The following is a 57,671-nucleotide window of genomic DNA, read 5'->3' on the forward strand; positions in this document are numbered from 1 at the left end:
ACAGTAATGAATTTCCTCCGCACATTTATGGTGGTGCGGGCGTACATATTGATTTTTTAAGCCAAGAATTGGCCAAACTCGCCCAAGTAGAAGTCCGCTGTTTTGGGGCACAATCCGAAACCACCCAAAATATGCACGTGCAAGGCATCACCTCCAGCTTGACCAAGATGGAAGACCCTAGCAATGAGCACATCAAAATGTTTCATAACCTGAGTAAAAATGTCGAGATGGCGCAAGCCACACCCGAGGCCGACATTGTGCACTGCCACACTTGGTACACCCATTTAGCAGGCGTTTTTACGCGCGAACTGCTACAAGTACCGCTTATTTTGACCACTCACAGTCTCGAAACCCACCGCCCTTGGAAGGTCGAGCAACTCGGCAACGGTTATTTCCTATCGCGTTGGTTAGAGCAACACGCCTACGCCTCTGCCGATGGTGTGATTGCCGTAAGCGAACAAATGAAAACCGATGTCATCGAAGCCTATGGCGTAGCGCCCGAAAAAGTTACGGTGATTCACAATGGCATCGACCCCGATTTTTACCAACCCACTTTTGATGATGCGCTGTTGACCGAATTAGGCATAAACGCTAACATTCCGTTTGTGCTGTTTGTGGGACGCATCACACGTCAAAAAGGCATTTCGCAACTCATCGCTGCGGCACAACATTTCAATGCCAATTGCCAAATCGTATTGTGTGCAGGCGCCCCCGACACCCCCGAAATCGCCGCCGAAACCGAACTACTCATCGCCGAGCTAAAAGCCACCCGCGAAGGCGTCATCCTCATCTCCGAAATGCTCCCAAGAGAAAAAGTAAAAGTGCTCTACAGCCACGCCCGCGTGTTCGCCTGCCCCTCGCTATACGAACCCTTTGGCATCATCAATCTCGAGGCGATGTCCTGCGAAACACCCGTAGTAGGAAGCGCCGTAGGCGGCATACCCGAAATCATCGTCGAAGGACAAACCGGATTTTTGGTACCCCTCGCCCCCGTTTCCCGAACCGATTTTAACCCCGCCAATCCCCAAGCCTTCCAACAAGATTTTGCAACCAAAGTCAATCTCTTGCTAGACAACGAAGCTTTGGCCAACCAAATGGGAAAAGCCGGTCGTCAACGCGTACTCCAACAATTCAGTTGGGCCTCTATCGCCAAAACCACCTTGGCCTATTACCAAGAAGTCATCGACCGTTTCGAAAAAGAAAAAGCCTAATTTGGGCGTGATGCCAATGTCGTTAAGTTAAGGAAAAAGACTTATTATTTTGTCATTCCAACAGAGGAGGAATCAAACAGATTGTTCACATTATGAAATTCTTCGTTCCTCAGAATGACACAAAAAAACCTTAACTTAATGACATTGGCTGCTATCCCAATGTCTTAAGTTAAGGATTAAATGATAAAATGATTGCTGATTTTTGATTAACGATTTTTGATTACTGATGTATAAGATGCTGAAAATCATATAATTTTTACTCACTTGCTCCAAATCTAAAATCAAGAATCGTTAATCTTCAATCTAAAATCTCTTAACTTAATGACATTGTCTGCTATCCGGCACCAAAAAACACGACCCTAAATTTTAAACAACTTGTTCAGGATTAAAATCTATCATCCATTCAATTCCGAATTGGTCACGAAACATACCAAATAGCGTTCCCCAAGGGCTTTCATCCATTGGTACTTCAACCGTTCCTCCTGCTGAAAGTCCGTTGAAAATATGATACGCTTCTTCTTTGCTGGCAGCACTAATCATAATTTTACTTCTGTTTTCGTTTTCATTTACTTGTCCCAACACCTCGGGAACATCACTTCCCATAAGTAAATTCGAATCACCAATTGGTAATGCGATATGCATAATTTTATGCGTTTCATGATCTGCTATAGGATTTTCTTCAGAAGCGATGTCTTTGAAACGTGACAACACGGTGAACTCACCACCAAAAACCGATTGATAAAATAAAAAGGCAGCTTCGGCATTGCCATTGAAATGAATATATGGATTTATTTTAGCCATAATTACAAGTTTAAAATGTGAGTATTTGAATTATGCATCAGGAATATTAGGCTCTACCAAACGTTTTAGTTTCTCTAGCGATTCTTGCCAACCTAAGTAACACATTTCTGTTGGAATGACCTCTGGAATCCCTTCTTGCGTAATCCAAAGTTGAGTCCCGCACGAAACCGTTTCAAACTGAATCGTAGTAATCATTTGACCTGGCAAATTGGGATCATCAAAAACATCGGTATATTTCAATTTTTCGTTGGGTAGTATTTCTAGATATTCACCTCCAAACGAATGACTACTGCCTGTTGTAAAATTGGTAAACGACATTCGATAGGTTCCGCCAACTTTGGCTTCCAAATGGTTTACTTTACAAACAAAACCATAAGGAGGTAACCAAGAAGCCATGGCATCTGCCTCGACAAATGCTCTAAATACTTTTGCTACTGGTGCCGCCAAAACGCGATGTAGCTGAACAGTGTTTGTTGTCATATTTTATAATTTTATACTCAAAAATAAGGGAATCTATTCAAAAAACAAGAATAGTTATGCTACCTTTTATAATTCTAAAAAAAGTAAAAAACATAAGATTAAACATCCAAGGTTAAAAAAAAGACCATTCCACAGTATTAACACTATGAAATGGTCAAATTTTGTATGCTAGAATTTTATTTTGGAAAAATTATTATGATATCGTTTGTCGAATGAAATTTGAAACCGATTTTATGCTCTCATCACAATAATTAAGACAAAGCTATTTTACAATCAACTTTTGAGCCTCAATGTTAATTGATGTACCAGATATTTTACAAAAATATACCCCCGAAGCTAAATTATCACGTGATATACTAATTTGGTTAACTCCGCTTACCACCTCTAACTCCATTTCTTTAACTAATGTACCAGAGGAATTCAATATCTCAAGCTTCGCTTTTCCTGCTAGCACTGAAGTGAATTTTAAAATTGAATTTTGACCCATTGGATTAGGAATTAGAGAAATATCATTTTCAATATCTTTAAATGCGGTAGCTGAAAGCGTCAAGTCTTTAGAGAACTGAATCATCTGAAGATCCATTTCCTTAACCGAACTTTGTCCATCGGAACTAGTCATCTTAAAAGTTATCGTTTTTAAATCATTTAAAACTAAAGGTAAACCAATACTCGAAGTAAATTCAGAAAGTGGAATTGCAAAATCTTTCAACTCATCGCTCATCACAATAGATTTTTTATATTGTTTTTCCCAGTCTGAAATACTGTTTTTAATCAAAATTATTTCAAGTATTCCGTTTCCTTTCGCTTTCAAATGCAAACTTTTGTATGCAGACAAATCAACAGGAGCAAATCGTGGAGTAAGCGCTTTGTAAGCAGAAACGTAATCAGACGTTATGGCTTTCAATAGTACATTACGTTCAATTTTATATGTATTATCAGCAAATTTTTCTGAATTTTGAGTTACAGTATATTGCGTTACAGATGAATTATTTTTAGGAGCATCTACTCCCCAAGATCCGTCAGATAAAAACAAATCGTCAGGCGTAGCAATACCATCTCCAATTCTAAACCCTATATCAAACAAATTGCCTGTTTCAATGGTTATGTTAGACAAAAACTTTTTATCTAAAATCAAAGAATTGTTTAATTTTTCTTCTACGGATGTTTCAGTTTTTCTAATTCCTGCATCAAAAATTACTGATCCTGTAGCATTGGTATTTATAATTTGCAGTTGAAGCTGCCCATTTACATAAGCTCCTTTTCTTACAAAAACTGTTGGCGGTGTAGAAGTTTTATATTCTAAAATAGATTTCTGTTGATTTAGTAAATTAATAATCTCTAGCCCTAGACTATAAAGATCATCTACTGAATTGGTCCAAATTTGAAAATTGAAATATCCAACATTTTGCGTGTATTTATCTATATTCCAATGGCTTTCAATGCCAAAATTTGCATCGTTATTAATTTTCTTGGCAGAAAAACTAAGCACATATTCGGTGGAATTATCCGCGTTTTTAATTATTGTTTTGATAAACGGCTCGTCGTTGATATGAATAGTCGAAACCGAGATGATTTGTCCTCCAAGTAAACGATCGCAAATATACTTTGTGTGTTCGTACACTTTGTTGTCTGTTTTCAAGGCCAAAATAGAGGCGATTGTATGATTATTCTTTCTATAATCTACTGAATACACCTCTGATGCATTAGTGATTGCTGATAAATCAGTAGGCGTTGAATTGACAACTTCGTCTTCATTAATTTTATTAAGTGGAATGTATTGTTTTAAAATTGATTCACCAGAGTTTTTTGAAAATTTATCTTGTTGACGTACTTTTTTGGCTTTGTTTACGTCGAATTTGTAGGCGGTTTTTGTTCTATCGTAATTACGTTTACTGATCAATTCTGAAAGTCGATTATTACTTTCTAGGCCACCTTGATTTCCGGTAGAAACATTTTGAACAATTACTGGACAACCCGAATATCCGGAACAAGATGGATCTTCACAATCTATTAAACCGTCGGCATCGTCATCAATACCATTATCACATTCTTCAATAAGAACAGGAGCTGTGGGACAACGCGCACCGTCGTTTGAACTCGCAGAAGGTCCGTAAGCAAAAAGGTTAGAAATCATTGCATTTGAACCTGTTAATCCAGACACATTCTTAACAATATAGACCGTTCCTGTTTGGTTGGTAGAGATATAAAAATTTCCCGCTTTGTCAAAATACACAGCACCGTACGTATAATTATTACCCGTTAATATTGGAACCAAACCAAGGTTAGTAATCCCTCCATTTTGGGGATCGATTCTGTACAAAATATTACCTCCTTGCGATACAGCATACAATTTTCCATCAACACTGTTGAAAGCCCAATCGTGAATAACAATATCATAAGCAAGTGTGTTCAAGCCAAGATATTGTAAGTAACTGGGAGATAATGGATTTAGGTCTATTTTAGAATAAGAAGATCCATTGCCTTTACAATAATAGATTCCCTCGGGACTTATATCGCCTACATAACTGCCACTGGATGGTAACTGCTCTATATTAAAAATTGTGGCTGTAAAATCTTTCCCAACACGAACAATCGATTTTGAGGGGGAGCTCAGATATCCCCAAATGTAACCATCTGTAGGATTGTATCCTACAGCATTAATACTACCCGGTGTGACATTTTCCTTCAATAACACAGAAGTACCCGACGCCAAATCTATCGCATACACGTCATTGTACTGAAATAGATAAGCATTAAAATCGCAGTTAAAAGGGAGACTTTGTGATGTAACAAAGTTGAAACAAAAATTCATTACTACTACAAACACTAAGGTCTTTGGGCAAAATAATTTTCTTTTCATAACATTCATTTTTTAGGTTAAATTATAAGTCAGAAATGGTGACATGTTGTTTGAACTTACATTTTTTTGGATTTTTGAAAAAACTTTGATTTATATATTTTTTTTCAGAACGCACATAAAGTTAACTAAACCTCGTTGAAAAACAATAAACAAATCATAAAAAAAACACATAATATACTGTTTTGTAGCACTTTATACACAATAAAGACGAGATAAAAAACAAATTATAAATTAAGAAATCTACCTTACTACCAGATTCCGCAATAGAAATATGTTATACCTAAAATTAGATCACCATTTAAATATTTTTTAGCAGAATTCAGTGAATGGATTTCTTCTACAAAACTAAGAACACTTTTCACTAATGTTTATATATAGTGCTGTTCTAGATAAGTTTCGATTGTTTCTTCCATTTTTAAATTCAAATCATAAAAGTAGCAGCCTACTGATTTAAATTTTTTATAGGTATTCATTGAAGGTTGTTTCCTTCATCAAACATAGACCTTGAGCTTATGCTTTTATTGAATAAATCCCTTTCCTATTAGGTCTACTACATATTATGGGTTAAAAATATAAACCTTTGTTTCATAATGAAATAAAGAAGATATTGGCAAAACCAAAAAGAAAATATTTAATAGTCACTTTGCCAATGGCATTTTATAAAAACCAAGACTGTTTCATTTTGCATAAAAAACTACGGATTTTTAACCGACAACTGTATCTGTGAAAAAACAGCAAAGCAGTAGTTTAAAGAGGCATTAAAACGATCCTAATTTTTTTCAATATTCTTAATGCCGTTGACCTATAACAATCAAATACAATAATAATATAAGTGTTTTCAAAAAAAATTCTAAAATTGAATTTGTAAAACGTTTCAATGCCTTATTTTTGCGCCATGGCAAAGAAAAATACAGACAAAGTTGTCTTTCATCAGATAAAAGTCCTTGATGCTGGAGCAAAAGGCGTGTCGGTGGCAAAAGCGCCCGACGGTAAAGTAGTGTTCATCTCGAATGTCGTGCCCGGCGACGTAGTAGATGTGCAAACGTTCAAGAAAAGAAAAGCCTATTATGAAGGCAAAGCGGTGAAGTTTCACGAGTTCTCGGAACACCGCGTTGAACCAATTTGTGAGCATTTTGGGGTGTGTGGCGGTTGCAAATGGCAAAATATGAAGTACAGCCAGCAATTGTTTTTTAAACACAACGAGGTTAAAAACCACCTGCAACGAATTGGTAAAATTGAAATACCGGATTTCGAACCGATTTTGGGTTCTGAAAAACAGTTTTTCTACCGCAACAAAATGGAGTTTTCGTTTTCGAACAGCCGTTGGCTCACCGAAGACGAAATAGGAAGCAGCGAGGAATTGGACAATAAAAATGCCTTGGGTTTTCATATTCCGAAAATGTGGGACAAAATCCTAGACATCAATAAATGTCATTTGCAAGAAGACCCTTCGAACGCGATTCGCAACGAAGTGCGTGAATTTGCCAATGCAAATGGTTTGACGTTCTTTAACCCAAGAGCGCACGAAGGCTTGTTGCGTACGCTTATGTTGCGCACCGCATCGACTGGCGAAATTATGGTGTTGATTCAGTTTTTTGAAGACGATCAAGCCAATAGAGAGTTGTTGTTGGATCATTTGTATGCCAAATTTCCGCAGATTACGTCTTTACAGTACGTTATCAACAACAAAGCAAACGATACGTTATATGATACGAACATCAAATTGTACAAAGGACGCGATTACATTTTGGAAGAAATGGAAGGTTTGAAATTTAGTATCAACGCCAAATCGTTTTACCAAACCAACTCGGATCAAGCGTACGAACTATACAAAATCACAAGAGATTTCGCTGGATTGACTGGTAACGAAACGGTGTATGATTTGTACACAGGAACGGGAACCATCGCTCAGTTTGTATCGAAAAAAGCCAAAAAAGTGATTGGTGTTGAAAGCGTGCCCGAAGCAATTAAAGACGCCAAAGCCAACGCCGAACGAAATAATATCACGAATTGTGAGTTCTTTGTAGGAGATATGAAAGTGGTGTTCAACGAAGCTTTTATCGCGCAACACGGCAAACCCGACGTAATCATAACGGATCCACCAAGAGACGGAATGCACGCGGCGGTTATTGATCAAATCTTGAAAATTGAGCCTCAAAAAGTGGTGTATGTGAGTTGTAATTCGGCTACACAAGCTCGTGATTTGGCTTTGATGGATGAGAAGTACAAAGTGACGCGCGTTCGACCTGTCGATATGTTTCCGCAAACGCATCACGTGGAGAATGTGGTGTTGTTGGAACGTCGTTAAATTTTGTAAACATATAAGTCATTGAAGTTTTTTTTTAATGGTTTGTGAGGTTTGAAACCATAGAAGGTATTGAAGGGCATATAAGAGTTTTTCTTTGTGGGCTTTGCGTAAATCTTTGCGGTCTTTGCGGTTGGATTTTTTAACCATATAAGGTATTGAAGGGCATTTAAGAGTTTTTCTTTGTGGGCTTTGCAGTTAAATGTTGACACAGATTACACAGATTTTCACAGATTCAAAAAGTAAAATAACTTGTGTACTTTGCGGTTGGATTTTTAAACCATAGAATGATTTATCCGTATAAATAAATAGTTTTAAATGAAAAAAATAACCCTTTTACTGTTGGTGTTTTGTTTCGCTTTTTCAAGTTGTGAGAAAGATGATATTTGCGATGCCAATACGCCTACTACACCTAGAATGGTGATTAAATTCTTTGACATCAACAACCCTACAGAATTGAAAAACGTAAGTAACTTAAAAGTTATTGGAGAAGGAATGAGTACAGGAATAATTTTTAATCCAACGGCAACTGGAGATTCAAAATACTTATTTAATGGAAACTCTATTTCGATTCCACTGAAAACAAATACAACTACCACAACTTTTAGTTTCATTTTAAATTCTGGAAATTCGAATCCAATATTCATCAATACCGATGTTTTGAAGTTCAATTACACCACTAATGAAGTTTTTGTCTCCAGAGCATGTGGATTTAAAACGTTGTTTGTAATGAATATTCAAAAACCATTTGAACACAGTGACGGCTCTATAATTGATCAGAAATGGATGAAAGTGGTATCTCTACAAAAAAACAATATAAACGATGAAAATGAAACACATCTTGCGATCTATTTTTAGTGTTTGCCTTGTCTTTTCAATGTTTTTTTCCCAAGCACAAGAAAATATTGGTACTCCACTAAAAGCAGAAAATATACTTCCTGCAAAACCTAAACAAGAAATAGAAAAACTTCCAAAAAAGAAAGAAACCGACAGTATTGTTCCGAAAATTAATCGCTATGGACTTCGTGTGGGGGCAGATTTATACAAACTGACTCGCGGTTTTTATGACAGCAATTACAAGGGCATCGAATTAGTGGGAGATTATCGACTGACGAAAAAATACTATTTGGCTGCCGAATTAGGTTCAGAAAATAAAACTACAGAAGACGATCGATTGACTTCTACAGCCAAAGGAACCTATGTGAAAGCTGGTTTTGATTACAATGTATATGAAAACTGGTTAGATATGGAAAATATAATTTCCATTGGAATGCGCGCAGGATTTTCAACTTTCAGTCAACAATTGAATAGCTATAAAATCTACAACCCTAATCCATATTGGGGAGAAGTCCCTCCTATCATTTCTGGAAAAAATTATAGTGGTTTGTCTGCATCCTGGATAGAAGTTGTTGCAGGGATCAAAGCCAAAGTTTTCAATAATGTATTTGTAGGATTTAGTATTCGTTTGAACCGAATCATTACCAACAAAGAACCTAATGGTTTCGAAAATCTTTACATACCAGGATTCAACAGAACCTATGATGGTGATTTTGGTGTAGGATTCAACTATACAGTCTCCTATTTTATCCCCATTTTTAAGAAAAAAATACTTCCTCCAAACGCTAACGAAAAGCAACTTAAAAAATAGAAAACATAAAGCTTACAAAAAGCGCTTTTACATTTTTGTTAAAGCGCTTTTTTTATGGTTCTCTTTCTTGGTTAACTTGAATCAATGATAACCAAACGCCTTCATCACTGTAGACGATACTACACTTCAGATAATTGGATTGTTTTTCTTTGCTTTTTAAAAAAGGACTATTCTTTTTTGTATTTTTGATAAACAACTATTTAACAGGTACTTATAAAAAATACACTCCATGAAAAAACAAATACTAATTATCGCCCTACTCTTTTGTTCTTCAATATCGATAGCCCAGAAAGAGTGGTTTTCAACCTTTTCAGATTCGACTGCTTTGGTAAAACAAGCCAATCTCATTTCAGATACCTTTATCAAAGATATCACTAAGATAAGCCCTAAAACCATTTTGGTATTAAAAACACGTCTCAATACGACCCCATATCTTATCTATTATGATGGAGAAGGAAAAGAAAAAACAGCCAATTTACCTTTATGGTCACAAGTTATTCCTCAACAAAAAGCTTTTTTTTATGAAGTTTCTGGAGGAGAAGTCGCCGGAAAAGAAGTGTTTGGTTTATTTTTTAATGGTTTTTATTTACCTCACGAACTAGGTCATGCCTTGCAACACGAAGTGGAAGGCAACGTTTTAGGCTCCTATGAAAGTGAATATTTAGCCAATTGTATCGCCATGCTTTGGTGGAAAAAACAAGGAAAGCAAAAGGAATTAGAAAAATGTTATCGCTACGCCAAAAAAATGTGGGCGAAATTACCAAATCCTATTCCAGAAGGGACCTCAATTCAAAGTTACTTTTCTGAAAATTATCAACAGGCTTCTCAGAATCCGTATATTTATGGGTATATGCAATTTCTGCAGTTTATTACAATTTACGAAGATGCTAGCCTACCTAAATTTGACACTTATATCAAAAGATATTTGGCTGCTACTCCTAAGAAAAAATAACTTCAAAGTAATACCTTTTCAATAAATCAAACCCTTTAAAAATCAATGATGGTGGAGTTCTTTACTTCACTTATCATGAAAGTGCTATGTGTACTACCGATATGCTGCAGTGTAGTTAATTTAGTAACTAAAAATTCTCGATACGCCTCCATGTCTTTTACTAAAACTTTCAAAATATAATCATAATCACCACTTACATGATGACATTCTAATACTTCTGGCAATTGAACCACCTCATTTTCAAATCGCGTAAGAAATTCTTTAGTGTGTTGAATTAGTTTTAAATGACAAAAAACCACAAATCCTTTGGCTATTTTCGATTTATCAACTAGGGCTACGTATCGCTGAATAATCCCTTCTCTTTCTAACTTTTTAATGCGTTCATATACGGCAGTCACTGAGAGATTGAGCTTTAAAGAGAGTTCTTTATTTGTTTTTTTACTATCAGTTTGCAATAAAACCAAAAGTTTCTTATCGATGGCATCTAAAAACATACTTCCATATTTACGTAAAAGCCGACACAAGGTCCACCTATTAGTTTCTTTACAAGCGTAAATGAATAAAAATCTATTATTTCTATTTTCAATTCACAAAAATAGATTTATATTCTATACAAAACATTTATGATACAAAAAAAATCTATAATAAATTCACACTATTGACAATCATTCTAGTCTTTATTTATTTTGAAGATAAATAAATTAAAACTAACCAATACTCATGAACAACTTCAATCCAGCAGATAACATTCAAGACTTACAGTATTTTGGTGAATTTGGTGGGGTAAATCCCTCGATTTCGGATTCATCAACCTACACTTTTTTATCAGCAAAAACCATGTTTGACACCTTTGAGGGCAATATGGAAGGGTGCTATTTATATTCCCGTCACTCCTCGCCTAGCAATTTGTATTTGGATCAAGCCATTGCAGCTATGGAAGGTACTGAAGCGGCTAACGTTTCGGCTTCTGGAATGGGGGCGATTACTCCAACACTTTTACAATTATGTAGTGCAGGAGATCATGTTGTTTCCAGCAGAACTATCTATGGTGGCACCTACGCTTTCTTAAAAAATTTCGCGCCACGATTGGGAATTTCTACAACTTTCGTTGATATTACGAAACTAGACGCTATTGAGGCTGCGATTACACCAAACTCTAAAGTATTGTATTGTGAAACGGTTAGCAACCCCCTTTTAGAAGTGGCCGACATTGCAAGTCTGTCTATACTTGCAAAAAAACACCAATTAACACTGGTAGTAGACAATACTTTTTCACCATTATCTGTTGCCCCAGCAAAATTAGGCGCTGATATCGTCATTCATAGTTTAACTAAATACATTAATGGCAGCAGTGATACGGTGGGTGGAGTAACTTGTGCAAGTCGTGCATTTATCGATAGCCTAAAAAATGTGAATACAGGAGCAAGTATGCTTCTTGGCCCCACCATGGATAGCTTGCGATCTGCTAGTGTGATGAAAAACCTACGCACTTTACACATCCGAATGAAACAACACAGTTATAATGCCCAATATTTAGCCGAGCGTTTTGAAAAGGATGGATTAAAGACGGTCTATCCTGGATTAGCCAGTCACCCAAGTCATGAAATTTACAAAAAAATGATCAATCCAGAATATGGTTTTGGAGGCATGATGACCATCGATGTAGGGTCATTAGATAAGGCCAATGCATTGATGGAAAAAATGCAAGATTGTAATTTGGGATATCTTGCGGTGAGCTTAGGCTTTTACAAAACCTTATTTAGTGCACCTGGCACCTCAACTTCTAGTGAAATCCCATTAGAAGAACAAGCCGAAATGGGATTAACCGATGGACTCATTCGGTTTTCAATTGGCTTAGACCATAACATAGAAAGAACTTATCAATCGATGAAAGCTTGCATGATTGCAATGGAAATCCTTTAAAAATGCCTTTAGACCAGAAAACCGTTGCAGAAATTGTAACGGTTTTTCTCTTTTTCATTGACTTAAAGGACTAATCAAACTAACGAAATCATCTCCCTACACTTACCCCAAGTTTAAAAATCGGTTACATGTACTGTATTAAAACAAGCTAGTTGTTCACTATAACTAATTAGTAATAAAGAAATAATTTATTAATAATATGTTAAATATTTTATTTAAACGCATTCCTTTTAGCTCCTCTTTTATTCAAAAATAAGCCAATAAACCAGCTATAATTATTGACTCTTAAAATGCAAAAAATCTGAAAATGCAGTCAAAAAATTGTGTTTTCAATCGTTGTAGGATCTTTCAAAGACACCTTTCAAAAAAAGCTAAATCTATTGAAATACCGGAAATAATAAAGTTTTAAATAGAAAATAATATCTAAAAAAAACGCCTAAAAAAAACATAAATAAAGATTACATGATATTTGTAAGCTAAATAAAGACTAACATTTTTTATATTTGTTTATGACCATTTTTAAAAAAATAACAAGATTAAACGTATAAAAAATGTGAGACTTTGCAAGCTTGTTATGAAGTAAAATAGGTTGTTTTTTTATTTCTAATTAAAATAAATTTGAATCATTATGACAAAACTCAAATCACCGTTTCAAAAAATAACCAATGATCGAAATTTCATCATTGATTGTTATTTAGAAATGCTGTCTCGCATTAATGAGCTAAAAATTATTGCTTTAATCAAAAACGAACCAAAATCGTTAGCTAACCAAGACAATGATGACATTCCGAGTGAAAAAGTAATTCAATCTTTAAGTATTTACTTTCAATTAATGACCTTGGTGGAAGAAAATGCTGCAACTCAATACCGAAGAAAAACTGAAAATCAACTCAATATTGATTCTACCAGAGGTTCTTGGGCTGAGGCTTTCAAAATTTGGAAAGAGCAAGGTATTACTGAGGAAGATATGCTTAAAACAATAGCTGCAACGCATGTAATTCCGGTTTTGACCGCTCACCCAACCGAGGCCAAAAGGGTAACTGTAATAGAAATACATCGTGAATTGTACCTGCTTTTGGTACAAAGAGAAAACACTGCTTTAAGTAAAATTGAACTTTTTGAAAACAAAGAAAAAATCATTTCCCTTTTAGAAAGATGGTGGAGAACAGGAGAAATTTATCTTGAAAAACCAGACATTACTGACGAAAGATCAAATGTTATTCATTATTTAAGTAAAGTTTTTCCAGCGGTATTAGAAAAAAGCGACCAACAACTCAAAAGCTCTTGGATTGAAATGGGGTTAAACCCCAATAAAATTAAGAATCCAGATGTATTTCCAAAGATAAATTTCGGAAGTTGGGTAGGTGGAGATCGTGATGGACATCCATTAGTAACTCCAAATATCACGCAAGAAACATTGATATTGCACAGACAAACCGCACTATTTTTACTCAAAAATCAATTATTAACGCTTGCCAGTCGTCTTTCAATCTCTGCTATAAACAATCCGATTCCCTTTGTATTAACCGAAGCGATTGAAAAAAAAGCACAAATTCTGGGTCAAGCAGGCCAAAATAGCATCAAAAGAAATCCTTACGAACCTTGGAGACAATATGTAAGTTTGATTTTGGTGCAATTGAAAAATACTGTTTCAGATAAAACTGCAGATTCACAATCTTACTACAAATCAAGTGTTGCCCTCGAAGAAGATTTAAAATTCTTAAGAGAAGTATTAGTGGATAATGGATTGAAAGGATTAGCTGATGATTTACTTTTCCCAATTGAAAGAGCGGTAAAATGTTTCGGTTTTCACTTGGCTAAATTAGACATTCGTCAAAACAGTACATTTCATGACAAAGCCATTTCTCAAATCTTAAAAACGAATGGGGAGAAAGATTTTGATTTTGAAAACTGGAAGGAAGAAAAAAGAGTAGCGTTTTTAAATAAAACATTAGAAAGTCATTCCTTAATTACAGATGTTACCGTCTCTTATGGCCCAGAGGCTGACAATGTATTAGATTGCTACAGAGTGGTTCGACAACATGTGAGCCAATATGGCGCAGACGGTATTGGATCCTTCATAGTGAGTATGACCAGAAGTTTGAGTGACTTATTAGTGGTGTATCTTTTGATGAGAGAAACACAATTGCTTAATGCAAAAATTAGAGTGGTGCCCCTATTGGAAACCATCGAAGATCTTGACAACGGACCAGAAATTCTAGAATCCTTTTTACAAAACACCATCACAAAACAAAGAGCTGCTTTTCTTGATTACAAACAAGAAGTAATGCTTGGATACAGTGATAGTAATAAAGATGGCGGGACAATTGCTAGTAAATGGAATCTTTATAAAGCTGAAAAAGCCTTATCGGCTGTAGGAAGAAAGAACGGAACTGCTATTTTCTTTTTCCACGGAACAGGAGGAACCATCAGTAGAGGTGGCGGAAAATATCATCGTTTCCTGGAAAGTATGCCAACAAATACGGTTAACGGCACCATCAAATTGACGGTTCAAGGAGAAACTATGGCACAATTATTTGGTAACCCATTAACGGCTACTTACAATTTAAATGCCTTGGCTTCTGGTGTCGCAAAACAAACGATTTTGAGCAAAGAAAAAACGGATGATGCAGCTTTCCCTCTAGAAATCATGGAATTTTTATCTCAAAAATCTTGTGAACATTACAAAAATTTAATCGAAACTCCTGGATTTATTGAGTTTTATGGAAAAGTAACTTGTATCGATGTACTAGAAAAAAGTAAAATCGGATCTAGACCTGCCAGAAGAACAGGAACTCGTACACTAAATGACTTACGAGCAATTCCTTGGGTATTTAGCTGGAACTTATCGAGAATCACCATCACAGGTTGGTACGGACTAGGTGAAGCTTTGAAAACATTAAAAGAAGAGCGTCCCGAAGATTTCAAAACATTCAAAAACAATGTTGAAAATTGGACGTTCCTTAAATTCTTAATGATTCAAACCGAAACTAACTTAATCCTTTCTAATAAAGAAATGATGAATTGGTACGCTGAATTGGATGAAAACGAAGCCGAAAGAAAACTTTTCATGGATAAAATTCTTACTGATTATCATAATGGATTCTCAATCATTGAAGAATTATTTGATGAACCAGCAACCAAAAGAAGAAGCGGACAATATGATAATTTAGAGTGGAGAAATGAAAAACTTAAAGTTCTACATCAACTACACCTGAAATATTTAACTCAATGGAGAAACCTCACAGATGAAAATAGTATTGAGAAAAATAAAATTCTGACCAAACTATTGAGTATTGTTAACTCTATCTCTAGTGGACTGAAAAACACAGGTTGATCCCTTGATTATAGTAAACTTTATCGCTAAGGAATACTAAAACAATGAGGTCTTTTTAAAGTTTTACGCTTTAAAAAGACCTTTTGTATTTCGTCACGACTTAAAAAAAATTAGTTGTTAATTTCAATTTAATTCTTTAGCTCTCTTGGATTTATGTATTACTTTTGCAAATTCAAAAAAAGTTCAAAAAACAACGTTTATGCCAACATTTAGCAAACAACTTTCTATAAGATGGTCAGATCTTGACCCCAACTTTCACATGCGACACAGTGCTTATTATGACTTTGGAGCACAGCACCGTATTGAAATTCTTGAAGAATTAGGGCTAACACTTCAAGTAATGAAATCACAGCACATTGGACCCGTATTATTTAGAGAAGAATGTGTTTTTAAAAGAGAAATTCATTTAGCAGATCTCATTATTTTACATACTAAAATTGCCAAGATGAAACCCGATGCCTCTCGCTGGACCATCGTTCACGAATTGTACCGAGAAGATGTTTTATGCGCTACAATTACCGTAGATGGCGCCTGGATGGATACTAGACTCAGAAAACTAGCTAGTCCAACACCACAAATTGTGATTGATTCCTTCAATGCATTCCCGAAAACAAGCGATTTTATTTCACTTTAAAAAATATACCATGTTTACTATTGAACAAATCAAAACGGCTCATGCCAAAGTAAAATCTGGAGCTGATTTTCCAAAATATATTCAAGAATTGATTACTTTGGGTGTTTTGGGCTATGATACTTTTGTTATTGACGGTCATGTTGAATATTTTGGCAAAAATCACTACCGAACCACTGCAACAGAAACCTATACTCCATTACTAGTGGCCGAGTCGGTTCAAAAAGAACGTTTCATCGAATTTTTGGTCATGCATCAAGAAGGCCAAACGGATTATCTTACTTTTTGTAACCATGCGGCTCAATGCGGAATTGCTCAATGGACCGTAAACATTATCGAAAAAACCTGCACTTATCTCGACAAAAATCAAAACAGTATCCTAATCGAGAAAATTCCTATTTAATCAATAAAAAGGAGCTATTGGACTTCCTATACAAGACAAATTTCTACTATGGATTCTGGATTGAACTAGGAATAAAATTTGTTTTTTGAAATATAAAGTACAGCCTTAATTATTTTAACCATTAAAATAATAAGGTAATTTAAAAAAAATAAAACTTAATTTCTTAATGACCTTAATGGTTTATTTCCTTGCGGTTGCTTTTGAAGGCTGGATTAATTTTTCTTATTTAAGTTTTTCACAAAAAACTCAGCAGAACTAATAAAAAAAGGACTTGCCATTTTGTTGTCAAGTCCTTTTTGCTTATTCCTCGTTAGTTTCGTGCGTTTTACAGTAATTACGCCACTTATCAATACAATCCTGAAAATCTGTTGGAATTTCCGTATCAAATCGCATCATTTCTCCAGTTGTCGGATGCACAAACCCTAATGTTTTGGCGTGCAGCGCTTGTCTTGGTAATGCTTTGAAACAGTTTTCAATAAACTGCTTGTATTTCGTAAACGTTGTTCCTTTTAAGATTAAATGCCCTCCATAGCGCTCATCATTAAACAAGGGATGCCCAATGTGCTTCATGTGTGCCCTGATTTGATGGGTACGCCCCGTTTCTAATTGACAAGAAATTAAAGTAACATAACCGAACCGCTCTAAAACTTGATAATGTGTGATGGCTGGTTTCCCTATTTCAGGGTCTTCAAAAACGGCCATTTGCATACGATCTTTCAAATGACGCGATAGATTTCCTTCAATTGTCCCTCTTTCAGCAGTAACATTCCCCCAAACCAATGCAATATATTCACGCTCTGTTGTTTTAGCCTCAAATTGTTTGGCCAAATGTGTCATGGCAGCTTCGGTCTTGGCCACTACTAACAATCCTGAAGTATCTTTATCTATTCGATGCACCAAGCCTGGACGCTCACTGCTATTCATTGGCAAGTTATCAAAATGATGTGCCAAGGCATTGACTAAAGTTCCTGTATAATTACCATGTCCGGGATGCACCACCATACCTGGGTCTTTATTAACTAACAATAAAGCCGCATCTTCATAGACAATATTCAAAGGAAGATCCTCGGGTAAAATATGATTTTCAAAAGGGGGATGCGACAACATTACAGTAATCACATCAAACGGCTTTACTTTATAATTGGATTTTACTGGAATATCATTTACAAAAATATTCCCATCCGTAGCGGCATTCTGAATTTTGTTTCGGGTAGCATTTTGAATCAAATTCATCAGATACTTATCAATTCTCAAAATGGCTTGTCCTTTAGGAACCTCAAATCGATAATGTTCAAACAATTCGTCTTCTAAATCTAAAATCGCTGTATTATTGTTCATTCTCTGTTTTTTCAGATTCTACTGCTGGTGCTTGCAAACTATCATTGGCGATAACTTCTTCATAAGTCGCTTTTCCGTCTCCTAAGACCAAATCAATTTTAGAAGCTTTCAAAACACGATCCCCTGCTTTTAAATTTCTTCCTTTAAAACGTATTTCCAAAACCATATCTTTGGCTAAATTTGGAATGTAAGTAACCGTGCCTGGTTCAAGTCCTAACGCTTTTAAGGTAGGAACCACCTCTCGGTATGTTTTTTCGATTAAATTAGGAAGCTGTACTGACGAAAAACCAGATGAATTAATCTTGATATACACTTTTCTTCCCACCTTTACTTTGGTTCCGGGCAGAGGGTCTTGTTCTACTACACTAAATTTCGGAAAATCACTTCTATAATCCACACTGTCTAATAATTCGTAATCCAAATCTAAATCATCCAATTTCTCTTCTACTTGATCTTCAGTTAATTTAGATAAATTTGGTACTGAAATTTCATGTCCATGATCTGTAGTGTAGGTCAACCAAAACATAAAAAAATAGCCTAAAAGTGCTACAAAAGCAATTGCAAAAAACAATTGACCGAAAAAAACACGACTACCAAGATACTTGCGTAAACTCATATATAATTTTTTAAGAAGCAACAAAGATAAAGCTATTTCGTTTGAAAAAAAATGATAATTTTGTTTTGAATACGTTTAATCATTGAATCGATTAAACGGTTAACCGATTAAACTTTTAAAATGAAAAACATAGCAATCATCATGGGGGGCTATTCTAGTGAATACAAAATTTCACTAATTAGCGGAAACGTAGTCTACCAAACCCTTGACAAAACCAAGTATACTGGATATAGAATACACATCTTCAAAGAGAAATGGGTATATGTAGATGCAAATGATGCCGAATTCCCAATCGATCGCAATGACTTTTCGGTAACTGCAAACGGAACAAAAATTAACTTCGACTGTGTGTTCAATGCCATTCACGGAACGCCCGGAGAAGATGGATTACTGCAAGCCTATTTCGAACTTTTGGGTATTCCACAAACGGCATGCGACTATTACCAAGCAGCATTGACCTTTAACAAAAGAGACTTGTTATCGGTTTTAAAACCTTATGGAATTAAAACAGCAACTTCTTATTACCTAAACAAAGGCGACATAATAAACACTGCTGAAATCGTAAAAAAAGTAGGATTGCCTTGCTTCGTAAAACCGAATAAAGCGGGTTCTAGTTTTGGAATTTCTAAAGTAAAAACCGAAGCAGAATTACCTATCGCTATCGAAATCGCCTATAAAGAAGATAACGAAATCATCATTGAAAGTTTCTTAGATGGAACTGAAGTGTCTGTTGGTGTAATTAACTACCAAGGAAAAATCACTGTCTTGCCTATTACTGAAATTGTTTCGGATAATGATTTCTTTGATTATGAGGCCAAATATGAGGGAAAATCACAAGAAATTACTCCAGCTCGTGTTCCTGATGAAATGACTCAGAAAGTTGGCGACATTGCAAAACGCGCTTATGAAGTTTTGAAAATGAAAGGCTTTTCACGAAGCGAATTCATTATTGTAGATGGCGAACCGCACATGCTAGAAATGAATACAATTCCTGGTCTAACCACCGAAAGTTTGATTCCGCAACAAGCCAAAGCTGCAGGTATTTCTCTCGAAGATTTGTTTACTAATGCAATTGAGTTAGCACTTAATTAAGTTTTTGAGTGGCTAAGATTCTAAACCACTAAGTTCTTAGCAACTCACAACCACAAAAAACAAATGAAAAAAGCCATATTCCCAGGATCATTTGACCCGATAACCTTAGGTCACGAAGACATTATCAAAAGAGGAATTTCCCTTTTTGATGAAATCGTAATTGCAATTGGTGTCAATGCCGAAAAAAAATACATGTTTTCATTAGACGAAAGAAAACGCTTCATCGAAGAGACTTTCAAAAATGAACCAAAAGTCACGGTGATTACTTATGAAGGATTGACAATCGATTTGTGTCACAAAATCAACGCAAATTTCATTTTGAGAGGGCTACGCAATCCCGCCGACTTTGAATTTGAAAAAGCCATTGCTCACACCAATCGTCGACTGTCCAAAATAGAAACCGTCTTTTTATTAACCGCAGCTCGAACTTCTTATATCAGCTCAAGTATTGTGCGTGATGTCATTAGAAACCATGGCGAATATGAAATGCTAGTTCCTGATGCAGTAAGAGTAAAATTACACAAATAGCAACAATCCGGACCACAAGTTGTAAAAGCTAGTAATTAGCGCTATTTTTGCAAAATAATTAAGAATACTAAAAATGAGTATAGAAAGAGAATTAAACAAACGTAGTGGAGGAAAATGTGAACTTTCAGGTGTTACCGAAGATTTAAAAGTATATCAAATTCTTCCCACTCGAAAAGGTGGACTAGATGAATCTGTTTTAATCAACGCTACGCTTATTGACCAAATAGAAAATCCTGAAAAAATGGATATTAACCTTTGGCGATGCCTAAATGACAGCATGTGGAGCGAACACCTTCCGGTTCAAATTGTTTCTTGGCGTATGTTAAGTCGTTTGCGCAATCAAGAATTACTAGATCAAATGTACTTAGACGAGGATGATTTGGCATGGGCACAAGCCACTGGCGAAGGTGAAGAAGATGACAATAAAATTATCCACAGAGATAGTAATGGCGTAATTCTAGAACACGGAGACTCTGTTGTTTTAATTAAGGATTTAAAAGTAAAAGGATCTAGTATGGTGGCCAAACAAGGAACTGCCGTTAGAAACATTCGCTTAGATCACGAAAATGCTGAATATATTGAAGGAAAAGTTGACGGCCAACAAATCGTTATCATCACGCAGTATGTGAAGAAAATATAACTTTCTGTTAGCAATTAGCAATTAGCAATTAGCAATTAGCAAAAAAACGAAAACTCTTTGTGTTTCAAAGTGTTTTCGTTTTTTTATTATCTGAAATTTGAAGACTAAAATCTACAATCTGAAGTCTCTCTACTCCTCTTCTTTCTTTATTACTTTTCTGGCGACTTCAATTTTAAATTTCTTCCCTTTCATTTTTTCATCTTTCACTAATCGAAGTAATTCTTTGACTTTGTTATATTTTACAGCGGCAAAAGAGATAAAATCTTTGACTTCAATCAACCCTAAATCGCCTTTTTCTAACTTCCCTTTTTGAGAAAAGAAACCAACAATATCAATCTTATTGAGTTTATTTTTTTTCCCGCCACTAATATAAATAGTTTGAAATTGCGGTGGTTTTGGCAGAACTACATTGGAACTGACTTCCATTACTGGCATGGTGTAATCAATATAATCGAGTTTCTTTTCGCTTTCATTTACGATAACATAAGCGGTTCCTGAAGCCAGCATACGAGCAGTACGACCATTTCTGTGTGTAAATTCTTCTTCCTTCAAAGGCAAATGATAATGAATAACATGCTTCATTTCTGGAATATCCAATCCGCGAGCAGCTAAATCGGTAGTAATTAAGTAACTCATACTTCCGTTTCTAAACTGAATCAAAGCGCGTTCCCGTTCTTCCTGATCCATTCCTCCATGATAATAGGTAGCATAAATCCCTTTTTCATTCAAAGTATCACTTATGCGCTCTGCAGCATCGCGATGGTTGCAAAAAACAATCGCCGCTTCAGATTTCAAAGAACAAATCAATTGAAATAAAGTCATCAATTTATCTTTGTCTTTTGAAACAACCATTTGCAACAAAAGATTATTTTCTTCTTTACTATCAGGGATAAAATCCAAAATCAAGGGATTTACTACCCGAGTGTATTTAGGAATCTCAATACCAGAGGTAGCCGAAACCAACACACGTTTATTAAGTTTTGTCAATTTTCCAATCACAAACGACATTTGCTCATGAAATCCGAGTTGTAAGGACTTATCAAATTCATCCAAAACCATCGTCTGAATTTTATCCAATCGAAAAGTTCCTCTATCAATATGATCTGCAATTCTTCCTGGAGTACCAATCAAAATTGCGGGTGGATTACTTAAATTCTTAATTTCTGTATCAATAGAATGACCTCCATAACACACATTGACTTTATATCCGGTGCTCATTTTTTTCCATACTTGTTCGATTTGCAATCCCAATTCACGAGAAGGAACCAAAATTAAACATTGCACCGAAAGAATTTCAGCTTGTAACAACTCAAAAATAGGCAATAAAAAAGCTAATGTTTTCCCTGATCCAGTTGGAGAGAGTAATAAAACATTGTTTTCATTAATAATAGCATCATGCGATACTTCTTGCATCTCATTAAGGTCTGAAATCCCTAAACTGGCAAGAATCGGTTTAAAATTGTGCGGTGTATTCATGGTGCAAAAGTAGTTAAAATAGTTGTCAGTGCCTATTTTAAGCGATTAGCATCGTAGTAATAATCAAAATAAGTATATTTGATTTTTCCTCAAAAAACACAAATACATGAAATTCATAGCTACATTGTTTCTCTTCTTTTCACTTTCTATTATAGCTCAAAAAAACAACAAATACGATACTTTTTTCGAAAAAGGGAATGGGAACCAATCAGCTACTTACGAAGAAACTATTCGATATTACCAACTTTTGGCGGCTGATTTTAGCACCATCAAAATTCAAGAAATGGGTATGACCGATAGTGGTAAGCCTTTGCATATTGTTATCTTTAATCCTGAAAAAGAGTTTGATTTTAAAACAATTAAAAACAATAAAGCCGTATTGTTAATCAACAATGGTATTCATGCAGGAGAACCAGACGGTATTGATGCCAGTATGCAATTGTATCGTGACTTGGCCTTAGGCAAAATTAAAGCGCCTAAAAACACCGTTTTGGTGTGCATTCCAGTATATAACATTGGTGGAGCCTTGAATCGAAATAGGAGTTCAAGAGCCAATCAAAATGGCCCTGAAGAATATGGTTTTAGAGGAAATGCCAGAAATTACGATTTGAATCGTGATTTTATAAAATCAGATACCAAAAACACCAAAAGTTTTGTTGAAATTTTCCATTTGACAAGTCCTGACGTTTTTATTGACAATCACGTGAGCAACGGCTCGGATTATCAATATAAATTAACATACATAATGACCCAACACAACAAATTAGGAACTGTTTTGGGAAATTATTTAAATGAAGAAATGATGCCTAATATCGTGAATGATCTACAAAAAAAGAAAATAGAAACAACACCTTATGTCAATACTTTCTCCGACACCCCAGACAAAGGTTTTGGACAATTTTTTGAAAGTCCACGTTATACCACAGGCTATACTTCCTTATTCAACACCATCGGGTTTGTAGTAGAAACGCACATGCTAAAAAACTATGCCGATAGAGTAAAAGTTACCTATGAATTCATGCGTTCAGCCATCGATTTTACAGATACTAATTATCAAAAAATTAAAATGCTACGCGTTCAGAATGAAGCGCAATATTTACCCAATAAAAAATACACTATAAAATGGGAAATAGATACTACTAAAAAAACAACCATCCCTTTTTTAGGTTTTGAAGCTAGTTACAAAAAAAGCGACGCTACCACAGGAAATCGTTTGTTTTATGACCGTACAAAACCGTACAAAAAAGAAGTTCCATTTATCAAAGACTACAAAGCAGTAAAAGAAATAGAAATTCCTAAATACTATATTATCCCTCAAGGTTTTTGGCCAGTAATTGATTTATTAAAACATAATGATATTAGCATGAAACCGATAGAAAACGACACCCTAATAACAGTTGAGCGTTATCGTATTGCGGATTTTAAAACTACAACCAATGCTTACGAAGGTCATTATTTACATCGAAATACCACAGTAAAGGCTACCACAGAAAAAGTTCCCTTCAAAAAAGGCGATTTTTTAATAGCTACAAAACAAAAAGGAGTAAAATACCTTCTAGAAACCCTTGAACCAGAAGGCATCGATTCCTTTTTTAATTGGAATTTCTTTGATACGCTATTGCAACAAAAAGAAGGCTATTCGGATTATGTTTTTGACGATACAGCCGCTCAATTATTGAAAGACAACTCCAACTTGAAAACTGAATTTGAGGAATTGAAAGCAAAAGACGCTGCTTTCAATAAAAATCCAGAGGCGCAATTGGACTGGATTTATAAACATTCTGTTTATTACGAAAAAGCACACCTCAATTACCCTGTTTATCGCGTTTTATAACAAAAAAAAGCTCCTATTTTAGGAGCTTTTCTTCTTCAAATAACAATTTTATATTTTCATAGGAATTTTTTAATGCCTCTTTAATTTCCTCTGGATTCAACCAAGCTACTTTCTCTATACCTTCTTCAAGCTGCCCTTTTGGGATTCCATCAAACTTAGACTGCATTTCAAACCAATGGGTCACTTTGAGTTTGTATTTGCCATTTCGTTTAAAAACATGATAGGTTTTTTGAAGTTTATCAGTAATCCTTAATTGATTAACCCCTGTTTCTTCCTCTACTTCTCGCATTGCAGTAACTTCGATCTCCTCGCCTTTCTCGATGCCGCCTTTGGGCAAATCCCATTTTCCGTTTCTAAAAATAAATAAAACCTCACCTTTTGTATTGTATACCAAACCTCCACCTGCTTTACAAACAGGAATTTTAGCTTTTAAGGTTTTCATGATCTCTTTTTCATCAGGATGGTACAAGTACGCCTTTTGAATTTTATTTTGAAACATTTTTATAATAACCCTTTCGAAATCAATACTTTCCAAAAGAAACAACTCAAAATCGGTTTCTTTAGAAATTTGATTTGTCAAAAAAAGTGGTTTGTCGTTCACAAAAACTTTATACATTTGTATTATGATTTTTAATAAAGATACTGCCGAAAAAACAGCCGAATTGCTTTTGCAAATAAATGCAATTAAATTGAATCCCGGAAATCCTTTTACGTGGGCTTCTGGCTGGAAATCCCCTATTTATTGTGACAATCGTCTAATCCTCTCATTTCCAATAATAAGAAATTATGTTAGAGACGAATTTTCTAAACATATTGAAAAACAATTTGGAAAACCAGATGTAATTGCTGGTGTAGCCACAGGTGCCATTGGTATTGGTATGCTTGTAGCAGAAAGTATGGGACTTCCTTTTGTATATGTTAGACCTGAGCCTAAGAAACATGGTAGACAAAACCAAATAGAAGGTTTTTTACAAAAAGGGCAAAATGTAGTAATTGTAGAAGATTTAATTAGTACTGGTGGAAGTAGCCTACAAGCCTTTGAAGCACTAAAAGAAGCTGGCGCCATTGTAAAAGGTATGGCTGCGATCTTTACTTATGGTTTTGATGTGGCCGAAGAAAACTTCAAAAATGCCAAACTAGATTTATATACCTTGAGTAACTACCAAAATTTGCTCAATTTAGCGGTTGCAAAACAATACATTACCGAAAAAGAAGAAAGCACCTTAAGAGAATGGAATGCTTCACCATCAACCTGGGGTGTTTCAGAATAATACAATTTAACACATAAAAAATGAATTTAGAAAGCCCAAAAGTTACGGTGTCAAAATCTGCTCAAGAACTATTTGATTTATTGACAGATGTCAGAAACTTTGAAAAATTAATGCCTGATAATATTGCCAAATTTGAAGTAATTGGCGAGGATGCTTTTATTTTTGGATTGAAAGGAATGCCTGAAATCAAATTAAAAATGAAAGAAAAAATCGCTCCTAACAAAGTAGTTCTAGGTGCAGCCAGCGATAAATTACCTTTTACACTTACTGCAGGAATTGATGCAGTTTCTGATGCTTCAAGCGAAGTTAAACTAGATTTTGAAGGCGATTTCAATCCCATGATGGCCATGATGATCAAAGGACCAATTGGTAAATTTATAGAAACATTAGCAACCAATATGACCAAATTATAAATCATATTTAACTAAGCTTAAAATGGCAAAAAAAATATTTTTTTTTGCCATTTTTTTTAATACAACATCTGTATTTCTTTAATATCAAACTCCTTTACACTATCATCTTCTAAAAGCACCTGAAGCTTTCCAATAGAAGATACCCCTTGAATAATACCCATAAAATGGGCTCCTTTTTCATTCATAAAAGCCATTGGAACCCCTATTTTAAATAACAATTGTTTATAATCGTTCCAAAATTCAATTTCCATAGCATCCCATTGCATTAGTTTATACTTAAATTTTTGAATAATCAATTGCATAATCGTTTCCTTGTCAAACGCTACTTCATAAAGTGTAATCAAAGAAGAAGCTTTGGGTAAATTTGCAAAATTAGTTTGATTTACATTTAATCCTAGACCCACTATTGAAGTTATAGTACCGTCACTTTTAATGCTGTTTTCTATTAAAATACCGCCAATCTTCTTAGAGTATGACATTATGTCGTTCGGCCATTTAATTCGTAAATCAGAGACTTTACAACTTTCTAAGGCCTCAATAACAGCTAAAGAAAAGGCAATATTGAGACAAAACAACCGGTTTGGCTCTTGCACAAAATCATCAACCAATATACTCATTATCAAATTTTTACCTGATTCAGATTCCCATTTTTGCCCCATTTGCCCTTTACCATGGCTTTGCATTTCCGCAGTAACCACAGTAAAATTAACGGTTTCAGGAAGACCCGAAATCCCTTTAAGAAAATCATTTGTTGAATCTATGGCATCGAGTTTGATTAACTTCATGTACTATTTTTTATAAAACATAATTTAATATTATGTTAAGGTTCAAAAATAATCACAAAAAATGGTAACTTTACACACTTATATAAAAATAATTCATGGCGAAAAAGACTATTAATAATGATGTTTTACTAGCAAACATCATCAAAGGAATTGAAGAAGTAAAAGGAAATGATATAACTATTCTTGATTTAAGAGAAATTGATACTGCGGTATGTGATTATTTCATAATTTGCAACGGTACTTCTAATACACAAGTCAATGCCATTGTCAACTCTATCCAAAAAACAGTTTCTAAAGAACTTAAAGACAAACCTTGGCACGTAGAGGGTACAGACAACGCAGAATGGGTATTAATGGATTACGTAAATATAGTAGTTCATGTATTTCAAAAACACATTCGAGAGTATTACAACATTGAAAGTCTTTGGGGTGATGCCAAAATTACAACTATCGAAAACAAATACTAAAGAAACCTAATTTCTAATGGCTAAAGAGAATAATCCAAATTCCAATAAATTTAAAATAAGTCCTTGGTTAATTTACGCAGCGATACTTATCATTTTTTTATTAATCAATTTTGCAACCGGAGGCTCTAGTTTACAAGAAGCCTCACAATTAACCTCCTCTAAATTCAATGATTATTTAGAGAAAGGGCAAATAGAAAAGGTTATCGTTTACAATAAATCTGAAGCAGAGGTTTTTCTTAACGCTGCAGCTTTGAAAGAAGCTACTCATCAAAAAGTAGCCAAAGATGTATTTGACAGACCTAATAAAGGGCCACATTATACCCTAGAAATTGGTAATGATCAGATTTTTCAAACCAAATTAGAAAAAGCCGTCAAAGAAGGAAAGTTAAAAGATTTCAACTTTTTACAAAAAAACAATTGGTCTGATATTTTAATCAGTTTACTACCTATCATTATCATCATTGGCGTATGGATTTTCATCATGCGAAAAATGTCTGGCGGAGGAGCTGGAGGTGGCGGACAGATTTTCAACATAGGAAAATCTAAAGCTAAATTATTCGATGAAAAAACAGATATCAAAACCACATTTAAAGATGTTGCTGGTTTAGAAGGAGCCAAAGAAGAAATTCAAGAAATTGTTGAATTCTTAAAAAACCCAGAAAAATACACCAATCTAGGTGGTAAAATCCCAAAAGGAGCTCTACTTGTAGGACCTCCAGGAACAGGAAAAACCCTTTTAGCAAAAGCCGTAGCAGGCGAAGCGCAAGTACCTTTCTTCTCATTGTCAGGTTCTGATTTTGTAGAAATGTTTGTAGGTGTAGGAGCTTCACGTGTTCGTGACTTATTCAAACAAGCCAAAGAAAAATCACCTGCAATTATTTTTATTGACGAAATTGACGCAGTTGGTAGAGCTAGAGGAAAAAGCAATATGTCAGGCGGAAACGACGAACGCGAAAATACATTGAACCAACTTTTAACAGAAATGGATGGTTTTGGCACCAACTCCAATGTGATTGTTTTAGCTGCCACTAACAGAGCTGATGTATTAGATAAAGCATTAATGCGTGCAGGCCGTTTTGATCGACAAATTTTTGTTGACCTACCAGATATTCGTGAAAGAGCAGAAATCTTTGCGGTTCACTTAGCCCCAATTAAAAAGGTAGAAGGATTAGACTTAGATTTCTTAGCAAAGCAAACACCAGGTTTTTCTGGAGCAGACATTGCCAATGTTTGTAACGAAGCAGCACTTATTGCTGCTCGTAACAACAAAACTGCTGTGGACAAGCAAGATTTCTTGGATGCAGTAGATAGAATCATTGGAGGTTTAGAAAAGAAAAATAAAATCATTACCCCAGAAGAAAAAAGAGCCATTGCAATACATGAAGCTGGACACGCAACCGTAAGCTGGATGCTTGAACATGCTGCTCCACTTATTAAAGTAACTATTGTTCCTCGCGGCCAAAGTTTAGGAGCTGCTTGGTATTTACCAGAAGAAAGACAAATCGTTAGAACAGACCAAATGTTAGACGAAATGTGCGCTACTATGGGCGGTAGAGCTGCTGAAAAAGTAACTTTCGACAGAATCTCAACAGGAGCTTTGAGTGATTTAGAAAAAGTAACTCGCCAAGCTAGAGCCATGGTAACTATTTACGGATTAAACGATAAAATAGGGAATGTTACCTATTATGACTCTACAGGGCAAAATGAATATGGCTTTTCAAAACCATATTCTGATGATACCGCTAAAATTATTGATACTGAAATATCTGAATTAATTGAAGGTCAATATCAAAGAGCCATCCAAATATTAGAGAAAAACAAAGACAAGCTCAACCAATTGGCGGATATTTTGATCGAAAAAGAAGTCATTTTCAAAGATGATCTAGAAAATATTTTTGGGAAACGAACTTTTGATCAAAATTTAGAAGAAACCATCGCATAGCTAATTAAAGATAAAATAGCTTTTTTTTAAAATCTTAATTCAAAAACTACTTTTGAATTAAGATTTTTTTATCTTTGACCGATTTCCAATAGATTATTTAAGAATAGTATCCCAATATGAGTCTTTTTAAAAAACTTTTTAGTTCTGGCCCAACAAATTCAGAGGAAGAAAAAGAGGTTAATAGAATCTCTTTTGAACAAAACATCCCTGTTGATGAGCAGTTTATCTTTAATTTCAAGAGAAACGGAGGTAAGTTTTTATATTGTGATTCCATAACTGAAGTAAAAGAACAGTTTGAAAATATTTTGGAGGAAAACGATTGGTTTGAAAGTGAAGCTATTTGTTTTGAACCAACCCTTTTTTCTCTTTTAAAAGAGAATAATATTTTTTTTGATAGCCCAAAGAATCCAAAATTTTTATTAGCTACCTGTGAAAATTTAGTATCTGACGAGGGATCAATTTCGTTTTCATCAAATCAAATTAAACAAAAAAAACCACATGAATTACCTATAAATATGGTAATTATTGCTTACACTAGCCAAATAATTGCAGGAAAAAGTGAAATTCTTTGTGCCATAAAAAACAAGTATAAAAAAGAATACCCAACCAATATTACCACCATAAAATATTTCGAAAAAGCGCAAGAAGAAGATTTCACTCAGTACGGTAGTGCTGCAAAAAATTTATACCTTATACTTTTAGAGGATCTGTAATAATGAATGAAACGCTTAAAAGATCTCTATCAGGAGCAGTGTATATTATTTTATTACTAGCCTCCATACTTTACTCTACTGAAAGTTTTTTTATACTATTTGGTGTTTTCTTGGTAATAACTATTTATGAATTTTGTGCATTAGTGCAAATAAATAGAATTTTCCCCCTTATATTTGGAACTATTTTATATTCTTCCATCACTTTATTAAGTAATTATAATCAAGAGACAACCGCTTTTTTGAATCGATTGTTTTTAACACAATTAGATTTATCAATAAACATAATTCAATTAAATCGCATTTTGTTAGCCATCACCCTCGTGGTATCTATAAAATGTATACTTTTTCTGTTTTATGATTCAGTACAAAAAATAAGCACTTCTGCAAAATACCTCTATTTATTAGGCTATATAACTTTACCTTTTGTTTTTATTACTAAAATTTCGTTTGGTGTTAACAATTATAATCCAAAAATAATCATCGGTCTATTTATACTTATTTGGACCAATGATACATTTGCCTACATTATCGGAAAATCGTTTGGAAAGCATAAATTATTCGAAAAAATATCTCCTAAAAAAACCATAGAAGGATTTCTTGGCGGTATTGCATTTGCCATTTTTGCAGGATTTTTAATTTCAAAACTATATATAGAACCCAAACCAGAATTCAGCCAACAATCAATAGTAATTTGGACATCAATTGCACTAATCGTGGGTGTTATGGGCACGATAGGTGATTTAATTGAATCAAAATTTAAACGTATCGCCGAAGTAAAAGACAGCGGAAGTATAATGCCGGGACACGGAGGCATACTAGATCGACTAGATAGTGTTATATTTGTAGCACCAATTATTTTTTTATTTTATCAAATTTTAAATTATGTTTCATAAAGAAGGAACCCCAAGCATTTTATTAGGAACAACTCTTACAGCGGTCATATTACTCTTGTCTGATTATTGTATTGAAACGAATTGGATAAAAATGACGATTCAAATTTTGGCATTAGTTTTTTTGATCATCATTTTACAGTTTTTCAGAAATCCAAAACGCTCAGTGATTTTGAATGAAAATCAAATTTTATCTCCTGTTGATGGTAAAGTTGTTGTGATCGAAGAAGTTTTTGAGAAAGAATATTTCAAAGACAAACGAATACAAGTTTCTATTTTCATGTCGCCGATTAATGTACACGTCACTAGATATGGATTGAGCGGAATTGTTAAATTTAGTAAATATCATCCGGGTAAGTTTTTAGTAGCTTGGCATCCAAAAGCAAGTGAAGAGAACGAAAGAACTACTATTGTGGTAGAAAACGAAACGTTTGGCGCGATTTTGTATCGTCAAATTGCAGGCGCTCTAGCCAAGCGAATTGTAAATTATGCCGAAGAGGGGATGCAAGTGATACAAGGTACCGATGCTGGATTTATTAAATTTGGATCCAGAGTTGATTTGTTTTTACCCGTAGGAACCCCTATCAATGTTGAGTTAAACCAAAAAGCCATTGGCGGAAAAACAGTTATTGCAACAAAAGCATAATGACCGAAGAGGTGTTAGATTTACAATTTCAAGAAGCCTTTGAAAGAGCTTCTCATATGACGCAACCATTACCACCTGATGTAATGTTGCGTTTATATGCTTATTATAAACAAGCCACATTGGGCACCTCCAATTATCATAGAAACGATAATTTTGATTTACGAAATGCCTTTAAGTTTAATGCTTGGATACAAATAAGTCATTTGTCTCAAGAACAAGCCAAAAAAAAATATATTGAGACAGTAAACGACCTATTAAAAAACGATGTAACATGAAAAAATATTTTTTAATTACTCCTTTATTATCCCTTATTCTTTTAACAAGTTGCCAAAAAAAAGAATTAGTCGAAGTAGTTGAAGTACCACTACCCTCCGCCGAAGAAAAGATAAATATCGGTAACCCCGAAGATGTAAAAGCTGATGATGGTTCTTTTCAAGTTGAACCCCTTCCTTACAAATATGATGATTTATCACCTACTTTTTCTGCATTAGCATTAGAATTACATTTTTCAAAACATTATTTAACGTACACTAATAATTTAAACAAAGCTTTAAAGGGCACCGCATTAGAAAACTTAACTATTGAAGAGATTATCACCAAACTCGACATTAATAATGCCGATTTACGAAATAACGCAGGAGGCTATTATAACCATTCGTTGTTTTGGAAAGTAATAGCTCCAAAAGCCGGAGGCATCCCAAAAGACACATTAGCGGGAGCAATTCAAAAAAACTTTGGTTCTTTTGAGAACTTTACCGCAAAATTTAAAAATACAGCCTCTAAACATTTTGGTTCAGGTTGGATTTGGCTTGTGGTAGATCGCGAAGGAAATTTACAAATTACTACTACACAAAATCAAGACAATCCTTTGATGCCTAATGCCCCTGTGATTGGATACCATGGAAAACCTATTTTAGGGTTAGATGTTTGGGAACACGCTTATTACATTGACTATCAATACAAAAGAAAAAATTATATTGATGGATTTTTTGAAATTATCAATTGGAACAAAGTCAACGAAAATTATCAGGCTACCTTCAAGAAAAAATAAAATAATTCATTTGTTCAAAAAATTCATCCGACATAAAAAATTAAATTTCATAAAAAATGCTCCTATTACGGAGCATTTTTTATGAAATAAAACTAACTTTTTATTGCAATTTTAATATGAAAGATTCTGACGGAGCGATGGCTATTGATGCCCTACCCTCTCCATTGATCACTTTTAATTCTGTTTTGTATTTACCATACAATTGGTCTACAAGAGCATACGTGCCATCTTTTAGATTCCATTTTTGAAGTAAGTCTGCTGGAACTTTCATCTCATAATTACTAGCGATTTCAGAAGAAAAATTTGCTACAATAATTAATTTTTCAGTATCTGACCAACGTACAAAAGTATACAAATCTTTATCATATCCTTGAACAATATTGCGATTTGCACCTTGAATTTCTTGAAAACTTCCCATTAAAGCCTCACTTTTAAGTGAAAAATTCAAGAGACGTTTATAGAAATCTCGCAACTCTTTTTCATTAGAAGTCAATTGACCTCCGTCGAATTTTCCATTATTCATCCAACGTTGATGATGAGGTACCCCGATATAATCAAAAATAGATGTTCTAGAATGCGTTCCAAATCCAGCATCTTCTTTACCAGGTTCCCCCACTTCTTGACCAAAATAAATCATTGTAGGCGAAGTGCTCAAAGTAGTAGAGACTACCATTAGTGGCTTCCCTCTTTCAGGAGTTTTGGCAAATTCTGGACTAGCTAAACGTTGTTCATCATGATTATCCAAAAAGTGCAACATATGATGTTCGATATCCATCATATTATTTTGAATCCCTGAAATTTCATCAGGCCATGATCTACCTTGAATAACATCTTTTAACTTGTCGTAAATTTCTACTTTATCATATAAATAATCCATTTTACCTAAATGAATATAATTTCTATATTCTTTTGGATTATAGACTTCTGCCATCAAAAAAGAATTGGGATTCACCATTTTTATGGCTGAATTCATATAGCTCCAAAACTCGTAAGGCACCATTTCGGCCATATCATAACGAAATCCATCTACACCTTTAGCAGTCCAATACAAAGCAATATCTTTAAATTTTACCCATGAATTTGGTACATTTTTATCTGCCCAAAAAGCAAAATGTTCTTTATAATCTTTTTTATCAAAACCTACAGGAAGCTCCGGAAAATCTTTGCTTCCATCTGGACGAATACCGTAATTTACTTTTACTGTTTCGTACCAATCATTCTTATCGGGTTTTGCCAATCTGGAGCCGTTTCCTGTCCATTTAGCTGGAAATTCATCAAATTTCCCATCTGCCAAAGGATGATTTTCTCCGTTGAGTGGTTTCGGAGCATCAGGAACTTCAAAACGAGTATTAGGAATGTAATAAAAATTGTTATCTCTTTTGTATTCTACGCTAACATCGTCATCGGCACCAAAATCTTTAACTCCTTTTGGATTATTTTTACCTTCATATTTACGCGCAATGTGGTTAGGAACAATATCAATAATTACCTTCATTTCTGCCTTATGAGTTCTTGCAATCAATGCTTCAAACTCAGCTAATCTATTGGCTGGATTGACTGCCATATCAGGGTTTACATTATAATAATCCTTAACCGCATAAGGGGATCCTGCTCTTCCTTTTACTACATCGGGATCATCATTAGAAATACCAAAAGCCGAATAATCTCTTATTACAGCGTGGTGCGGCACACCCGTGTACCAAATATGAGTTACTCCTAAATCCTTAATTTCAAGCAAGGCTTTCTCCGTAAAATCATTGAATTTACCTACTCCATTTTCTTCAATAGTCCCCCAAGGTTTATTAGTTGTATTGGTATTCCCAAACAATCTAGTAAACACTTGATACACTACCTTTTTTTGTTGTTTCTCAATTGGTTGATTGTCAGATTTCATTTTTAACTCTTTAGTTTTACATCCAGTAGCCCATAAAATGGTACTGGCACAGAAAAATACGGCTATTTTTTTTAACATAATCTTGTTTTTGTGCATTTATTTCATTTTTATAAATAAGTAACAAATAACTATTCCATTTGATAAATTTACAAAAAAAGGACTCTAAAAGTTGTACTTTAACAAAACTACAAGATTCCTTTCCTAGGCTATATTGCAACTACAACGAGAGAGTTCAAAAAATTGTTAATAATTTATAAATTCAATTTAGCCTCTTTTTTAACATTAAATTTAACAACTACAATTAAAACTTATTAAAGCCATACTTTGGAGGTTTTTCATAAATTTGACAAAAAATATACGCATTGAAAAAACTAGTATTTATTATCCGTTTTTGTTTGATAATTAGCATTACTCCTCACCTATTATTTGCTCAATCACCTAAGAAAATAATTATCGAGCATTCAGATTTTTTTAACGTAAATCAAGTAGAAGCTCCCGATGCAGCTTTGCTGACTGGAAATGTACGAATGACACATGACGGCGTAGTAATGACCTGTAATAAAGCGTATTACTTTCAAAAAGAAAACTACATCAAAGCCTTTGGAAATGTACAATTGGTACAAGGTGACACCTTATATTTAAACAGTAAATATGCAGAGTACAGCGGAAACGTAAAAAAAGCCTTCGCCACCGGAAATGCTGTTATGAGTTCTCCAGATGCCACTTTGGCTACTGATACCATCAACTTTGATAGAAACATTCAAGAAGTTTTTTACAACACTAACGGAACTATTGTCAATAAAGAAAACACTTTGAAAAGTAAATCTGGTAGATATTATGTCACGCAAAAAAAGTTTCGATTTCTAACTGCCGTAACGATCACTAATCCTACGTATACCATCAAATCAAATCATTTAGATTATTACAGTAATTCTGGACATTCTTATTTATTAGGCCCATCAACCATTACTAGTAAAGCAAATTACATTTATACCGAAAAAGGATTTTATGACACTAAAAAAAATTTAGCCCATTTTTTGAATAAATCCTATATCAAATATGACGATAGATTAATTAGAGGCGATAGCTTATATTATGACAGAAACCGCGAATTTGCCTCGGCTACGCGAAATGTTAAAATTACAGATTCGATCAATAGAGGTATCATAAAAGGACATTATGCAGAGGTTTACAAGCAAAAAGACTCGATGTATGTAACCAAACGAGCTTTGGCAGTTAACTTTGTCGAAAATGACTCAGTGTACATACACGGCAAAAAATTAATGGTTACTGGTAAGGAAGGAAATCGAATCATTAGAGCTTTCAATAACGTGCGCTTTTACAAAACAGACATGAGTGGTAAATGCGATTCTATCCATTCCAGTACAAAAACTGCCTTAACAAAACTTATAGGCAACCCGATTTTATGGAATGCAGAAAATCAAATTACAGGAGATGTAATGCATTTAATTGGAGATTCTAAAACCGAAAAATTAGATTCTCTAAAAGTGCTCAACAACACTTTTATAGTCTCCAAAGACACCCTAGGAACAGGATTCAACCAAGTAAAAGGGCAAAATTTATATGGTAAATTAAAAGAGGGAAAACTTCATGATGTGGATGTCATTAAAAATACGGAAGTCATTTATTACATGCGAAATGATCAGCAAGAACTCATTGGAATCAATAAAAATAAAAGCAGCAAAATCAACATGATTTTTGAAGACAGTAAAATAGAAACACTCACTTTTTTTTATGATGTAGATGGAGATTTGTTTCCAGAAAAAGATTTACCTGAAAATGCCAGAAAACTCAAAGGACTCGTTTGGCGAGGAGACGAAAGAATAAAATCCAAAGAGGACATTTTTCCTCCTGAAGAAAACATCGATAATGAAAAAATTATCAAGCAGACCAAGATAGCAAATGATCGAGCGGGTGTTCCAATAAAACCCCGAAAAGAAACATTGAATTACGACAAGAAGAAACCTACAGCAAAATCAAAAAAATAGCTGAAGCCGATTTAAGTATTCAAAAAAAAATCCATAATAAAGAGAATTTATCCTCCTTATTGCAATAACTTAGAATTAAAATGAGTACAGATTTTATAAAATACCAAGCACAAACTTCACCTTATCCCTTAGGCATGGAAGTTTCGCATGCTATTGGTTCTTACATTTACGACACAAATAATAAAAAATATTTAGACTTTGTGGCTGGAGTTTCAGCTTGTACCTTAGGTCATCAAAACAAACGAGTAAACGATGCCATTAAAAATCAGTTGGACAAATATTCACATGTTATGGTTTATGGCGAATATTCTCAAAGTCCTTCTGTAGCTTTCTGTAAATTATTAGCAGAGCAAATGCCTGATCCCCTGAAAAAAACTTATTTAGTAAATTCAGGTACCGAAGCCATTGAAGGTGCCTTAAAATTAGCTCGAAGAACCACTGGTAGAAGTCAATTAATCTCATGCCATAATGCCTATCACGGAAACACTATGGGCTCTATGAGTGTGATGGGATTTGAAGAACGCAAGCAAGTATTTCGTCCTTTAATTCCGGATGTAGATTTTATCACCTTCAACAACGAGACCGATTTAGAAAAAATAACCACCAAAACTGCTGGAATAATTCTCGAAACCATTCAAGGTGGTGCAGGTTTCATTCAACCCGAAAATGATTTTCTAAAAAAAGTAAGACAACGCTGTACTGAGGTTGGAGCAATGATGATCGTTGATGAAATTCAACCGGGATTTGGAAGAACAGGTAAATTGTTTGGGTTTCAAAACTACGATGTCGTTCCTGACATTGTGGTTATGGGAAAAGGAATGGGAGGCGGAATGCCTGTTGGTGCATTTACAGCTTCGGCAGAAATGATGGATTTACTAAGTCATGACCCAAAATTAGGACATATTACCACCTTTGGAGGTCACCCTGTCATTGCGGCAGCCAGTTTAGCCACCTTGCAGGAAATTACCGAGACAACATTAATGGCTGACGCCATAGAAAAAGAAAAACTGTTTAGAACTCTTTTGGTACATCCTTTGATAAAAGATATTAGGGGTAGAGGGTTGATGCTCGCAGCCATGACCGAACACGCAGATATCACTAACGAAGTGATATTAAAATGTCAAGACAGAGGCTTAATTTTATTTTGGTTGCTTTTTGAAGCTTGCGCCATACGAATAACCCCTCCGTTAACTATTTCCGAAGAAGAAATTAGAGAAGGTTGCGCCATCATTTTAGAAGTAATGAATGAAATAGTTGGCAAATAATATTTTTTTTAGATAATCAATTTAACCCAGCGCCATTAATTAAAAAATAGCACCTTTGTTAATTAAATTGTTCACAACAATTCTAAAAAACACACACAATAACACTAAGGTTACCTAATTTTATTTAGGCAAACTCAAAACAATTTAAGTATGCAATTAAGCAACGAAGAAGAAGATTATAGCTTATCCTTATCCAAGTTTGAATCCATGTTAAAGACCAACAAAGTGTTGTTTTTTGACTCAGAAGAGTTTGAAGAAATCATTCTGCATTATTTGGATATGGGAAAAGCCAATTTAGCAAAAAAGGCTTTAAAACTTGCGTTGGATCAACATCCAAAATCTACAGGATTAAAATTGGTGCAAATCGAAATGCTAGTTTTTGACGACAAATTAGATTTAGCCGAAAAAATGCTCAACGAATTGTATGCTATTGAGCCAACAAACGAAGAAATTTATATTCAAAAAGCTAATATTTGGTCGAAAAGAGACCAACACGAAAAAGCGGTTGAGCAACTTAAAATCGCATTAAAATACACCGATGATTTTGCTGATGTTTATAATTTAATAGGCATGGAATATTTGTTTATGGACAATTTGGAAATGGCCAAACAAAGTTTTATTCAATGTTTAGAAGAAGATATAGAAGATCAATCTGCCTTATACAATGTAGTCTATTGCTACGAGTTTTTAGATCAAAATCAAGAAGCCATTGCCTACTTGATAAGGTATATTGATCGAAATCCATACAGCGAAATTGCTTGGCATCAACTAGGTCGTTTGCATTACAGTGTAAAAGAATACGAAAACGCCATTCGCGCCTTTGATTACGCCACACTAATCGACGAAGAATTCTTGGGTGCGTTTATGGAAAAAGCCAAAGCCCTAGAACGCCTAAAAAAATACGAAGAAGCGATTGTGAGTTATACCAGAACCATCGAATTAGATGATGCTACTTCGTATGCTTTACTGAGAATTGGAAAATGTCATGAAAAAATAGGAAACAAAGCATTGGCACTAAAATTCTTCAATCAGACCGTTCACGAAGATCCACTATTAGACAAAGGCTGGATTGCTATCACGGACTTTTACATGCGACTTAAAAACTATCAAAAAGCATTGTTTTTTGTTAATAAAGCATTAGCTATTGACAACCAAAATCGATTGTATTGGAAACGTTATGCCACTATCAACAAGCAAATGAACTTTTTCGAAGAAGCTGAATTTGGATATCGAAAAGCAGTTGAATATGGAGACTACCAATTGGACACTTGGTTGTTTTGGGTTGATATTTTACAATTTTTAGGAGAATTCGAAACCTCAGTACAAACCTTGTTGCAAGCCGCCGAATTTTTTCCTGAAGAAAACGAGATTGAATATCGTTTAGCTGGATTATATTTTATGTTGACCGACGATAGCAAAGGTAAAATTCATTTAAAAAATGCCCTACATCTAAATTCGGAAAATCACATTTTGATAAAGGAATTATTCCCAGTGGTATGGAATCGAAAAACTATACAAAACTATATCTCGAAACATAAAAAAAGTGATGATTGATTCTTTAAAAATGCGTTTTGGTTTACTCGGACGCAATATAAGCTATTCCTTTTCCAAAGGACATTTTACAGAAAAATTTAAAGACCCCGTATTTGAAGGTTGTACGTATGAAAATTTTGACATTGACAATATCAATTATTTTACAGAATTGATCAAAAACAACCCTGATTTAAGAGGATTAAATGTAACGATTCCCTACAAAGAAGCCGTGTTGCCTTTTTTAGATAAATTATCAAAAAAAGCCTCTGAAATTGGTGCTGTAAACACGATAAAATTCACCAAAAAAGGAACTTTAAAAGGCTATAATACAGATTATTATGGTTTCAAAAAATCCTTAAAACCCTTACTGAAAGACCATCATACCAAAGCTTTAATATTAGGAACAGGAGGCGCAGCAAAAGCGGTAGCCTTTGCTTTAGAGGAATTAGGGATTTTATATACTTTTGTCTCTAGAGAAAATAAAGAAAAAACCATTCGATATGATTTACTCAATGCGACAATATTTGAAAATCATACGATTATCATTAACACAACACCTCTAGGAACAAGCCCTAATACAGCCAATTACCCGGATATTCCCTATGATTTTTTTACAGAAAAACATATTGCTTACGACTTAATCTATAATCCAGCTGCCACTGTTTTTCTAAAAAAAGCTAAAAAAAGAGGTGCAATAACTAAAAATGGTCTAGAAATGCTCATTATACAAGCTGAAAAAGCATGGCGTATCTGGAACAAATAATCCCTGTTTATTTCTAATAAAAACATCAAAAGTAGATTTTTGATGTTTTTTTTATTAAGCCTCCTTGAAAATTCTAAACAAAACCAACACCATAACAAACTCAATATCAATAAGTTTAACTAAATTAGCTTTACATAAATTTAATTTTTATGAAAAAGCTATTATTATGTCTTTCATTTTTGCTCATTCCAATTGGAATTGTAAAAGCTCAAGATAAAAATTCAATAAGAAATGAAAAAAATCCATTTTCAGAAGCGCGCTTTAGTTATTTTAAAGAAACATTACTTTTATTCAATGAATATTTAGACACAAAAAATGGATCTTTCAATACTACCAATCTCAGACTACTAAAACCCATAGGCAATCGAGCATGGACCTTGAGAGTGGACCTGCCATTAGTCTCTGCCAACACAAATGCTACCAATAAAACAGGATTAGGAGACCTCAGTATCGCCACCTCCTTTATACCTATTTTAACACAAAAATCTGGTATAGCCACACGGATAAAGTTAACTACCAACTCCGCCATAGATCCTAAATTTGGGCAAGGAAAATGGATCGTTGCACCCGCCATTTTTTATGGAAGATTTATAGATCAAAACAAAAAACTACTCTTAATTGCTGATGCAGAATACCAATATAGTTTTGCAGGATCAGATAATAGGGCAACTGTTAGCATTGCAGTACTAGAGAGCACCTTTGTTTACTCTTTTTCTAAAAACTGGATGAGCTCCAATGTGGCATTTCGTTATAACGAGGTTAGAAAAGGGTTTCAAAATAGTACATTTATAGAATTTGGCAGAAAATTCACCCCAAGTTCTCTATTTTATATTCATCCGAGTGCTGCTTTTGGAAAGCAAAAGGCCTACAATTACGGTTTTGAATTAGGCTTAGTGATACTGTTTTGAATGGCACTTTTTGGCGTAATTTATAAGATTTTCAAAAAGATAGCGACTATAAAGCCTGAAAAATTTTGCAATTAGCCAATCCTTTAGTACCTTTCGCATTCAAAAAAAAATAACAATAAACATTTCAAAAAATGTTAGAAGAAAAGCAAGATAACCTGCCCATTGCAGACGGAAATCAGTCAAATGAAAATATGGATCAAGCCACGGTTGAATTGACTTCAAGTGAAAAAACACAAGACAATCAAAATATTCTTGATGCCATTGCGAATTCAAATGCAGAGGAAAGTGAAGACGAAACCTTGAAAGGACGCCATGACATTCCGTTATTAGATTACGATGCAATGGATATGGATTCATTAGTAAATGAATTACAAAGGTTAGTGTCTTATGAAAAAGTAATGTCTGTGAAGGTACATGTAGACGAAATTAAAAAAGCGTTTTTAGCAAAATACCATCACTTACTTGAAGAGAAAAGAGAAGAATTTATTGCGGAAAATACTGAAGCAAACGAAACATTTGAATATCATTTTCCGTTAAAAAATAAATTTGACCAATACTTCACAATATATAAAGATCTCAAAAACGAACACTTCAAAAGTCTTCAAAGTAGCTTAAAAAGCAATTTAGAAAATCGCTTGTCCATCGTAGAAGAACTAAGAAATCTGATCGATCCTCAAGCCAATATCAAAGACGTTTTAAAGCAATTTAATGATTTAAGAGAGCGTTGGAAAAATGCAGGCCCTATTCCGAAAGACAAATACAACCACGTTTGGAATAACTACCATTTTCATGTCGAAAACTTTTATGATTATTTGCATTTAGATCGAGAAGCAAGAGATATAGATTTTAAGCACAATCTTGATTTAAAACTCAAAATAATAGCAAGAGTTGAAGCGCTAACTCAAGAACAAGATGTCAACAAAGCTTTCAGAGAATTACAAGATTTACACAAGATTTGGAAAGAAGATATTGGCCCTGTATCAAAAGAACATCGCGATGAAATTTGGAATAAGTTTAGTGAATTAACTAAACAGATGCATGATCAACGAGAAAAACTTTTTGAACAACAAAGAGCCGTTGAGTTAGTGAATCTTGACAATAAAAATGACATTATTGCAAAAATTGAACTGTTAGCTACAGAGAAAGTAAATAGCCATTCTCAATGGTTACAGCAAATAGAAAAAGTGGAAGCCTTGAGAAATGCATTTTTCACAGCAGGTAAAGTCCCTTCTGAAATAAATGAAGCTACTTGGGCAGCATTTAAAACGGCAGTACGAAACTTCAATAGCTTTAAAAATTCATTTTATAAGGATATCAAAAAAGATCAAACGGTCAATTTGAATAAAAAAATTGCTTTAGTTGCCAAAGCAAAAGAATTACAAGAAAGTGAAGATTTTGCTGCTACTACTCCTATAATGAAACAAATTCAGGAAGAATGGAAACAAATTGGTCATGTTCCCAGAAAATATTCTGATAAAATATGGAATGAGTTTAAGGAAGCATGTAACCATTATTTTGCAAAATTGAAAGAACACCGAAGTGAAGAAAACAATGAAGAAATCACAGCTTTTGAAAATAAAAAAAATTATTTAGAAACTATCAAAGAATTTCAATTGTGTGGTGATCACAAAACGGATCTAGATGCAATTAAAAAACACATTGAAACTTGGAAAAACTTCGGAAAAGTTCCTTTTTCAAGAAGACATATTGAAGGAAAGTTCAATAAAATTTTAGACGCTTTGTTTGCAAAATTGAGTTTAAGTAAAAAAGAAACCGATATGATGCGCTTTTCAAATCGGATGGAAAATTTATCAGAAAATAACGATGTTCGCAAGTTAGATAATGAGAAGATATTTTTAATGCGTAAAATCGAAGAAGTTCAAAATGAAATTTTTCAATTAGAAAACAATATTCAATTTTTTACTAATACAAAGAATGCCAAAAAAGAAAATTCAATTGTATTAGAAGTTCGAAAAAATATTGCTTTACATAAAGAAAGCTTAGAAGTTTGGAAGGAAAAGTTACAACAAATTCGAAATATAAACATTGAATAATATACATCAAGCCTCAGTTAAACATTGAGGCTTTTTTTATATCATAAAGATTAACAATGTTTTATAGATTTATCTTATCATTTAACATATAAAACTTGTTAATTTTGCAAAATGAATTTACTTCGTAAAATAGGACTAAGTATTGGAGTGATATTGTTATTTTTCCTTTTGAAAAAGGAATACAGTGATCGCCCTACGACTTGTATTAAAACACAAAAAGAGGCCTCCTTTTTAGCAGTAAACACTACTAACTTACAATTTATTCAGCCTGATTTAGTTAGTTATACACTGATAAACAATACTCAATTCTTTATCTTTTTTGGAACGCTTTCTAACATTTATGTTCTCAAAGAACATCTGAATAGCCACTTACATGTAGTTTCAAAAGCTTTTGTATCAAGAAATATCAATCGTATCCTTGCGGTTTCACAGCTTCTATTTCCTAAGCATAATTTTTGGTGATTTATAATTAGCATTAAAAAACGCAACTTTAACTCAGATTTTGTGCTTACAATCTGCGTTAAGGAAGCATTCTTATTTTCATAAATCACTTAAAAATCATACTATGGACACGTCTGTAACTATTATAGGATTAGTAATCACCATATTAATCTCAATTCCTTTGTACTTTGTATTTCGAAGCAATGTTATTCATAAAAATAAAATTATTGCTATACAAAAGTTAAACAATCCTGAAAAAAAATTCAATTTTAAAGATACCGAAAATCAAAATAAAAAAGTATTTTCATTAGATCCTAAAGGGAAGGTTGTTCTATTTATCGACTTCAATCCTGCAAAAACATTTTCAAAATTAATAGACACTACCACTATAACCTCTTGCGAATTAGCCTACGTCACTGATCAAGAAACAGATCGAACCTCAAAGATAGAATTAGTTTTCAATTTCAAACAAAAAACAAAAAAAGAGTCGATTACTGTTTATGACTCAAAATTTGACTTACTTCATCAAATTTGTTTATATGAAGACGACCAATTTGCTAAGCGTTGGAAAAGCAAAATAGATCATTGTTTAACATAATATAGCAACAATTATCTTAAAAAAAACCTAAAAATGTAAAATTAACCCACTGAGAAATGAAATTATTTATTCATTTCTCAGTAATTTAGTATATATGATAAATATCATTTGCTCACTATTGAATAAAAGATACTTTTGTTCGATAAAATTAAGTTAAATATGAAAAATAATCTTATTCAAAAATACAACGTTCCTGGACCTAGATATACTAGTTACCCAACCGTTCCGTATTGGAATGAATTACTTTTTTCAACTGACTTATGGCTACAAACGCTACAAAAATCTTTTAAAGAAAGTAACGCTACTGAAGGTATTAGCTTATACATTCATTTGCCTTTTTGTGAAAGTCTCTGCACTTTTTGTGGGTGCAACAAAAGAATTACAAAAAATCATACTGTAGAAAATCCCTATATCGACGCCGTTTTAAAAGAATGGGCATTATATTGTGCTTTACTTGAGGAAAAACCAATCATCAAAGAAATTCATTTAGGAGGAGGTACCCCAACTTTTTTTGCTATTGAAAATTTAGAAAAATTAATTAATGGCATTTTCAACACGGCAATCAAAGCTGTTGATTACGAATTTAGCTTTGAAGGACATCCTAACAATACGACCAAAGCCCAATTACAAACTCTTTTTGATTTAGGATTCAGAAGAGTCAGTTTTGGTGTACAAGATTATTCCGAAAAAGTACAAAAAGCCATTAATCGCGTGCAATCCTTTCATAATGTGGCGAAGGTAACTTTTTGGGCCAAAGAAATAGGCTACACCTCGATTGGTCATGATATTATTTTTGGATTACCCTTCCAAGAGTTACAAGATGTAATCGATACTATAGAAAAAACCAAGTCATTGCATCCGGACCGATTGGCTTTTTACAGTTACGCTCACGTGCCATGGATTAAAGGAAATGGTCAAAGAGGTTTTAAGGATTCGGATATTCCAAAAGATGCTGAAAAACGCCAATTGTACGAAGTGGGTAAAAATTTATTAAGCAAAAATGGGTATCATGAAATTGGAATGGATCATTTTGCATTGGAAGAAGACAGCCTTTTCGAGTCGTTCAAAAACAAAAAACTCCATCGGAATTTCATGGGATATAGTTCTTCAAAAACACAAGTAATGATTGGTTTAGGAGTGTCTTCAATCAGTGATAGTTGGTATAGTTTTGCTCAAAATGTAAAAACGATTGAAGACTATTATGAATGCCTAAATAACGATAACCTACCCGTTTATCGTGGACATATTCTCACTGACGAAGATTTAATCATTAGACAGCATATCTTGAATTTAATGTGTCAATTTCAAACTTCTTGGGATGAAAAATCGTTATATTTCTCAGAGATATCTGAAGTAGTTACACAATTAGAAGAAATGCAAAAAGACGGACTGATTACAATAGCTAACCAGAAAATCACGATTTTAGAAGCGGGAAAACCATTCATAAGAAATATTTGTATGGCTTTTGATCTTTTGTTAAAGAGAAAAGCGCCCGAAACCGCTTTGTTTTCAATGACAGTATAAGCACATTAATGGCAATTAGGTGTTTGTTGAACAAACAAACTTAAGGTAGTTGGAGAAACGTAAGGGATCCCGAGTCCTAACCCCCTCATAATAAACAAAATACCAATAATCACAGCCACAAACGGAATCGCTTTTTGTATTCTATTCCTAGCCGAAAGACTCAAAAATGATTTCATATAGACAACCAAACTCATTAATGGGACGGTTCCTAATCCAAACAATAACATATAAGAAACACCCAACATAGCACTTTGCATGGCGACTGCTCCAAACAACGCTACGTAAACCATTCCACAAGGAAGTAAGCCATTCAAAAAACCTATGGTAAACAAAGACGAATAGGATTTTTTCTTAAAATTACTCCCTAACGTTTGTTTTAATTTGGAAATCATTCTAAAAACAGGCTTAGAGAAATTGTAGTTAGCAAAAACTCGTTCCGGAAGCACTACCGCTATAATCATCAAGATTCCAATGAAAACAGATAGTTTTTGTTGGAATCCTGCTATAAAAAAACCTTTTCCAAGCAATCCAAATAACAACCCCAAGCTTCCATAAGCCAATAATCGTCCCAATTGGTAAGTGATAATTTGAGTTGCTTTTTTAGCAGGATTAGCATGATCTACAGGTAACATCATCGCGATAGGACCACACATTCCTACGCAATGTAAACTACTAATCAAACCCAAAAAAAAGGAGGTATACAGCATTTAACTACTATTTTTATACTTTTCACAACATTACATTATCATAAAATTCCAATGAATTATTTTATGTAAATGGCTTCTTTAGTTAAATACGCTTTCCCTTCATATTGCCATTCCATATTTATATCCCAACTTCCACCTACCAAATTAGTTTTCGGAATATGTAAAGTAGACTCATTCAAGGCTAATTTTACTTCAAAATCAAGTTTTTTATTCGAAGGACGGTACAAAGCCACGGTTCCCGTAATCTTTTTACAATCAAAAGTAGATGGAAAAGTAATAGTGACCTCGTTATCTAGTTGTTTCACTATAGGTTTATGAGCCAAATCATGTGCATTTTGTACTCTTTGCATTTCTTCTTGATAATGAATATCGTGTTTGTAATATTCTTCAACTACTAAATCATTATCATATTTTGAATCTGATTGTACTTTGACAACAAAATATAGAATAAAAGTGATAAACAATGCAAATGCGATTACAATGTAAGTGCCCCAATTGAATTTTAATTTCATGTTTTTAGTGTTAAAAATAAATAGTAATGATTAATCAAAACTTCTTGGGCCTAAGAAATTGGTTGCCGTTGTTTGGATTAATTCCTCTCCTTCATACACTTCAATCTCGATAGTTGTTTTATCACTTTCTAACAAATACTTATTAATTTCGATAAACAAAGTACCGCTAGTGAGTCCTTGTCTTGGGACGCTTAACTGGTTTTGTCCAACAATTTTTAAAGTTCCTTTAATATCTTTTAGCTTGAAGTGAACCTTTTTTATATCAACATTCGATTTATTGATTACTTTAAATGTATAGACATTACTTATACTCTCTCCTTTGTGTTGAAACAATTGCCCCGGTAATCGCAAAATAGTAGTTTCAATTTCGGATCTCAAAAACAATAAACCAGAAAGTACCCCAATCAAAATAAACAATACCGCGCTGTAGCCTTTCATTCTTGGGGTAAACTTGAAAGTCTCGTTTTTCTCAATTTCATCTTCTGAGGCGTAACGAATTAATCCTTTGGGTAATCCAACACTTTCCATTATGGTATCACATTCATCTATACAAGCTGTACAATTAATACATTCTAGTTGCGTTCCGTTACGAATATCAATCCCTGTTGGACAAACATGAACACATTGTTTACAATCGATGCAATCACCTTTACCTGATTCGGTTCTATTTTCTTGTTTGTTGAATTTGGCTCTACCCTTCTCTTTCTCTCCCCTTACGAAATCATAGGCCACATTAATTGATTTATTGTCCAACAAAACGCCTTGTAAACGACCATAAGGGCAAGCAATAATGCAGACTTGTTCACGAAACCAAGCAAAGACAAAATAAAAAACGCCTGTAAAAATCAATAATGAAATTAAAGTACTGATATGGCTTTTAGGCCCATCTTCAATCATTTTAAGTAAGCTATCACTCCCAATTAAATAGGCTAAAAACACATTGGCGATAAAAAATGAAATCAGTAAAAAAACAAACCATTTTGTGACTTTCTTTCGAATTTTATCGGCATTCCATACTTGCTTATCGAGACGGATTTGAGCACCACGATCACCTTCAATCCAATATTCAATGCGCCGAAACACCATCTCCAGAAAAATGGTCTGTGGACAAATCCAACCACAGAATATACGTCCGAAAATCACTGTAAAAAGTATTACAAACACTACTCCAATGATCATGAACATTACAAATAAGTAAAAATCTTGAGGCCAAAAAGGAAAACTAAAAATAGTAAACCGACGTTCCATCACATTGAACATCATAAATTGGTTACCATTGATTTTAATAAAAGGATTTGCAACTAAAATGATTAGTAAAAAATAGCTCACCCATTTGCGATAGTCATAAAATTTCCCAGATGGTTTCTTAGGATAAATATACTTTCTATTGCCCTCTTGATCGATAGTTGCAATACTATCTCGAAATGATTCATCTGGTAAAACAGCCATGATATTTGTTTTGGTTTAACTTTTTAAAACAACTGTGTCAAAGTAATACACTTTGACACAGTTCCTAAAATAGTATAAAAATCATTATTGAGCGACGGTTGTGTCTACAGCAGTTGTAGCTGAGGCCTCTGCTTTTGGAGCTGCATCATCTGCCCACACTTCTCCTTCGGGAGCTTTAGCCTCTTTCGGATTACTACCTTGTAATGACAAGATATAACTAGCTACTTTTTGCATTTCTTTCGGTTTCAAGGTTCCTTTCCAAGAAATCATTCCTTTACCGTCTCGACCTCCATTCATGATCGTATGAAATATATTTTTAATACCTCCACCAAGAATCCAATGATCATCGGTAAGATTAGGACCTATTTGCCCTCCAGCATCTGCACGATGACAAGCCGCACAATTGGTGGTAAAAATCTCTTTACCAATGGCCAATTCAGCTGGATCTGTCAATAAAGTAACTGTTTTTTCATCCATCAAATCAGGAGCATTTTTCATATACTCAGCTACTTCAATTTTGGCTTGAGCAATTTCGTTTTTCAATTCCATTTCTTGATCGGGGGCTCCTAAAATTTCATAACGAATCAAATATACTGCCGCAAAAGCAATACAAGCATAGAATAAATACACCCACCATGGTGGTAAACTATTATCTAACTCTCGAATTCCGTCATAATCGTGATCCAAAAGTAACTCCCCTTCTTTTTCAATTGGTGCTGATTTGGTCAATTTTTTCATTAGATTTTTAAACCAATCACTTTCTCCAAAACTGGCAGAAGAAGCTTCTTCTAACTTGGCTTTTTGTTCGTCTGTTAAGAGATGATAGGTTATCGTATCGATAGCACTCACAGTAACCTCAATTGCAATTAACAGAAAAAGGAATACAAATAAGAACAAAGAAACCATTGGGAATTTGATAAAGGCAGGACGGTCCCCTGAATCAATAAAATACTCCATTGCGCCAAATACGGCGAAGAAAATAAGGGGAACCCTAACATATACTGGGATTAATTTTTTCATTTTTTAAAGCTTTAAATTATAAAGTACTAGTCTCTTCTAATGGAATATTGCTCATCTCCTGTATGGTTTCTTTCTGATAAGAAAACACCCAAAATGCCAATCCTACAAAGAAGAAAAAGAAAATTAAGAGTGAAAGAATTGGATAAATTTCAATTCCTACGATGGTCTCCATATTGTGTTTAATTTGTTCAAACATAACAGTTTCTTTATTTAGTTTCTTTTACTTTAATATCGGTACCTAAACGTTGCATATACGCTATCAAAGCTATAATTTCTCGTTCATTCATTGGAACAAATTTTTCGCCTCTTGCTTCCGCTTTCTTTTTACTTTCTTCGTAGCTTTTAACAAAGTCAGGGTCATTTTTCAAGCTTTCTTCAATTTTAATGGCTTGTGCTCTTAAATCTTTTTGGCCATTACTAATTTGTAAATCCGTGTAAGGTACTCCTAAAGATACCATAGCTTTCATTTTCTTTTCTAACAAAGAAACATCCATTGCTTTATTATCAAAAAGCCATTTATAACTTGGCATAATTGAACCCGCTGAAATACTTTGTGGGCTCCAGAAATGATTAAAATGCCAGTTATCGTTATATTTTTGACCTACACGCTGTAAATCTGGTCCAGTACGTTTAGAACCCCAAAGGAATGGATGATCGTAAACAAACTCACCTGCTTTTGCTTGAGGCCCGTAACGTTCCACTTCGCTTCTAAAAGGTCTAACTGATTGCGAATGACATCCCACACAACCTTCACGAATATATAGATCGCGTCCTTCCAATTCAAGGGGAGAATACGGTTTAACACTAGCAATTGTTGGGATATTAGATTTAACCATAATGGTCGGAACAATTTGAATAATTCCTCCAATTAAAATAGCTATCGTTGCCAAAATAGCCATTTGGATTGGTTTTCTTTCTAACCAAGTATGATATTTTTCGCCTTTAATTCGTTTAGCACTAATTTCTTTAAGGGCAGGTGCTTCAGCCAATTCATCTTCGATAGCATCACTATTTCGAACGGTTTGCACAATATTGTACACCAACACCAACATTCCTGTTAAATATAATGTTCCTCCAGCAGCTCTCATCCAATACATGGGCATAATTTGAGTCACTGTTTCTAAGAAGTTTCCATACGTTAAGGTACCATCTGGATTAAATTGTTTCCACATAGACGCTTGTAAGAAACCAGCAACATACATTGGTAACGCATAAAGAATAATTCCTAATGTACCAATCCAAAAATGGAAATTTGCCAATTTAGTAGAGTATAAAGTTCCTTTTGACATTCTTGGGATTAACCAATAAATAATACCAAAAGCCATAAATCCGTTCCAAGCTAAGGCTCCTACGTGTACATGTGCAATAATCCAATCGGTGTAATGTGCAATTGCATTAACATTTTTCAAAGACAACATGGGGCCTTCAAAAGTTGCCATACCATAACCCGTCATCGCTACGACAAAAAATTTCAAAACTGGCTCTACTCTAACTTTGTCCCAAACACCTCTAAGTGTTAATAGTCCATTAATCATTCCTCCCCAAGATGGAGCAATCAACATTACGGAGAAAACTACTCCTAAGTTTTGTGCCCAAGTAGGCAATGCAGAATACAATAAGTGGTGGGGTCCAGCCCAAATGTATAAGAAAATCAGAGACCAAAAGTGAATGATTGATAAACGATAAGAATAAACCGGACGATTAGCAACTTTGGGTACAAAGTAGTACATCAATCCTAAAAAGGGAGTCGTTAAGAAAAATGCTACTGCATTATGACCATACCACCATTGTACTAGAGCATCTTGAACCCCAGCATAAACTGAGTAACTCTTCATGGCTGAAACAGGCAATTCTAAACTATTGAAAATATGTAAAACAGCTACTGTGATAAAAGTAGCTAAGTAAAACCAAATCGCTACATACAAGTGACGCTCTCTTCGTTTAAGCATAGTCCCAATCATATTGATACCAAAAACTACCCAAATCAGAGCAATAGCGATATCAATAGGCCATTCTAACTCAGCATACTCTTTTGATGTAGAATATCCTAAAGGCAATGAAACTGCAGCAGCAACGATAATCAATTGCCAGCCCCAAAAATTAAGATTACTTAAGAAATCGCTAAACATTCTAGCTTTTAATAATCGCTGTAAGGAATAATAAACCCCAGCAAACATTGCGTTTCCTACAAAGGCAAAAATAACAGCATTGGTATGTAAAGGTCTCAATCTACCAAAACTTAACCAAGAAATTCCATCGGTTACATTGGGAAAAAGAAACATAAAAGCCAAAATAAGGCCTACAAGCATTCCTACAACACCAAAAACAATGGTGGCGTAAATGAACTTCTTTACAATTTTGTTGTCGTAATAAAATTGTTGCATTTCCATAGTTTAAATTAATTTTCTTATAGTTATTGATTTTATTTTTTCTTTTTGGCTTTTAATTCATCATCAAAAAGCATTCGCACTGATGGGGTATAATCGTCATCGTATTGTCCGGATCGAACCGCAATCACAAAGGCTATAAAAAATCCTATTGCAACAAAAATACTAATGGAAATTAAAAGATAAATGACACTCATACTATTCATTTTAAGGAGACAAAAATACTTTTAAGAAAATTTCCAAAATATGATTTTTATCATATTTAATCTTGTATTGTTAAATTTATGCAAAATAACAAAACAATAGTACTAATTAGTTATTTTTTTTCTCGAGTAATAATTACTCATCAACGTTACAAAACTCACTATAGTAATGGTACTCAGCGGCATAATTATTGCAGCCACTAAAGGCAATAGATTACCTGTAATAGCAAAACTAAGCCCCACAATATTATATAGCAGCGATAAAACAAAGCTCATCTTTATAGTCTTAATCGCATCTTTTGATAATTGTAAAAAGTATAATAATTTATAAAATTCGGTGGCATCAAGGATTGCATCGCAGGCAGGTGAAAAAACATTTACATTTTCCGAAATGGATACACCAACATTACTTTGTGCCAAAGCTCCGGCATCATTTAGGCCGTCACCTACCATCATCACGTTTTTGCCTTGCTCTTGCAATCGTTTAATAAAAGCCAACTTTTCATCTGGTTTCTGATTAAACACAAATTGAACACTCTTTGGTAATATTTTCTCTAAAATAGGGCGTTCTCCTTCGTTATCACCCGATAAAATTTTAATTTCATATTTAGTACTTAATCGATGGAATAAATCCTCTAACCCCTCTCGATATTCGTTATTAAAAACAAAATATCCAAAGTACATCCCGTCCATTTTAATGTGAACCGTAGTTTTTTGCAAACCTTCATGCTCAATATTTCCAACAAACGAGGAAGAACCAATGAGAATTTGCTTTTCAAAGACCTTGGCCTCTATGCCTTTTCCAGGAATTTCACTAAAAAAAGTCAATTTTTCTCGAGAAGTTTCGGGTAAATATTCATAGAGCATCCGACTTAAAGGATGGTTAGAAGCTCGTAATACGGTTTTGATAAGTGCTAATTCTTGTCTTTCTATACTTTTTCCTACATAAGAAATATTAGACTTTTTATTCGTTGTTATGGTTCCCGTTTTATCAAAAACCAAGGTGTCAACTTTGGCCATTTGCTCTATTACCAAGGCATTTTTGAGATAAAATTTTTGTTTTCCCATAATCCGAAGTATATTTCCCATAGTGAAAGGAGCGGTTAAGGCTAGAGCACAAGGACAAGCCACAATTAATACGGCAGTAAAAACATTAAAAGCGATATTGGCATCAAAAAATATCCAATATCCAAATCCAGCGAAGGCAATCACTAACAAAATAGGAGTAAAATAACGTGAAATGGCGTCAGTGATTGTTTTATGTTTTTGCTCCACATTCTTCTGAAAAACATCGTTACTCCACAATTGGGTTAAATAACTTTGGGAAACAGAATGTAATACTTCCATTTCAATGACTTTTCCTATTTGTTTGCCACCGGCAAATACTTTATCTCCAGAGTTTTTAACAATCGGAACTGCTTCACCGGTTACAAAACTATAATCAATTTCAGCTTTTTCACTAATCAAAATACCATCTACCGGAATCAATTCTTGGTTTCGGATTAGCAATCGGTCTCCCTTTTGAATATCGAAAACAGGAATACTTTCTTCTGATGTATCTGCATTAATTTTGGTAATCGCTATGGGGAAATAAGACTTAAAATCACGTTCAAAACTCAAGAAACTGTACGTTTTAATTTGAAACATTTTACCTAAAAGCATGAAAAAAATCAACCCACATAAGCTATCAAAAAATCCGGATCCATAATCCATGATGATATCAAAAGTGCTTCGAATGAACATGACCACTATCCCAAGAGCAATAGGAATATCAATATTTAGCATTTTGGAACGAATACTTTTATAAGCTGACACATAATATCCACTAGCGGAATAAAAGAAACTAGGAAGAGAAAGTGCAAAAATCAACCATCTAAAAAAACCGAGGTATTGATCTAACCAATATTCTTCCACTTCAAAATATTCCGGAAAAGAAAGCAACATGATATTTCCAAAACAAAAGAAAGCCACACCCAATTTATAGGTCAAACTTCGATCTACTGACTCATTTCCTGCCTCATAATTTTCTAAACTAATATAAGGTTCATATCCTATAGAACTTAATAAGTAAACAATTTCTTTGAGCGAAACCTGCTCTGGGTTGTAATTAATTCTCACTTTTTTCTCTGGAAAATTCACATGAGAAGTACTTACACCAGGCTGTAATCGCTGCAGATTTTCCAAAATCCAGATACAAGAACTACAATGGATATGAGGAATATTTAAACTGATGATTTCTGTGGTACTTTCTTGGAATTCTAGTAGTTTCGCTACAATGTCTTTATTATCCAGAAAGTCGTATTTACCAGCAATATCAATAGGTGTTGCCCCAGGTGATTGTTCAAAATCATAGTAACAAGTGAGGTCGTTCGTACTAAATATTTCATAAACTGTTTTGCATCCTTTGCAACAAAATAACTTGTTGTCAAAAAGGATTTCCTCTGACTTCTCAATGTTTAAGCCACAATGAAAACAATTCTCTTTTTTCATAATCAATTTTTCCTATTAAAGTACCGCAAATATTACAATTACATCCCCTTAAAAATATGATTTTTATCATAAATTTGATTATTTTTGACGAAAATTATCCCCGTTACAAATGAGTAAATGTGAACACTGCATTGTTCGTGAATTTAGTTCTTTAAAAGCACTAAACAAAGAAGACTTATTAAAAATAGCCAATTGTAAAACGTCCTACACCATAAAAAAAGGTGAACCTATTTTTGAAGAAGGCGAAACAATTAATGGCGTTTATTGCATTAAAGACGGTTATTGCAAATTATCTAAACTTAGTACCAATGGCAAAGATCAAATAGTAAAATTGGTTAAAGCGGGAGAATTGTTAGGTCAGCGGTCCATGGTTAGTGATGAACCCGCAAATTTAACAGCCATAGCGGTAGAAGACATGGAAGTTTGTTTTATCCCTAAATCAGAAATTCTTGGTTTTTTTAATAACAACAATCAATTTTCATTAAGCTTGATGAAATCAGTTTGTGGTGACTTAAAAGATTCTGACATGCATGTGGTGTCTATGGCTCAAAAAACGGTAAAAAACCGTTTGGCCGAAACCTTACTCTATTTGAAAGAAAATTTTGGAACCAATGCAGATAATACTTTAAAAATCCAACTGTCAAGAGAAGAACTTGCAGGGATGATTGGAACAGCTACCGAAAGTTGCATCCGAATTTTGTCTGAATTTAATAAAAATGGGACCATCGAACTTATTGGAAAAAAAATTGCAGTAAAAGATACCAATAAGCTAAAAAAAATTGCCGAATAACTTTATTCTTTCTTTAGCATCAAATAATAAATAGGAATACCTAAGGCAACTATAGCTAATCCAAAACCTGTATTTAAAGTATCATATAGCAATAAGGTAATACTAATTCCACTTGCCACAATTAAATATAGTGCTGGTATTACCGGGTATCCGAATGCCTTGTATGGCCTTGGTGTGTTAGGCTCTTTTTTTCTGAGTACAAAAACCCCTAGAATAGTTAAAATGTAAAATAACAAAGAGGCAAAAGTAGCATAAGTTAACAAATCACCAAATTTTCCTGAAACACAAAGGATACATGCCCATAAACATTGTAACCAAAGTGCCTTTGCAGGGACTTGATGACGATTTAATTGCATTGCGTTTTTAAAAAACAATCCTTGTTGTGCCATAGCGTAAAATAATCTACCGCCCGAAAGAATGAGCCCACTATTGCATCCAAAAGTAGATATCATTATCAATCCTGACATGAGAAAAACGCCAGTATTTCCCATGATTACGCTTGCTGCAGCCGCTCCTACTCTATCATTAGCGGCAAACATAATTCCCTTCGATAAAGCATCTTGCCCGGAAGGAACTCCTTGTAAAGGCAACAATGACAAATAAGCCACATTCGCTAATACATACACCACAGTTACAATCAACGTTCCCAATACCAAACTTCGGGGAATATTCCGTTTAGGATCTTTGATTTCTCCTGCTATGAAAGTAACGTTATTCCAAGCATCGCTAGAAAATAACGAATTAACCATTGTAGCCGTGGCTGCTCCTAAAATGGCAGTCCCCACTAATCTTGTCACCGTTAGCGTCCCGTCAGCGTTTTGAACGGTTTTATAAGCATTCCACATGGTATCAAAATTAAGATACAAAGTGTTTTTTTGGAGGCCAACATAGATACCAAAAATTATTAGGCAAAATAATGCCATTAATTTAGTTGCTGTTAGTACTAATTGAATCCATTTTCCATTTTCAATGCCTTTGGTATTACTATAGGTCAAGATAAAAATACTAAAAACAGCGAGTAATTGCTTGTTAGCTATTACAAAGGATCCTGATTGCAACAGTGTGCCATCTAAAAACGGAAAAAAAATAGCCGCATAATTCGCAAAAGTCACTGCGATAGCCGCGATAACACCAGTTTGAATCACTGAAAAAACGGTCCAACCGTATAAAAAAGAAATCAATCGGCCATAAGCTCTTTGGATATAGACAAATTGCCCACCAGCCTTGGGCATCATACCCGCCAATTCACCGTAACTCAAGGCCGCAGCGACTGTAATTAAACCTGTGACAATCCAAATCAATACTAACCAAGCGGCAGAGCCAATGTCTCTAGCCATTGCAGAGGTTACAATAAAAATTCCTGAACCTATCATCGAGCCTGCTACCAAACTAGTAGCATCTAATAATCCTAAAGAACGTTTTAAATCGGTTTTATTTTCTGACATCTAAATGAATAGCTTTATTTTTTTATAATTTCTTAGCTTGGTTCCAAAAAACATCCATTTCGGCTAACGTCATATCCATGAGCGGCTTTCCCAACTCATTGGCTTTAGATTCTAAATATTGAAATCTCTTGATAAACTTTTTATTGGTTCGTTCCAAAGCATCTTCTGGATTGATCTTTAAAAAACGAGCATAATTAATCATTGAAAATAAAACATCACCAAATTCTGCTTCCATTTTATCTTGATCTCCAACAGCCACCTCATCTTGAAGCTCTTGCAATTCCTCTTGCACTTTTTCCCAAACCTGCTCCGGTTCCTCCCAATCAAAGCCAACCCCTTTTACTTTGTCTTGAATGCGACTGGCTTTTACCAAAGCAGGCAAACTTCTGGGCACTCCTTCTAGAACAGATGTTTTACCTTCTTTAAGCTTTAGCTTCTCCCAATTTTGCTTGACTTCTTCTTCATTTTCAACCACCGTGTCACTATAAATGTGTGGATGACGGTGTATTAACTTTTCGCAAATTTCATTACAAACATCTGCGATATCAAAGTCTTGGGTTTCGCTTCCTATTTTAGCATAAAAAACCAAATGCAACATCAAATCACCCAATTCTTTTTTGACTTCATTTAAATCGTTATCCAAAATAGCATCGCCTAATTCATAAGTCTCTTCTATGGTCAAATGACGCAAAGACTGCATCGTTTGTTTTTTATCCCAAGGACATTGCGCTCTTAATTCCTCCATTATCGTCAATAATCTATCGAAGGCGGCTAACTGTTGTGCTCTAGAATTCATGCTATTGTTTTTGGTAAAAATAAAAAAATCCTGTTAAGAAAACGACTCAACAGGACTTTATATTGGTATAAGTACTACTACTCTTTTTTAGCTTTCGCTTTTTTTGGCTTTGTTTCAGCAGCTACTTCCTCAGTAACTGATTCTTCTTTCCCAACGGCTGGTGGAGCATCGTCAGTAACCAATCCGCGTTCTTGCAACATATTGTACCAGTTTAGAATTTTTTTGATATCTGAAGCATATACTCTTTCTTCATCATACTCCGGTAAAATTTCTCTAAAATAAGCATTCAAAGTAGTGTTATCTTCTTTGTGAGAAATGGCTTTTCCGTTATTTTCTTTTTTGGCAATGTTTGACATTACTTCTGCCAAAGGTTTTTCTGCTTCATAGGTATACACAGAAATTTCAGTCAACAAGCTCACATTACTTTTTAAACTAACGGTTACTTTTTTTCCGTCTAATAAAGATTCAGCAACAAATCCGGTTCTAGTTTGTACTTTTAGGGCAAACAATCCTGGTTTACCAGAAATTGCTAAAATTTTTTCTAAATTCATTTTCTTACTTATTTATTGTTCTTTGTCAACTTTGGTAACATTGTCATTAAAAAAGACAACTACTTGAAATTTATCTTCC

53 protein-coding genes (2 of these 53 only partly in view) are annotated in these 57,671 nt (G+C 34.3%); 31 read left to right on the top strand and 22 right to left on the bottom strand.

Features of this window, described 5'->3' with window-relative positions:
• Positions 1–1,211: the 3' portion of a glycogen synthase gene (glgA, locus tag ACSVH7_RS07375; protein WP_438066071.1), read on the top strand. 16 nt of this gene lie to the left of the window's left edge; 1,211 of the gene's 1,227 nt are visible here — the last part of the coding sequence; its start codon lies off the left edge, out of view; it ends in the stop codon at positions 1,209–1,211.
• A 366-nt stretch (positions 1,212–1,577) separates the two neighbouring features.
• Here the strand turns inward: glgA and ACSVH7_RS07380 are convergent, their stop codons facing one another.
• The 3 genes from ACSVH7_RS07380 to ACSVH7_RS07390 form a co-directional block, all read right to left on the bottom strand.
• Positions 1,578–2,012 (bottom strand): VOC family protein, encoded by a 435-nt coding sequence (locus ACSVH7_RS07380; protein WP_438066072.1) that lies wholly within the window; start codon positions 2,010–2,012, stop codon positions 1,578–1,580.
• Between the two features lie 30 nt (positions 2,013–2,042).
• Positions 2,043–2,492: an SRPBCC family protein gene (locus ACSVH7_RS07385; RefSeq protein ID WP_438066073.1), complete on the bottom strand. Its 450-nt coding sequence runs from the start codon at positions 2,490–2,492 to the stop codon at positions 2,043–2,045.
• A 262-nt stretch (positions 2,493–2,754) separates the two neighbouring features.
• Positions 2,755–5,352 carry a DUF6923 family protein gene (locus ACSVH7_RS07390; RefSeq protein WP_438066074.1) on the bottom strand — a complete coding sequence of 866 codons (2,598 nt, stop codon included), beginning with the start codon at positions 5,350–5,352 and terminating at the stop codon, positions 2,755–2,757.
• Between the two features lie 895 nt (positions 5,353–6,247).
• On the opposite strand from ACSVH7_RS07390, the gene rlmD reads away from it, so the two are divergent.
• The 4 genes from rlmD to ACSVH7_RS07410 all read left to right on the top strand — a co-directional run bounded on the left by rlmD (position 6,248) and on the right by ACSVH7_RS07410 (position 10,257).
• Positions 6,248–7,660, top strand: a complete 1,413-nt coding sequence (rlmD, locus tag ACSVH7_RS07395; RefSeq protein ID WP_438066075.1) for a 23S rRNA (uracil(1939)-C(5))-methyltransferase RlmD — start codon at positions 6,248–6,250, stop codon at positions 7,658–7,660.
• Positions 7,661–7,975: 315 nt separating this feature from the next.
• Positions 7,976–8,515, top strand: a complete 540-nt coding sequence (locus tag ACSVH7_RS07400) for a DUF6452 family protein (protein WP_438066076.1) — start codon at positions 7,976–7,978, stop codon at positions 8,513–8,515.
• Positions 8,487–9,305 (top strand): DUF6048 family protein, encoded by an 819-nt coding sequence (locus tag ACSVH7_RS07405; RefSeq protein WP_438066077.1) that lies wholly within the window; start codon positions 8,487–8,489, stop codon positions 9,303–9,305. The genes ACSVH7_RS07400 and ACSVH7_RS07405 overlap by 29 nt, the downstream gene beginning before the upstream one ends.
• A gap of 229 nt (positions 9,306–9,534) precedes the next feature.
• On the top strand, positions 9,535–10,257 hold the full coding sequence (locus tag ACSVH7_RS07410) for a hypothetical protein (RefSeq protein ID WP_438066078.1): 723 nt from the start codon (positions 9,535–9,537) through the stop codon (positions 10,255–10,257).
• Between the two features lie 35 nt (positions 10,258–10,292).
• Here the strand turns inward: ACSVH7_RS07410 and ACSVH7_RS07415 are convergent, their stop codons facing one another.
• On the bottom strand, positions 10,293–10,751 hold the full coding sequence (locus ACSVH7_RS07415) for an Lrp/AsnC family transcriptional regulator (RefSeq protein WP_438066079.1): 459 nt from the start codon (positions 10,749–10,751) through the stop codon (positions 10,293–10,295).
• 226 nt (positions 10,752–10,977) lie between these two features.
• Between ACSVH7_RS07415 and ACSVH7_RS07420 the strand changes: the two genes are divergently transcribed.
• The 4 genes from ACSVH7_RS07420 (at position 10,978) to ACSVH7_RS07435 (ending at position 16,551) form a co-directional block, all read left to right on the top strand.
• A complete protein-coding gene (locus ACSVH7_RS07420; protein ID WP_438066080.1) occupies positions 10,978–12,180 on the top strand; it encodes an aminotransferase class V-fold PLP-dependent enzyme in 1,203 nt (400 codons plus the stop codon).
• Positions 12,181–12,808: 628 nt separating this feature from the next.
• Positions 12,809–15,517, top strand: coding sequence for a phosphoenolpyruvate carboxylase (locus ACSVH7_RS07425; protein ID WP_438066081.1), 2,709 nt, complete (start codon positions 12,809–12,811; stop codon positions 15,515–15,517).
• Between the two features lie 199 nt (positions 15,518–15,716).
• Entirely contained in the window at positions 15,717–16,151 is a 435-nt protein-coding gene (locus tag ACSVH7_RS07430; RefSeq protein ID WP_438066082.1) for an acyl-CoA thioesterase, read from the top strand.
• A 10-nt stretch (positions 16,152–16,161) separates the two neighbouring features.
• Positions 16,162–16,551, top strand: coding sequence for a DUF1398 domain-containing protein (locus ACSVH7_RS07435; protein WP_438066083.1), 390 nt, complete (start codon positions 16,162–16,164; stop codon positions 16,549–16,551).
• A gap of 300 nt (positions 16,552–16,851) precedes the next feature.
• Here ACSVH7_RS07435 and ACSVH7_RS07440 read toward each other — a convergent pair whose 3' ends face one another.
• Both ACSVH7_RS07440 and ACSVH7_RS07445 read right to left on the bottom strand, forming a co-directional pair.
• Complete coding sequence (locus ACSVH7_RS07440; RefSeq protein ID WP_438066084.1) at positions 16,852–17,889, bottom strand: RluA family pseudouridine synthase; 1,038 nt, start codon at positions 17,887–17,889, stop codon at positions 16,852–16,854.
• Complete coding sequence (locus ACSVH7_RS07445; protein ID WP_438066085.1) at positions 17,879–18,505, bottom strand: PASTA domain-containing protein; 627 nt, start codon at positions 18,503–18,505, stop codon at positions 17,879–17,881. The genes ACSVH7_RS07440 and ACSVH7_RS07445 overlap by 11 nt, the downstream gene beginning before the upstream one ends.
• A gap of 120 nt (positions 18,506–18,625) precedes the next feature.
• On the opposite strand from ACSVH7_RS07445, the gene ACSVH7_RS07450 reads away from it, so the two are divergent.
• The 3 genes from ACSVH7_RS07450 (at position 18,626) to ACSVH7_RS07460 (ending at position 20,765) form a co-directional block, all read left to right on the top strand.
• Entirely contained in the window at positions 18,626–19,597 is a 972-nt protein-coding gene (locus ACSVH7_RS07450; RefSeq protein ID WP_438066086.1) for a D-alanine--D-alanine ligase, read from the top strand.
• A 63-nt stretch (positions 19,598–19,660) separates the two neighbouring features.
• A complete protein-coding gene (coaD, locus tag ACSVH7_RS07455) occupies positions 19,661–20,125 on the top strand; it encodes a pantetheine-phosphate adenylyltransferase (protein WP_438066087.1) in 465 nt (154 codons plus the stop codon).
• A gap of 73 nt (positions 20,126–20,198) precedes the next feature.
• Positions 20,199–20,765 carry a PhnA domain-containing protein gene (locus ACSVH7_RS07460; RefSeq protein WP_438066088.1) on the top strand — a complete coding sequence of 189 codons (567 nt, stop codon included), beginning with the start codon at positions 20,199–20,201 and terminating at the stop codon, positions 20,763–20,765.
• A 129-nt stretch (positions 20,766–20,894) separates the two neighbouring features.
• On the opposite strand, the gene ACSVH7_RS07465 is transcribed toward ACSVH7_RS07460, so the two are convergent.
• Positions 20,895–22,241 (bottom strand): DEAD/DEAH box helicase, encoded by a 1,347-nt coding sequence (locus ACSVH7_RS07465; protein WP_438066089.1) that lies wholly within the window; start codon positions 22,239–22,241, stop codon positions 20,895–20,897.
• Between the two features lie 106 nt (positions 22,242–22,347).
• On the opposite strand from ACSVH7_RS07465, the gene ACSVH7_RS07470 reads away from it, so the two are divergent.
• Positions 22,348–24,075 carry a M14 family metallopeptidase gene (locus ACSVH7_RS07470; protein ID WP_438066090.1) on the top strand — a complete coding sequence of 576 codons (1,728 nt, stop codon included), beginning with the start codon at positions 22,348–22,350 and terminating at the stop codon, positions 24,073–24,075.
• Between the two features lie 13 nt (positions 24,076–24,088).
• Here ACSVH7_RS07470 and ACSVH7_RS07475 read toward each other — a convergent pair whose 3' ends face one another.
• Positions 24,089–24,691, bottom strand: a complete 603-nt coding sequence (locus ACSVH7_RS07475) for an NUDIX hydrolase (RefSeq protein ID WP_438066091.1) — start codon at positions 24,689–24,691, stop codon at positions 24,089–24,091.
• Positions 24,692–24,698: 7 nt separating this feature from the next.
• Here ACSVH7_RS07475 and pyrE point away from each other — a divergent pair, with 7 nt between their 5' ends.
• Both pyrE and ACSVH7_RS07485 read left to right on the top strand, forming a co-directional pair.
• Positions 24,699–25,346: an orotate phosphoribosyltransferase gene (pyrE, locus tag ACSVH7_RS07480; protein WP_438066092.1), complete on the top strand. Its 648-nt coding sequence runs from the start codon at positions 24,699–24,701 to the stop codon at positions 25,344–25,346.
• Between the two features lie 20 nt (positions 25,347–25,366).
• Positions 25,367–25,759, top strand: coding sequence for an SRPBCC family protein (locus ACSVH7_RS07485; protein WP_438066093.1), 393 nt, complete (start codon positions 25,367–25,369; stop codon positions 25,757–25,759).
• A 56-nt stretch (positions 25,760–25,815) separates the two neighbouring features.
• Here ACSVH7_RS07485 and ACSVH7_RS07490 read toward each other — a convergent pair whose 3' ends face one another.
• Positions 25,816–26,544 carry a biotin--[acetyl-CoA-carboxylase] ligase gene (locus ACSVH7_RS07490; RefSeq protein ID WP_438066094.1) on the bottom strand — a complete coding sequence of 243 codons (729 nt, stop codon included), beginning with the start codon at positions 26,542–26,544 and terminating at the stop codon, positions 25,816–25,818.
• Between the two features lie 95 nt (positions 26,545–26,639).
• Between ACSVH7_RS07490 and rsfS the strand changes: the two genes are divergently transcribed.
• The 7 genes from rsfS (at position 26,640) to ACSVH7_RS07525 (ending at position 32,253) form a co-directional block, all read left to right on the top strand.
• On the top strand, positions 26,640–27,011 hold the full coding sequence (gene rsfS, locus ACSVH7_RS07495; protein ID WP_438066095.1) for a ribosome silencing factor: 372 nt from the start codon (positions 26,640–26,642) through the stop codon (positions 27,009–27,011).
• Positions 27,012–27,027: 16 nt separating this feature from the next.
• Positions 27,028–28,953 (top strand): ATP-dependent zinc metalloprotease FtsH, encoded by a 1,926-nt coding sequence (gene ftsH, locus ACSVH7_RS07500; protein ID WP_438066096.1) that lies wholly within the window; start codon positions 27,028–27,030, stop codon positions 28,951–28,953.
• 116 nt (positions 28,954–29,069) lie between these two features.
• Positions 29,070–29,666: a lactate utilization protein B/C gene (locus ACSVH7_RS07505; RefSeq protein WP_438066097.1), complete on the top strand. Its 597-nt coding sequence runs from the start codon at positions 29,070–29,072 to the stop codon at positions 29,664–29,666.
• Between the two features lie 2 nt (positions 29,667–29,668).
• Entirely contained in the window at positions 29,669–30,559 is an 891-nt protein-coding gene (locus tag ACSVH7_RS07510) for a phosphatidate cytidylyltransferase (protein WP_438066098.1), read from the top strand.
• Positions 30,549–31,202 carry a phosphatidylserine decarboxylase family protein gene (locus ACSVH7_RS07515; RefSeq protein ID WP_438066099.1) on the top strand — a complete coding sequence of 218 codons (654 nt, stop codon included), beginning with the start codon at positions 30,549–30,551 and terminating at the stop codon, positions 31,200–31,202. Before ACSVH7_RS07510 ends, ACSVH7_RS07515 begins: the two co-directional genes overlap by 11 nt.
• The gene (locus tag ACSVH7_RS07520; protein ID WP_438066100.1) at positions 31,202–31,477 is read left to right on the top strand and encodes an acyl-CoA-binding protein; all 276 of its coding nucleotides are present in this window, start codon (positions 31,202–31,204) and stop codon (positions 31,475–31,477) included. Before ACSVH7_RS07515 ends, ACSVH7_RS07520 begins: the two co-directional genes overlap by 1 nt.
• Positions 31,474–32,253 carry a superoxide dismutase gene (locus ACSVH7_RS07525; protein WP_438066101.1) on the top strand — a complete coding sequence of 260 codons (780 nt, stop codon included), beginning with the start codon at positions 31,474–31,476 and terminating at the stop codon, positions 32,251–32,253. Before ACSVH7_RS07520 ends, ACSVH7_RS07525 begins: the two co-directional genes overlap by 4 nt.
• Before the next feature lie 100 nt (positions 32,254–32,353).
• On the opposite strand, the gene ACSVH7_RS07530 is transcribed toward ACSVH7_RS07525, so the two are convergent.
• The gene (locus tag ACSVH7_RS07530) at positions 32,354–34,225 is read right to left on the bottom strand and encodes an alpha-amylase family glycosyl hydrolase (protein ID WP_438066102.1); all 1,872 of its coding nucleotides are present in this window, start codon (positions 34,223–34,225) and stop codon (positions 32,354–32,356) included.
• Positions 34,226–34,509: 284 nt separating this feature from the next.
• On the opposite strand from ACSVH7_RS07530, the gene ACSVH7_RS07535 reads away from it, so the two are divergent.
• From ACSVH7_RS07535 to hemN, 8 genes are all read left to right on the top strand, one after another.
• Positions 34,510–36,156 carry an OstA-like protein gene (locus tag ACSVH7_RS07535; protein WP_438066103.1) on the top strand — a complete coding sequence of 549 codons (1,647 nt, stop codon included), beginning with the start codon at positions 34,510–34,512 and terminating at the stop codon, positions 36,154–36,156.
• A gap of 80 nt (positions 36,157–36,236) precedes the next feature.
• Complete coding sequence (locus tag ACSVH7_RS07540) at positions 36,237–37,421, top strand: aspartate aminotransferase family protein (RefSeq protein ID WP_438066104.1); 1,185 nt, start codon at positions 36,237–36,239, stop codon at positions 37,419–37,421.
• Between the two features lie 150 nt (positions 37,422–37,571).
• Positions 37,572–38,975: a tetratricopeptide repeat protein gene (locus ACSVH7_RS07545; protein WP_438066105.1), complete on the top strand. Its 1,404-nt coding sequence runs from the start codon at positions 37,572–37,574 to the stop codon at positions 38,973–38,975.
• A complete protein-coding gene (locus ACSVH7_RS07550) occupies positions 38,968–39,717 on the top strand; it encodes a shikimate dehydrogenase family protein (protein ID WP_438066106.1) in 750 nt (249 codons plus the stop codon). Before ACSVH7_RS07545 ends, ACSVH7_RS07550 begins: the two co-directional genes overlap by 8 nt.
• 149 nt (positions 39,718–39,866) lie before the next feature.
• Positions 39,867–40,625: a lipid A phosphoethanolamine transferase gene (locus ACSVH7_RS07555; RefSeq protein ID WP_438066107.1), complete on the top strand. Its 759-nt coding sequence runs from the start codon at positions 39,867–39,869 to the stop codon at positions 40,623–40,625.
• A 131-nt stretch (positions 40,626–40,756) separates the two neighbouring features.
• Positions 40,757–42,679 (top strand): DUF349 domain-containing protein, encoded by a 1,923-nt coding sequence (locus tag ACSVH7_RS07560; protein WP_438066108.1) that lies wholly within the window; start codon positions 40,757–40,759, stop codon positions 42,677–42,679.
• A gap of 565 nt (positions 42,680–43,244) precedes the next feature.
• On the top strand, positions 43,245–43,718 hold the full coding sequence (locus ACSVH7_RS07565; RefSeq protein ID WP_438066109.1) for a hypothetical protein: 474 nt from the start codon (positions 43,245–43,247) through the stop codon (positions 43,716–43,718).
• A gap of 159 nt (positions 43,719–43,877) precedes the next feature.
• A complete protein-coding gene (hemN, locus tag ACSVH7_RS07570; RefSeq protein ID WP_438066110.1) occupies positions 43,878–45,242 on the top strand; it encodes an oxygen-independent coproporphyrinogen III oxidase in 1,365 nt (454 codons plus the stop codon).
• Between the two features lie 5 nt (positions 45,243–45,247).
• Here the strand turns inward: hemN and ACSVH7_RS07575 are convergent, their stop codons facing one another.
• The 8 genes from ACSVH7_RS07575 to ACSVH7_RS07610 all read right to left on the bottom strand — a co-directional run bounded on the left by ACSVH7_RS07575 (position 45,248) and on the right by ACSVH7_RS07610 (position 54,010).
• The gene (locus ACSVH7_RS07575; protein WP_438066111.1) at positions 45,248–45,949 is read right to left on the bottom strand and encodes a sulfite exporter TauE/SafE family protein; all 702 of its coding nucleotides are present in this window, start codon (positions 45,947–45,949) and stop codon (positions 45,248–45,250) included.
• A gap of 56 nt (positions 45,950–46,005) precedes the next feature.
• Positions 46,006–46,461, bottom strand: coding sequence for a FixH family protein (locus ACSVH7_RS07580; RefSeq protein ID WP_438066112.1), 456 nt, complete (start codon positions 46,459–46,461; stop codon positions 46,006–46,008).
• Between the two features lie 30 nt (positions 46,462–46,491).
• Complete coding sequence (ccoG, locus tag ACSVH7_RS07585; RefSeq protein WP_438066113.1) at positions 46,492–47,910, bottom strand: cytochrome c oxidase accessory protein CcoG; 1,419 nt, start codon at positions 47,908–47,910, stop codon at positions 46,492–46,494.
• Positions 47,911–47,994: 84 nt separating this feature from the next.
• Entirely contained in the window at positions 47,995–48,930 is a 936-nt protein-coding gene (locus ACSVH7_RS07590; RefSeq protein ID WP_438066114.1) for a cbb3-type cytochrome c oxidase N-terminal domain-containing protein, read from the bottom strand.
• 16 nt (positions 48,931–48,946) lie between these two features.
• Complete coding sequence (locus ACSVH7_RS07595) at positions 48,947–49,126, bottom strand: CcoQ/FixQ family Cbb3-type cytochrome c oxidase assembly chaperone (protein WP_438066115.1); 180 nt, start codon at positions 49,124–49,126, stop codon at positions 48,947–48,949.
• A gap of 10 nt (positions 49,127–49,136) precedes the next feature.
• Complete coding sequence (gene ccoN / locus ACSVH7_RS07600; protein ID WP_438066116.1) at positions 49,137–51,320, bottom strand: cytochrome-c oxidase, cbb3-type subunit I; 2,184 nt, start codon at positions 51,318–51,320, stop codon at positions 49,137–49,139.
• A gap of 32 nt (positions 51,321–51,352) precedes the next feature.
• Positions 51,353–51,514 (bottom strand): cbb3-type cytochrome oxidase assembly protein CcoS, encoded by a 162-nt coding sequence (ccoS, locus tag ACSVH7_RS07605; RefSeq protein ID WP_438066117.1) that lies wholly within the window; start codon positions 51,512–51,514, stop codon positions 51,353–51,355.
• A 111-nt stretch (positions 51,515–51,625) separates the two neighbouring features.
• Positions 51,626–54,010 (bottom strand): heavy metal translocating P-type ATPase, encoded by a 2,385-nt coding sequence (locus tag ACSVH7_RS07610; RefSeq protein WP_438066118.1) that lies wholly within the window; start codon positions 54,008–54,010, stop codon positions 51,626–51,628.
• Between the two features lie 109 nt (positions 54,011–54,119).
• On the opposite strand from ACSVH7_RS07610, the gene ACSVH7_RS07615 reads away from it, so the two are divergent.
• Complete coding sequence (locus ACSVH7_RS07615; RefSeq protein WP_438066119.1) at positions 54,120–54,800, top strand: Crp/Fnr family transcriptional regulator; 681 nt, start codon at positions 54,120–54,122, stop codon at positions 54,798–54,800.
• 2 nt (positions 54,801–54,802) lie between these two features.
• Here ACSVH7_RS07615 and ACSVH7_RS07620 read toward each other — a convergent pair whose 3' ends face one another.
• The 4 genes from ACSVH7_RS07620 to def all read right to left on the bottom strand — a co-directional run.
• Complete coding sequence (locus ACSVH7_RS07620) at positions 54,803–56,245, bottom strand: APC family permease (protein WP_438066120.1); 1,443 nt, start codon at positions 56,243–56,245, stop codon at positions 54,803–54,805.
• A 22-nt stretch (positions 56,246–56,267) separates the two neighbouring features.
• On the bottom strand, positions 56,268–57,041 hold the full coding sequence (gene mazG / locus ACSVH7_RS07625) for a nucleoside triphosphate pyrophosphohydrolase (RefSeq protein ID WP_438066121.1): 774 nt from the start codon (positions 57,039–57,041) through the stop codon (positions 56,268–56,270).
• 77 nt (positions 57,042–57,118) lie between these two features.
• Positions 57,119–57,592, bottom strand: coding sequence for a DUF5606 family protein (locus ACSVH7_RS07630; RefSeq protein WP_438066122.1), 474 nt, complete (start codon positions 57,590–57,592; stop codon positions 57,119–57,121).
• A 70-nt stretch (positions 57,593–57,662) separates the two neighbouring features.
• A protein-coding gene (def, locus tag ACSVH7_RS07635) for a peptide deformylase (protein ID WP_438066123.1) crosses the window boundary here: on the bottom strand, positions 57,663–57,671 show its 3' end. The gene runs 579 nt beyond the window's last position; 9 of the gene's 588 nt are visible here — the last part of the coding sequence; the start codon falls outside the window, past its right edge — the gene reads right to left on this strand; the stop codon is at positions 57,663–57,665.

It is taken from the genome of Flavobacterium sp. TSSA_36, from assembly GCF_051547165.1.
Classification (GTDB): domain Bacteria; phylum Bacteroidota; class Bacteroidia; order Flavobacteriales; family Flavobacteriaceae; genus Flavobacterium.

Excerpts from the sequence above, each read along its gene's own strand:
- ACSVH7_RS07380 (WP_438066072.1), bottom strand. The coding sequence starts at position 2,012 with ATGGCTAAAATAAATCCATATATTCATTTCAATGGCAATGCCGAAGCT.
- ACSVH7_RS07385 (WP_438066073.1), bottom strand. The coding sequence starts at position 2,492 with ATGACAACAAACACTGTTCAGCTACATCGCGTTTTGGCGGCACCAGTA.
- ACSVH7_RS07390 (WP_438066074.1), bottom strand. The coding sequence starts at position 5,352 with ATGAAAAGAAAATTATTTTGCCCAAAGACCTTAGTGTTTGTAGTAGTA.
- rlmD (WP_438066075.1), top strand. The coding sequence starts at position 6,248 with ATGGCAAAGAAAAATACAGACAAAGTTGTCTTTCATCAGATAAAAGTC.
- ACSVH7_RS07400 (WP_438066076.1), top strand. The coding sequence starts at position 7,976 with ATGAAAAAAATAACCCTTTTACTGTTGGTGTTTTGTTTCGCTTTTTCA.
- ACSVH7_RS07405 (WP_438066077.1), top strand. The coding sequence starts at position 8,487 with ATGAAACACATCTTGCGATCTATTTTTAGTGTTTGCCTTGTCTTTTCA.
- ACSVH7_RS07410 (WP_438066078.1), top strand. The coding sequence starts at position 9,535 with ATGAAAAAACAAATACTAATTATCGCCCTACTCTTTTGTTCTTCAATA.
- ACSVH7_RS07415 (WP_438066079.1), bottom strand. The coding sequence starts at position 10,751 with ATGTTTTTAGATGCCATCGATAAGAAACTTTTGGTTTTATTGCAAACT.
- ACSVH7_RS07420 (WP_438066080.1), top strand. The coding sequence starts at position 10,978 with ATGAACAACTTCAATCCAGCAGATAACATTCAAGACTTACAGTATTTT.
- ACSVH7_RS07425 (WP_438066081.1), top strand. The coding sequence starts at position 12,809 with ATGACAAAACTCAAATCACCGTTTCAAAAAATAACCAATGATCGAAAT.
- ACSVH7_RS07430 (WP_438066082.1), top strand. The coding sequence starts at position 15,717 with ATGCCAACATTTAGCAAACAACTTTCTATAAGATGGTCAGATCTTGAC.
- ACSVH7_RS07435 (WP_438066083.1), top strand. The coding sequence starts at position 16,162 with ATGTTTACTATTGAACAAATCAAAACGGCTCATGCCAAAGTAAAATCT.
- ACSVH7_RS07440 (WP_438066084.1), bottom strand. The coding sequence starts at position 17,889 with ATGAACAATAATACAGCGATTTTAGATTTAGAAGACGAATTGTTTGAA.
- ACSVH7_RS07445 (WP_438066085.1), bottom strand. The coding sequence starts at position 18,505 with ATGAGTTTACGCAAGTATCTTGGTAGTCGTGTTTTTTTCGGTCAATTG.
- ACSVH7_RS07450 (WP_438066086.1), top strand. The coding sequence starts at position 18,626 with ATGAAAAACATAGCAATCATCATGGGGGGCTATTCTAGTGAATACAAA.
- coaD (WP_438066087.1), top strand. The coding sequence starts at position 19,661 with ATGAAAAAAGCCATATTCCCAGGATCATTTGACCCGATAACCTTAGGT.
- ACSVH7_RS07460 (WP_438066088.1), top strand. The coding sequence starts at position 20,199 with ATGAGTATAGAAAGAGAATTAAACAAACGTAGTGGAGGAAAATGTGAA.
- ACSVH7_RS07465 (WP_438066089.1), bottom strand. The coding sequence starts at position 22,241 with ATGAATACACCGCACAATTTTAAACCGATTCTTGCCAGTTTAGGGATT.
- ACSVH7_RS07470 (WP_438066090.1), top strand. The coding sequence starts at position 22,348 with ATGAAATTCATAGCTACATTGTTTCTCTTCTTTTCACTTTCTATTATA.
- ACSVH7_RS07475 (WP_438066091.1), bottom strand. The coding sequence starts at position 24,691 with ATGTATAAAGTTTTTGTGAACGACAAACCACTTTTTTTGACAAATCAA.
- pyrE (WP_438066092.1), top strand. The coding sequence starts at position 24,699 with ATGATTTTTAATAAAGATACTGCCGAAAAAACAGCCGAATTGCTTTTG.
- ACSVH7_RS07485 (WP_438066093.1), top strand. The coding sequence starts at position 25,367 with ATGAATTTAGAAAGCCCAAAAGTTACGGTGTCAAAATCTGCTCAAGAA.
- ACSVH7_RS07490 (WP_438066094.1), bottom strand. The coding sequence starts at position 26,544 with ATGAAGTTAATCAAACTCGATGCCATAGATTCAACAAATGATTTTCTT.
- rsfS (WP_438066095.1), top strand. The coding sequence starts at position 26,640 with ATGGCGAAAAAGACTATTAATAATGATGTTTTACTAGCAAACATCATC.
- ftsH (WP_438066096.1), top strand. The coding sequence starts at position 27,028 with ATGGCTAAAGAGAATAATCCAAATTCCAATAAATTTAAAATAAGTCCT.
- ACSVH7_RS07505 (WP_438066097.1), top strand. The coding sequence starts at position 29,070 with ATGAGTCTTTTTAAAAAACTTTTTAGTTCTGGCCCAACAAATTCAGAG.
- ACSVH7_RS07510 (WP_438066098.1), top strand. The coding sequence starts at position 29,669 with ATGAATGAAACGCTTAAAAGATCTCTATCAGGAGCAGTGTATATTATT.
- ACSVH7_RS07515 (WP_438066099.1), top strand. The coding sequence starts at position 30,549 with ATGTTTCATAAAGAAGGAACCCCAAGCATTTTATTAGGAACAACTCTT.
- ACSVH7_RS07520 (WP_438066100.1), top strand. The coding sequence starts at position 31,202 with ATGACCGAAGAGGTGTTAGATTTACAATTTCAAGAAGCCTTTGAAAGA.
- ACSVH7_RS07525 (WP_438066101.1), top strand. The coding sequence starts at position 31,474 with ATGAAAAAATATTTTTTAATTACTCCTTTATTATCCCTTATTCTTTTA.
- ACSVH7_RS07530 (WP_438066102.1), bottom strand. The coding sequence starts at position 34,225 with ATGTTAAAAAAAATAGCCGTATTTTTCTGTGCCAGTACCATTTTATGG.
- ACSVH7_RS07540 (WP_438066104.1), top strand. The coding sequence starts at position 36,237 with ATGAGTACAGATTTTATAAAATACCAAGCACAAACTTCACCTTATCCC.
- ACSVH7_RS07545 (WP_438066105.1), top strand. The coding sequence starts at position 37,572 with ATGCAATTAAGCAACGAAGAAGAAGATTATAGCTTATCCTTATCCAAG.
- ACSVH7_RS07550 (WP_438066106.1), top strand. The coding sequence starts at position 38,968 with ATGATTGATTCTTTAAAAATGCGTTTTGGTTTACTCGGACGCAATATA.
- ACSVH7_RS07555 (WP_438066107.1), top strand. The coding sequence starts at position 39,867 with ATGAAAAAGCTATTATTATGTCTTTCATTTTTGCTCATTCCAATTGGA.
- ACSVH7_RS07560 (WP_438066108.1), top strand. The coding sequence starts at position 40,757 with ATGTTAGAAGAAAAGCAAGATAACCTGCCCATTGCAGACGGAAATCAG.
- ACSVH7_RS07565 (WP_438066109.1), top strand. The coding sequence starts at position 43,245 with ATGGACACGTCTGTAACTATTATAGGATTAGTAATCACCATATTAATC.
- hemN (WP_438066110.1), top strand. The coding sequence starts at position 43,878 with ATGAAAAATAATCTTATTCAAAAATACAACGTTCCTGGACCTAGATAT.
- ACSVH7_RS07575 (WP_438066111.1), bottom strand. The coding sequence starts at position 45,949 with ATGCTGTATACCTCCTTTTTTTTGGGTTTGATTAGTAGTTTACATTGC.
- ACSVH7_RS07580 (WP_438066112.1), bottom strand. The coding sequence starts at position 46,461 with ATGAAATTAAAATTCAATTGGGGCACTTACATTGTAATCGCATTTGCA.
- ccoG (WP_438066113.1), bottom strand. The coding sequence starts at position 47,910 with ATGGCTGTTTTACCAGATGAATCATTTCGAGATAGTATTGCAACTATC.
- ACSVH7_RS07590 (WP_438066114.1), bottom strand. The coding sequence starts at position 48,930 with ATGAAAAAATTAATCCCAGTATATGTTAGGGTTCCCCTTATTTTCTTC.
- ACSVH7_RS07595 (WP_438066115.1), bottom strand. The coding sequence starts at position 49,126 with ATGTTTGAACAAATTAAACACAATATGGAGACCATCGTAGGAATTGAA.
- ccoN (WP_438066116.1), bottom strand. The coding sequence starts at position 51,320 with ATGGAAATGCAACAATTTTATTACGACAACAAAATTGTAAAGAAGTTC.
- ccoS (WP_438066117.1), bottom strand. The coding sequence starts at position 51,514 with ATGAGTGTCATTTATCTTTTAATTTCCATTAGTATTTTTGTTGCAATA.
- ACSVH7_RS07610 (WP_438066118.1), bottom strand. The coding sequence starts at position 54,010 with ATGAAAAAAGAGAATTGTTTTCATTGTGGCTTAAACATTGAGAAGTCA.
- ACSVH7_RS07615 (WP_438066119.1), top strand. The coding sequence starts at position 54,120 with ATGAGTAAATGTGAACACTGCATTGTTCGTGAATTTAGTTCTTTAAAA.
- ACSVH7_RS07620 (WP_438066120.1), bottom strand. The coding sequence starts at position 56,245 with ATGTCAGAAAATAAAACCGATTTAAAACGTTCTTTAGGATTATTAGAT.
- mazG (WP_438066121.1), bottom strand. The coding sequence starts at position 57,041 with ATGAATTCTAGAGCACAACAGTTAGCCGCCTTCGATAGATTATTGACG.
- ACSVH7_RS07630 (WP_438066122.1), bottom strand. The coding sequence starts at position 57,592 with ATGAATTTAGAAAAAATTTTAGCAATTTCTGGTAAACCAGGATTGTTT.